Source organism: Serratia sp. BNK-10, assembly GCF_047456065.1.
Taxonomy (GTDB): Bacteria; Pseudomonadota; Gammaproteobacteria; order Enterobacterales; family Enterobacteriaceae; genus Serratia; species Serratia ureilytica.
Genome location: NZ_CP179894.1, coordinates 2775474 through 2833144 on the forward strand (window position 1 = coordinate 2775474; position 57671 = coordinate 2833144).

At 59.4% G+C, this 57671-nt stretch carries 46 protein-coding genes and 1 pseudogene (2 of these 47 cut by a window edge); 11 read left to right on the top strand and 36 right to left on the bottom strand.

What is annotated here, in order from left to right:
- From narI to ACMGG9_RS13635, 19 genes are all read right to left on the bottom strand, one after another.
- On the bottom strand, window positions 1–339 hold the 5' end (the start) of the coding sequence (gene narI, locus ACMGG9_RS13545) for a respiratory nitrate reductase subunit gamma (RefSeq protein ID WP_033643426.1). It extends 339 nt beyond the left edge of the window; 339 of the gene's 678 nt are visible here — the first part of the coding sequence; its start codon is at window positions 337–339; its stop codon lies off the left edge, out of view.
- Between the two features lie 2 nt (window positions 340–341).
- Complete coding sequence (gene narJ / locus ACMGG9_RS13550; RefSeq protein WP_033650904.1) at window positions 342–1064, bottom strand: nitrate reductase molybdenum cofactor assembly chaperone; 723 nt, start codon at window positions 1062–1064, stop codon at window positions 342–344.
- A complete protein-coding gene (gene narH, locus ACMGG9_RS13555) occupies window positions 1061–2605 on the bottom strand; it encodes a nitrate reductase subunit beta (RefSeq protein WP_414161483.1) in 1545 nt (514 codons plus the stop codon). Before narH ends, narJ begins: the two co-directional genes overlap by 4 nt.
- A complete protein-coding gene (locus ACMGG9_RS13560) occupies window positions 2602–6363 on the bottom strand; it encodes a nitrate reductase subunit alpha (protein WP_414161484.1) in 3762 nt (1253 codons plus the stop codon). Before ACMGG9_RS13560 ends, narH begins: the two co-directional genes overlap by 4 nt.
- Window positions 6364–6642: 279 nt before the next feature.
- Window positions 6643–7545: a glycosyltransferase family 2 protein gene (locus ACMGG9_RS13565; protein WP_033650901.1), complete on the bottom strand. Its 903-nt coding sequence runs from the start codon at window positions 7543–7545 to the stop codon at window positions 6643–6645.
- Between the two features lie 45 nt (window positions 7546–7590).
- Window positions 7591–7803, bottom strand: coding sequence for a hypothetical protein (locus ACMGG9_RS13570; RefSeq protein WP_228287360.1), 213 nt, complete (start codon window positions 7801–7803; stop codon window positions 7591–7593).
- Complete coding sequence (locus ACMGG9_RS13575; RefSeq protein ID WP_414161485.1) at window positions 7782–8576, bottom strand: glycosyltransferase family 2 protein; 795 nt, start codon at window positions 8574–8576, stop codon at window positions 7782–7784. The genes ACMGG9_RS13570 and ACMGG9_RS13575 overlap by 22 nt, the downstream gene beginning before the upstream one ends.
- 12 nt (window positions 8577–8588) lie before the next feature.
- The gene (locus tag ACMGG9_RS13580; RefSeq protein ID WP_060660600.1) at window positions 8589–10472 is read right to left on the bottom strand and encodes a carbohydrate-binding protein CenC; all 1884 of its coding nucleotides are present in this window, start codon (window positions 10470–10472) and stop codon (window positions 8589–8591) included.
- A complete protein-coding gene (locus ACMGG9_RS13585; RefSeq protein ID WP_033643433.1) occupies window positions 10469–11212 on the bottom strand; it encodes a glycosyltransferase family 2 protein in 744 nt (247 codons plus the stop codon). The genes ACMGG9_RS13580 and ACMGG9_RS13585 overlap by 4 nt, the downstream gene beginning before the upstream one ends.
- A gap of 10 nt (window positions 11213–11222) precedes the next feature.
- Window positions 11223–12278 carry a glycosyltransferase family 4 protein gene (locus tag ACMGG9_RS13590; protein ID WP_072627462.1) on the bottom strand — a complete coding sequence of 352 codons (1056 nt, stop codon included), beginning with the start codon at window positions 12276–12278 and terminating at the stop codon, window positions 11223–11225.
- Between the two features lies 1 nt (window position 12279).
- Entirely contained in the window at window positions 12280–13185 is a 906-nt protein-coding gene (locus ACMGG9_RS13595) for a glycosyltransferase family 2 protein (protein ID WP_033643435.1), read from the bottom strand.
- Window positions 13186–13319: 134 nt separating this feature from the next.
- The gene (locus ACMGG9_RS13600) at window positions 13320–14168 is read right to left on the bottom strand and encodes an ATP-grasp fold amidoligase family protein (protein WP_033643436.1); all 849 of its coding nucleotides are present in this window, start codon (window positions 14166–14168) and stop codon (window positions 13320–13322) included.
- Entirely contained in the window at window positions 14158–15447 is a 1290-nt protein-coding gene (locus tag ACMGG9_RS13605) for a flippase (protein ID WP_033643437.1), read from the bottom strand. Before ACMGG9_RS13605 ends, ACMGG9_RS13600 begins: the two co-directional genes overlap by 11 nt.
- Before the next feature lie 4 nt (window positions 15448–15451).
- Window positions 15452–17623 (bottom strand): polysaccharide biosynthesis tyrosine autokinase, encoded by a 2172-nt coding sequence (locus tag ACMGG9_RS13610; RefSeq protein ID WP_102948124.1) that lies wholly within the window; start codon window positions 17621–17623, stop codon window positions 15452–15454.
- A 27-nt stretch (window positions 17624–17650) separates the two neighbouring features.
- The gene (locus ACMGG9_RS13615) at window positions 17651–18784 is read right to left on the bottom strand and encodes a polysaccharide export protein (RefSeq protein WP_033650895.1); all 1134 of its coding nucleotides are present in this window, start codon (window positions 18782–18784) and stop codon (window positions 17651–17653) included.
- Window positions 18785–18829: 45 nt separating this feature from the next.
- Window positions 18830–19879 carry a UDP-N-acetylglucosamine--undecaprenyl-phosphate N-acetylglucosaminephosphotransferase gene (gene wecA, locus ACMGG9_RS13620; protein WP_033643441.1) on the bottom strand — a complete coding sequence of 350 codons (1050 nt, stop codon included), beginning with the start codon at window positions 19877–19879 and terminating at the stop codon, window positions 18830–18832.
- 173 nt (window positions 19880–20052) lie between these two features.
- A complete protein-coding gene (locus tag ACMGG9_RS13625; protein WP_033643442.1) occupies window positions 20053–21015 on the bottom strand; it encodes an NAD-dependent epimerase/dehydratase family protein in 963 nt (320 codons plus the stop codon).
- 178 nt (window positions 21016–21193) lie between these two features.
- A complete protein-coding gene (locus ACMGG9_RS13630; RefSeq protein ID WP_342192462.1) occupies window positions 21194–22093 on the bottom strand; it encodes a helix-turn-helix domain-containing protein in 900 nt (299 codons plus the stop codon).
- 771 nt (window positions 22094–22864) lie between these two features.
- On the bottom strand, window positions 22865–24259 hold the full coding sequence (locus tag ACMGG9_RS13635) for a NarK family nitrate/nitrite MFS transporter (protein WP_198793140.1): 1395 nt from the start codon (window positions 24257–24259) through the stop codon (window positions 22865–22867).
- Window positions 24260–24610: 351 nt separating this feature from the next.
- Between ACMGG9_RS13635 and narX the strand changes: the two genes are divergently transcribed.
- Together narX and narL are read left to right on the top strand one after the other, a co-directional pair.
- Complete coding sequence (gene narX / locus ACMGG9_RS13640) at window positions 24611–26395, top strand: nitrate/nitrite two-component system sensor histidine kinase NarX (protein ID WP_033643445.1); 1785 nt, start codon at window positions 24611–24613, stop codon at window positions 26393–26395.
- Window positions 26396–26405: 10 nt separating this feature from the next.
- A complete protein-coding gene (gene narL, locus ACMGG9_RS13645) occupies window positions 26406–27056 on the top strand; it encodes a two-component system response regulator NarL (RefSeq protein WP_033643446.1) in 651 nt (216 codons plus the stop codon).
- On the opposite strand, the gene ACMGG9_RS13650 is transcribed toward narL, so the two are convergent.
- Window positions 27053–28564, bottom strand: a complete 1512-nt coding sequence (locus ACMGG9_RS13650) for a YchO/YchP family invasin (protein ID WP_198793139.1) — start codon at window positions 28562–28564, stop codon at window positions 27053–27055. The two genes, narL and ACMGG9_RS13650, sit on opposite strands and share 4 nt — an antisense overlap.
- Before the next feature lie 433 nt (window positions 28565–28997).
- Between ACMGG9_RS13650 and ACMGG9_RS13655 the strand changes: the two genes are divergently transcribed.
- Together ACMGG9_RS13655 and ACMGG9_RS13660 are read left to right on the top strand one after the other, a co-directional pair.
- Complete coding sequence (locus ACMGG9_RS13655) at window positions 28998–29780, top strand: prepilin peptidase (protein ID WP_080280850.1); 783 nt, start codon at window positions 28998–29000, stop codon at window positions 29778–29780.
- A 97-nt stretch (window positions 29781–29877) separates the two neighbouring features.
- Window positions 29878–31146: an EpsG family protein gene (locus ACMGG9_RS13660; RefSeq protein ID WP_033650891.1), complete on the top strand. Its 1269-nt coding sequence runs from the start codon at window positions 29878–29880 to the stop codon at window positions 31144–31146.
- 62 nt (window positions 31147–31208) lie between these two features.
- Here ACMGG9_RS13660 and ACMGG9_RS13665 read toward each other — a convergent pair whose 3' ends face one another.
- The 6 genes from ACMGG9_RS13665 to ACMGG9_RS13690 form a co-directional block, all read right to left on the bottom strand.
- Entirely contained in the window at window positions 31209–32792 is a 1584-nt protein-coding gene (locus ACMGG9_RS13665) for an ABC transporter substrate-binding protein (protein ID WP_108680975.1), read from the bottom strand.
- 132 nt (window positions 32793–32924) lie between these two features.
- A complete protein-coding gene (locus ACMGG9_RS13670; RefSeq protein ID WP_089191925.1) occupies window positions 32925–33596 on the bottom strand; it encodes an ABC transporter ATP-binding protein in 672 nt (223 codons plus the stop codon).
- The gene (locus ACMGG9_RS13675; RefSeq protein WP_164106957.1) at window positions 33593–34435 is read right to left on the bottom strand and encodes an ABC transporter ATP-binding protein; all 843 of its coding nucleotides are present in this window, start codon (window positions 34433–34435) and stop codon (window positions 33593–33595) included. Before ACMGG9_RS13675 ends, ACMGG9_RS13670 begins: the two co-directional genes overlap by 4 nt.
- Entirely contained in the window at window positions 34425–35294 is an 870-nt protein-coding gene (locus tag ACMGG9_RS13680; protein ID WP_414161486.1) for an ABC transporter permease, read from the bottom strand. The genes ACMGG9_RS13675 and ACMGG9_RS13680 overlap by 11 nt, the downstream gene beginning before the upstream one ends.
- Window positions 35291–36346 carry an ABC transporter permease gene (locus ACMGG9_RS13685; RefSeq protein WP_149542786.1) on the bottom strand — a complete coding sequence of 352 codons (1056 nt, stop codon included), beginning with the start codon at window positions 36344–36346 and terminating at the stop codon, window positions 35291–35293. Before ACMGG9_RS13685 ends, ACMGG9_RS13680 begins: the two co-directional genes overlap by 4 nt.
- A complete protein-coding gene (locus tag ACMGG9_RS13690) occupies window positions 36346–37914 on the bottom strand; it encodes an ABC transporter substrate-binding protein (RefSeq protein WP_414161487.1) in 1569 nt (522 codons plus the stop codon). The genes ACMGG9_RS13685 and ACMGG9_RS13690 overlap by 1 nt, the downstream gene beginning before the upstream one ends.
- A 279-nt stretch (window positions 37915–38193) precedes the next feature.
- On the opposite strand from ACMGG9_RS13690, the gene ACMGG9_RS13695 reads away from it, so the two are divergent.
- The gene (locus tag ACMGG9_RS13695; protein ID WP_414161488.1) at window positions 38194–38841 is read left to right on the top strand and encodes a hypothetical protein; all 648 of its coding nucleotides are present in this window, start codon (window positions 38194–38196) and stop codon (window positions 38839–38841) included.
- Entirely contained in the window at window positions 38831–39001 is a 171-nt protein-coding gene (locus ACMGG9_RS13700; protein WP_230079594.1) for a hypothetical protein, read from the top strand. Before ACMGG9_RS13695 ends, ACMGG9_RS13700 begins: the two co-directional genes overlap by 11 nt.
- A gap of 70 nt (window positions 39002–39071) precedes the next feature.
- Here ACMGG9_RS13700 and cbl read toward each other — a convergent pair whose 3' ends face one another.
- The 3 genes from cbl to chaB form a co-directional block, all read right to left on the bottom strand.
- Entirely contained in the window at window positions 39072–40025 is a 954-nt protein-coding gene (gene cbl, locus ACMGG9_RS13705) for an HTH-type transcriptional regulator Cbl (RefSeq protein WP_033634950.1), read from the bottom strand.
- Window positions 40026–40325: 300 nt separating this feature from the next.
- Window positions 40326–41021 carry a gamma-glutamylcyclotransferase gene (locus ACMGG9_RS13710; RefSeq protein ID WP_033643457.1) on the bottom strand — a complete coding sequence of 232 codons (696 nt, stop codon included), beginning with the start codon at window positions 41019–41021 and terminating at the stop codon, window positions 40326–40328.
- 250 nt (window positions 41022–41271) lie between these two features.
- Entirely contained in the window at window positions 41272–41499 is a 228-nt protein-coding gene (chaB, locus tag ACMGG9_RS13715; RefSeq protein ID WP_033643458.1) for a putative cation transport regulator ChaB, read from the bottom strand.
- Between the two features lie 130 nt (window positions 41500–41629).
- Between chaB and ACMGG9_RS13720 the strand changes: the two genes are divergently transcribed.
- Both ACMGG9_RS13720 and chaA read left to right on the top strand, forming a co-directional pair.
- Window positions 41630–42448 (top strand): siderophore-interacting protein, encoded by an 819-nt coding sequence (locus ACMGG9_RS13720; RefSeq protein WP_414161489.1) that lies wholly within the window; start codon window positions 41630–41632, stop codon window positions 42446–42448.
- A 292-nt stretch (window positions 42449–42740) separates the two neighbouring features.
- A complete protein-coding gene (chaA, locus tag ACMGG9_RS13725; RefSeq protein ID WP_025303229.1) occupies window positions 42741–43844 on the top strand; it encodes a sodium-potassium/proton antiporter ChaA in 1104 nt (367 codons plus the stop codon).
- Between the two features lie 36 nt (window positions 43845–43880).
- Here the strand turns inward: chaA and lpxO are convergent, their stop codons facing one another.
- The 5 genes from lpxO to efeU form a co-directional block, all read right to left on the bottom strand.
- Window positions 43881–44783 carry a lipid A hydroxylase LpxO gene (lpxO, locus tag ACMGG9_RS13730; protein ID WP_025303230.1) on the bottom strand — a complete coding sequence of 301 codons (903 nt, stop codon included), beginning with the start codon at window positions 44781–44783 and terminating at the stop codon, window positions 43881–43883.
- 234 nt (window positions 44784–45017) lie between these two features.
- Entirely contained in the window at window positions 45018–45806 is a 789-nt protein-coding gene (phoH, locus tag ACMGG9_RS13735) for a phosphate starvation-inducible protein PhoH (protein WP_015378226.1), read from the bottom strand.
- Window positions 45807–46524: 718 nt separating this feature from the next.
- Window positions 46525–47823: an iron uptake transporter deferrochelatase/peroxidase subunit gene (gene efeB / locus ACMGG9_RS13740; RefSeq protein WP_042784800.1), complete on the bottom strand. Its 1299-nt coding sequence runs from the start codon at window positions 47821–47823 to the stop codon at window positions 46525–46527.
- An 11-nt stretch (window positions 47824–47834) separates the two neighbouring features.
- Window positions 47835–48971, bottom strand: coding sequence for an iron uptake system protein EfeO (gene efeO, locus ACMGG9_RS13745; protein WP_414161490.1), 1137 nt, complete (start codon window positions 48969–48971; stop codon window positions 47835–47837).
- Between the two features lie 20 nt (window positions 48972–48991).
- Window positions 48992–49837, bottom strand: a complete 846-nt coding sequence (gene efeU / locus ACMGG9_RS13750) for an iron uptake transporter permease EfeU (RefSeq protein ID WP_033643493.1) — start codon at window positions 49835–49837, stop codon at window positions 48992–48994.
- Window positions 49838–50238: 401 nt separating this feature from the next.
- Here efeU and ACMGG9_RS13755 point away from each other — a divergent pair, with 401 nt between their 5' ends.
- Window positions 50239–51201 (top strand): glycosyltransferase family 2 protein, encoded by a 963-nt coding sequence (locus ACMGG9_RS13755; RefSeq protein WP_049866685.1) that lies wholly within the window; start codon window positions 50239–50241, stop codon window positions 51199–51201.
- 59 nt (window positions 51202–51260) lie between these two features.
- On the opposite strand, the gene putP is transcribed toward ACMGG9_RS13755, so the two are convergent.
- Window positions 51261–52745, bottom strand: a complete 1485-nt coding sequence (putP, locus tag ACMGG9_RS13760; RefSeq protein WP_033643494.1) for a sodium/proline symporter PutP — start codon at window positions 52743–52745, stop codon at window positions 51261–51263.
- 571 nt (window positions 52746–53316) lie between these two features.
- Here putP and putA point away from each other — a divergent pair.
- Complete coding sequence (gene putA, locus ACMGG9_RS13765) at window positions 53317–57288, top strand: trifunctional transcriptional regulator/proline dehydrogenase/L-glutamate gamma-semialdehyde dehydrogenase (RefSeq protein ID WP_046896608.1); 3972 nt, start codon at window positions 53317–53319, stop codon at window positions 57286–57288.
- Window positions 57289–57475: 187 nt separating this feature from the next.
- Window positions 57476–57571: pseudogene (locus ACMGG9_RS13770) on the top strand (type II toxin-antitoxin system HicB family antitoxin); the annotation flags it as partial.
- 29 nt (window positions 57572–57600) lie between these two features.
- On the opposite strand, the gene tcyN reads toward ACMGG9_RS13770, so the two are convergent.
- Window positions 57601–57671 carry the 3' portion of an L-cystine ABC transporter ATP-binding protein TcyN gene (tcyN, locus tag ACMGG9_RS13775; RefSeq protein ID WP_033643496.1) on the bottom strand. 682 nt of this gene lie beyond the right edge of the window, so the window shows 71 of its 753 coding nt (coding positions 683–753); its start codon lies beyond the right edge, outside the window; the stop codon is at window positions 57601–57603.

Genomic DNA, 57671 nt, shown 5'->3' on the forward strand with positions numbered 1-57671 from the left:
CAACCGGCGCTTCAGCAGCAGCGCGCCGCCGATCAGCGTCATCAGGCCGCAGGCGCCGCCGGCGATCATCGCCAGCTTCTGCTTCACGTCGATCGGCAGGAAGGCCTCATACATCCAGTGCGGCGTCAGCATGCCGAGGAAGTGGCCCGCGAAGATGCCGATAATGCCGATGTGGAACAGGTTGGACGCCAGCCGCATGCCCTTTTTATCCAGCATCTGGCTGGAGCCGGCGCGCCAGCTGTACTGCCCGTAGTCGTAGCGCAGCCAGCTGCCGATCAGGAACACCGCGCCGGCCAGATAAGGGTAGATGTCGAAGAAGAACTGATTCAAAAATTGCATAATTAGCGTCCTTTGGTTCCGGTTAACGCATCCGTCAGGTCCAGATACTGTGGCGCCACCGCGCCGGCGAAGCGCCGCTGGTGCGCCGTCTGCTGGGCGGAGGCGCAGCCCTGCTCGCCGAGAAATTTGACCTGCTCCTCTTCCCAGACCGCATCCAGCGCCTGCGGCGTATCGTCGCGCGCCTCTTGCGCCACCTGCGTCTTCAGCGCCTGCGCCTGCGCATCGCTGCCGGACAGCGCCAACAGCAGATCGAACAGCACCGCGTACGGGCTTTCGCGCTGCTGCAAGCGCGCGCCCAGCAGCGCCAGGATCGGCGCAATGTCCTGCAGCCCTTCCCGCGCCTGTGCCGCGCTGCGGCTGGCCAAATACTCCAGGTACAGCGGCAGGAAATCAGGCAGCTCGCGGCTGTCGATCTCCAGCCCGGCGGCGCGGTACTGCGCCATCAGGTCAACCATCGCCTGGCCGCGATCGCGCGACTCACCGTGCACGTGCTCAAACAGCAGCAGCGAGGTGGCGCGGCCGCGATCGAACAGCTCGCAATAGTCGGCCTGCGCGTCCAGCAACGGGCGCGCGCACAGGCGGCGGATAAACAGAATCAGCAGCGCGCTGTGGTGCAGATCCAGCTCGCTGGCCGGTTCCAGCGCTTCAATCAGCGCCTGCTGATGGTCAAACAGCGCCTGCTCCGGGTAATCCAGCAGACGGGCGATCACTTTCAGGCTGATCATGAGGCATCCTCCGGCCGCGCGGTTTTCGCGGTCACGTCAATGGCGTCGATACGACGGCTGTTGAACAGATTGAACTTGCCGTCGCTGCCGTGGCAGCCGTCGCCGAAGCTGAAACCGCAGCCTTTGCTTTCGGGGAAGGCTTCGCGCGCCAGCTCGCGGTGGCTCGACGGCACCACGAAGCGATCTTCATAGTTGGCGATCGCCAGGTAGCGATACATCTCCTGCGCCTGCGTTTCGCTCAGACCGACCTGCTCCAGCGCGCTGATGTCCACCACGCCGTCGACGGTTTCCGCCCGTTTGTAGTGGCGCATCGCCAGCATGCGTTTCAGCGCCAGCAGCACCGGCTCGGTATCGCCGGCGGTCAGCAGGTTCGCCAGATACTGCACCGGAATGCGCAGGCTCTCGACGTCCGGCAATACGCCGCTGTGCGCCAGCTCGCCGGCGTCGGCGGCCGACTGAATCGGCGACAACGGCGGCACGTACCACACCATCGGCAGCGTGCGGTATTCCGGGTGCAGCGGCAGCGCCAGTTTCCAGTCCATCGCCATTTTGTACACCGGCGACTGCTGAGCGGCTTCAATGACGCCCTGCGGCACGCCGTCCGCCAGCGCCTGAGCAATCACCTTCGGGTCATGCGGATCGAGGAAGATATCGAGCTGGCTCTGGTACAGATCCTTGTCGTTTTCCACCGCCGCCGCCTGTTCGATGCGATCGGCGTCGTACAGCAGCACGCCGAGGTAGCGGATGCGGCCGACGCAGGTTTCCGAACAGACCGTCGGCTGCCCGGCTTCGATGCGCGGGTAGCAGAAGATGCACTTCTCGGACTTGCCGCTCTTCCAGTTGAAGTAGATTTTCTTGTACGGGCAGCCGGTCAGACACATGCGCCAACCGCGACACTTGTCCTGATCGATCAGCACGATGCCGTCTTCGCCGCGCTTGTAGATCGCCCCGCTCGGGCAGGTGGCGACGCAAGCCGGGTTGAGGCAGTGCTCGCACAGGCGCGGCAAATACATCATGAAGGTGTTTTCGAACTGGCCGTACATCGCCTTCTGCAGGTTGTCGAAGTTCTTGTCCTGCGAACGTTTTTCGAACTCTCCGCCGAGGATCTCTTCCCAGTTCGGGCCGTTTTCGATCTTGTTCATGCGCCGGCCGGTGATCAGCGAGCGCGGGCGAGCCACCGGCTGGTGCTTGCCCTGTTTGGCGGTATGCAGGTGCTGGTAGTCGTAATCGAACGGCTCGTAGTAGTCGTCCAGCGCCGGCACGTCCGGGTTGGCGAAGATTTTCGCCAGCACGCCGACGCGGTTGCCCATGCGCGGTTCCAGCTTGCCGTTGATTTTACGTATCCAGCCGCCCTTCCATTTTTCCTGATCTTCCCAGGCGTGCGGATACCCGACGCCGGGCTTGCTTTCCACGTTATTGAACCAGGCGTATTCCATACCTTCACGGCTGGTCCAGACGTTTTTGCAGGTGACCGAACAGGTGTGGCAACCGATGCACTTGTCCAGATTCAGCACCATGCCGACTTGCGAACGAATTTTCATTTGCTGTTCTCCTGCTGACTGCCCTGCGCGTAGTCGTTGCCTTCGTCGTCCAACCAATCAATGCGGTTCATCTTGCGCACCACCACGAATTCGTCGCGGTTGGAGCCGACGGTGCCGTAGTAGTTGAAGCCGTAGGCCAGCTGCGCATAGCCGCCGATCATGTGGGTCGGCTTCGGACAGGCGCGGGTCACCGAGTTGTGGATGCCGCCGCGTTGGCTGGTGATCTCCGAGCCCGGCAGGTTCACGATGCGCTCCTGCGCGTGGTACATCATGGTCATGCCGGCCGGGATACGCTGGCTGACCACCGCGCGCGCCGTCAGCGCGCCGTTGGCGTTGAAGGCCTCGATCCAGTCGTTGTCCGCGATGCCCAGATCTTTGGCATCGTCTTCGCTCAGCCAAACGATCGGGCCGCCGCGCGACAGCGTCAGCATCAGCAGGTTGTCGCTGTAGGTGGAGTGAATGCCCCACTTCTGGTGCGGCGTCAGGAAGTTCAGCGCCTTCTCCTTGTTGCCGTTCGGCTTGCTGTTGAGCAGCGGCTGGGCGGCACGGGTGTCGATCGGCGGCCGGTATACCAGCAGGCTTTCACCGAAGGCGCGCATCCACTCGTGGTCCTGATACAGCTGTTGACGGCCGCTGATAGTGCGCCACGGGATCAGCTCATGCACGTTGGTGTAACAGGCGTTGTAGGAAACGTGTTCGTCTTCCAGACCGGACCAGGTCGGGCTGGAGATGATTTTGCGCGGCTGCGCCTGAATGTCGCGGAAGCGAATTTTCTCGTCTTCCTTGTTCAGCGCCAGATGCCGGTGATCGCGTCCGGTGACGTTGCTCAGCGCTTCCCAGGCTTTCACCGCCACCTGGCCGTTGGTTTCCGGCGCCAGCGACAGGATCACTTCCGCCGCGTCTATCGCGCTCTCGATCTTCGGCCGCCCCGCCGCCGGGCCGTCGGCCTTGACGTAGTTAAGCTGCTTGAGGAAATCGACCTCGGTCTGGGTGTTCCAGCTGATGCCCTTGCCGCCGTTGCCCAGTTTGTCCATCAACGGCCCCAAGGAGGTAAAGCGCTCGTAGGTGGCCGGATAATCGCGCTCCACCGCAATGATGTGCGGCGCGGTTTTGCCGGGGATCAGTTCGCACTCGCCTTTCTTCCAGTCCTGCACGCCGTAAGGCTGCGCCAGCTCGGCGGCGGAGTCGTGCTGAATAGGCAAGGTCACCACGTCGGTTTCCTGGCCCAGATGGCCGACGCACACCTCGGAGAAGGCTTTGGCGATGCCCTTGTAGATTTCCCAGTCGCTCTTCGAATCCCAGGCCGGATCGACCGCCGCCGACAGCGGATGAATGAACGGATGCATGTCGGAGGTGTTCATGTCGTCTTTTTCGTACCAGGTGGCGGTCGGCAGCACCACGTCGGAATACAGGCAGGTGCTCGACATGCGGAAATCGAGCGTCACCACCAGATCCAGTTTGCCTTCGCCGCCCTGCTCGCGCCATTCCACTTCCTGCGGCTTCACGCCGCCCTGCTGGCCGAGATCTTTCCCCTGGATGCCGTTCTCGGTGCCCAACAGGTATTTGAGCATGTATTCATGGCCCTTGCCGGAAGAGCCCAGCAGGTTGGAGCGCCAGACGAACAGGTTGCGCGGGAAGTTCTGCGGATTGTCCGGCTGCTCGGCGGCAAAGCCCAGCGCGCCGCTCTTCAGGCTGTCGACGGTGAACTCAACCGGCGACTGGCCGGCGGCACGGGCCTGCTCCGCCAGGCGCAGCGGGTTAGCGCCCAGCTGCGGCGCCGACGGCAGCCAGCCCATGCGCTCCGCGCGCACGTTGAAGTCGATCAGGCTGCCGCCGAAGCGCGATTTGTCCGCCAGCGGCGACAGCAGCTCATCGGCGCCGACGGTTTCATAGCGCCATTGGCTGGAATGGTTGTAGAAGAACGAGGTGCTGTTCATATGGCGCGGCGGGCGCTGCCAGTCAAGGCCGAACGCCAGCGGCAGCCAGCCGGTTTGCGGCCGCAGTTTTTCCTGGCCGACGTAGTGCGCCCAGCCGCCGCCGCTCTGGCCGACGCAACCGCAGAAGATCAGCATATTGATCAGGCCGCGGTAGGTCATGTCCATGTGATACCAGTGGTTGACGCCGGCGCCGACGATGATCATCGAACGGCCGTGGGTCTTCTCGGCGTTTTCCGCGAACTCGCGGGCAATGCGGATGATGTTGTGACGCGACACGCCGGTGATCTGCTCGGCCCAGGCCGGGCTGTAAGCCTTGACCTCGTCATAGTCGGCGGCACAGTTGGCGTCGCCCAACCCACGCTCCAGGCCATAGTTGGCCAGCGTCAGGTCATACACACTGGTCACCAGCGCTTCGCTGCCGTCCGCCAGCCGCAGGCGTTTCACCGGCAGCTTGTGCAGCAGGATTTCGTCCAGCGCCACGCTGTTGAAATGCTCGCTGTCGGCACCGCCGAAGTACGGGAAGCCCACCTCGGCAACGTCGTCATGCATGCCCAGCAGACTGAGCTGCAGCTCAACTTCCTGTTGCGACTTGCCTTCGCGCTGCTCCAGGTTCCACTTGCCCTTCTCGCCCCAGCGGAAACCGATGGAGCCCTGCGGCGCCACCAGCTCGCCGCTGCGGCTGTCGATAGCGACGGTTTTCCACTCGGGATTGTTTTCCTGGCCCAGTCCGTCCACCAGATCGGCGGCGCGCAGCAGGCGGCCGGCGGCGTAGTGGCCGCCTTCACGCGGCTCCAGCAGCACCAACATCGGCATGTCGGTATAGCGGCGCACGTAGTCGCGGAAGTAGCCGACTTCGCGATCGAGATGGAACTCTTTCAGCATCACATGGCCCATCGCCAGCGCCATCGCGCTGTCGGTGCCCTGCTTCGGATTCAGCCAGTGGTCGCACAGCTTGGCGACTTCGGCGTAGTCCGGCGTCACCGCCACGGTTTTGGTGCCCTTGTAGCGCACTTCGGTAAAAAAGTGGGCGTCCGGGGTGCGCGTCTGCGGCACGTTGGAGCCCCAGGCGATGATGTAGGAGGAGTTGTACCAGTCGGCGGACTCCGGCACGTCGGTCTGCTCGCCCCAGGTCATCGGCGAAGCCGGCGGCAAATCGCAATACCAGTCGTAGAAGCTCAGGCAGGCGCCGCCGATCAGCGACAGGTAACGGGCGCCGGCGGCGTAGGACACCATCGACATCGCCGGGATCGGCGAGAAGCCGATAATGCGGTCAGGGCCGAAGGTTTTGGCGGTATAGACGTTGGCGGCGGCGATCAGTTCATTGACCTCTTGCCAGCTGGAGCGGACGAAACCGCCGCGGCCGCGCGCCACCTTGTAGCTTTTGGCTTTTTCCGCATCGCCGACGATCGATCCCCAGGCCTCGACCGGATCGCTGTGCTGCGCTTTCGCCTCGCGCCACAGTTTGAGCAGCCGCTTGCGCATCAGCGGGTATTTCAGCCGGTTGGCGCTGTACAGGTACCAGGAGTAGCTGGCGCCGCGCGGGCAGCCGCGCGGTTCATGGTTGGGCAGATCGGGGCGGGTGCGCGGATAGTCGGTTTGCTGGGTTTCCCAGGTCACCAGACCATTCTTCACGTAGATCTTCCAACTGCAGGAACCGGTGCAGTTCACGCCGTGGGTGGAACGCACCACTTTGTCATGCTGCCAACGGCTGCGGTAGCCGTCTTCCCAGTCGCGGTTGGTGTTCAAGGTCTGGCCGTGATCGCCAGAAAAAGGCTCCGCCAACTGCTTGAAATAGCGGAAACGGTCTAAAAATTTGCTCATCCGGAATGCTCCTGAAGGCTCTTGTCGTTATAAGAAGACATGCTCAATCTGCCGCCAGCCTACTGACGGCCAACCGACGGCAAATTGATTGCGATCAAGAGAAAGCGGCGGGCGACGCGTGCGTCGGGCGGGAAATACCACCAAAGTATAGGGGTGAGAAATAGAATTAATTGTTTGAATTAAAACGAATAAATCAGAATATCAAGATGAAGGCGAACGGGTGGGAGGCAAGACGGGGTATTTGGGGGTAGGACGCGGGGGAAAACCCCGCGTCGGGTTTCAGAAAGGAACGCCGCGGAAGAAGACGTTGCGCAGAATGTTCTTCATGTAAACGCCGGCCATCACCCCGCTGTTGACATAGATGATGCCCTTCATGCCGTGCAGCACGCCGCCGAGACGGCTTCGGCTGTCGGTGATGATGCGCGACGTGATGCAGGTGTGGCGCAGCCGCATCACCTTGCGCGCCCGCGGCGAAATCTGCGGCATCAACCGGCGCTCGAACTGCATTTTGTTGTGATAGCCGATGATGCCTTTCGGGCTGGAGGTAATACGCTCACCGTCGTGATCGTTATGCACCGCCAGGCGCTCGTGCAACGTGCCGATGCGCATGCCCGCCGCCAGCAGGCGATAAATGAAGATATGATCCTGATAACGCGGGGTATTGAAGAACCCGCGCACCGCGATCGCTGCCTCGCGGCGCAGCATGATCATCGGCGTGTAAGCGACGCCGGCCAGCATGAAGTCCTCCAGGCCGTCGCAGCGGGCGCGGTAATAGCGCTCGGCGCTGATTTGGCCGTCCTGCAGAATATCCATATCGCACAGGCTGACGGGGTAATCGCCGCGCTGCATAAAGGCCAGCTGACGGGCGATCTTCTCCGGATGGTAATAATCGTCGTCGTCCAGAAAAGTGAGGTATTCCCCGGTGGCGCGCAGGATGCCGCTGTTGCGCGCGCGCGCCCCGCCGCCGTTGCGCGCGCGCGGGCAATAGACGATCTGCCCGGCGGCAATATAGCCGGCCAGCCGTTCGCGGGTGGCCTGGCGCTGCGGATGGTTCGGCGGATTATCGTCCACCACCACGATCTCCACCGGCTGATGGGTTTGCGCCAGGACGCTGTCGATGGCGCGCGCCAGCAGTTCGCTGCGGCCATAGGTCGGAATAATGACGCTGACTTTGATACTCATAATGGGCTTCCACGCGGGTTTATCGTCGTTCGGGCACGGTCAGATTCACCCGAAACGGTTGTAGAGACTGGCCATCAGGTAGTAGACCAGCGGACTGCGGTAGAACAGGCGGTTCTTGCGGCTCAGCATTTGCCGCTCCTCCGCCCGCAGCCGGGCATAGCGCCGTTTCAGCTCGGCGGTTTCCCGCAGCGCGTCGCGCAGGCCGAAGAAGTCCAGCCCGACCAGCAGACGCGCCTTCAGCGTGGTGACGAACAGCACCGAGTGGAATCCCTTCCCCCCTCGCGGCGACGCCCGCTGTCAGCGCGCTCGATGGCGTAATCGAGATCGTCCAAATCCCGCCGCTTCGGCGCGCGCGTGATGCCGTTGGGGTTAGCGCGGTATCCTACCAACGGCGTGTCGCACACCACGATGCGGTTCGCTTTCAGATACAGCTGCGGGATCAGCTGGATATCCTCGAAGTTGCGCCCCGCCGGAAACGCGGCGTCGTTGAACAGCGAACGGTGATAAATCCGCGCCCAGGCGTACCACAGACTGCGGTTAAAACTGTCAGCCAGCAGCGCCATATGCGGCTCGCGCTCCTGTGGCGCGGCGTTGCCGGGCACGATCGCCATCAGGCCATCCGGTTCTATCTTGCCGTTTTTGAGCCGCGAGAAGCGCTGGGCGTTGAACGCCACGATCTCCACCTGCGGGTTATCCGCCAGCAGGCGCCCCAAAATGCTGAAATAGCCCGGCAGCAGCACGTCGTCGGAGTCCAGAAAACCGAGATATTCGCCTTCGGCATGGGCGATCCCGGCGTTGCGCGCGGCGCTCAACCCCTGGTTATCCTGGCGCAGGATGCTGACCTGCGTTTTCAACGCCGGATAACGGCACAGCACCTCTTGCGCGACGGCGATGGAGCCGTCCGGGCTGCCGTCATCGACGAGGATCACTTCCGCCCAGTCGGGCAATTGACTCAGCACCGAGTCCAGGCACGCTTCGATGTAGGCTTCCACCTTATACACCGGGACGATCAGGCTTAGCGTGATAGTCATGAACGGGTATCCTTATTGATTGCTAGTGTCTCGTTGCACCCACAGCGCGCTGCTGCCCACCGCGGGCAATTTGGCGTCGATCTGCGGCTGCCCCTGCCAGCGCCAGCCGGGCGGCAGGTCAAAACGGGCGGCCATCGGCCGATAGTACGGGTTGGCGATCAGCACCAGGCCGCGCTCGCCGTCGATAAACAGCCGCGCCGGTACGGCGGTGTTGTTGCCGGACAGCGTCGCACTTTCGCCCGAGAGCAGGTACGGCGTGAAGCTGTCGATCTGTTGCGCCACGCGGGCAACCCCTTGCCAGATACCGTCGAATTCCTGTTGGTTGAAATCACCGCTGCGGCGCTTGTAGAACAGGTCGGTATAGGAGTAGAACAGCAGCCCTTTGACGCCGCCGATCAGCCCCAGCCAGGCCTGGTTGCGGATCTCCGCTTCGCTCGGCTGGCGCGGCTTGCGGTGCGGCTCATAGGCGGCGTGATCCATGATCTGCATCACCAGCCAGGCGCCCTTCGCCTGACGCGCCACCTGCACCGTCAGGCGCGAGTATTCCAGCGTGCGCGTCATGTCGGCATCGCGTCCGACCGGATAAGGATCGCTGGCCAACACATCGGAACTGTTGAAATAGGCGTTGAGCGCGCCGGTCTGATTCAGCGCCTGAAAGGTCAGATGGTCAGGGTCTTGTTGCTTCACCTGCAGATGCATCTGCTCTATCTGCGGCGCGTACTTCGGCGCCAGCTCATCGTTGATGTACCAGGCGAGCAGGTTCGGCTGAGTTTTAAACTTCTCCACATAAGACGCCGTCAACTGCGGGTAGCTCAGGCGCGTTTTCGGCGCAGAGTCGAGGCCGGGGTAGAAATCCTTCAGCGAGAAAATCACCTGCAGCCCGTACTGCTGCGTTTTGCGGAAATAGGCGTACGGGTCGCGCCCTGCGCCGTAGTTGTAATTCAGCACGGTGTTGAAACCGGCGTCGCGGATGCGCGCCAGATGCTCATCGGTCGCCATGTTGCCGTACATGTAGATGCCCAGCGGAAAGAAGCGCTTGCCCTGCCGCAGCGTATAGCCCTGCTCGTCCAGCGCCACTTTCGGCGGCGCCTCGCCGATGCTGACCGGCATTTCGCTGCTCCGGCTGTGCTTCGACGCCACGTCCGTCACCTGCTGCTGCAGACGGTACTCGCCGGCGGCCAGGTTGGCCGGCAACGAGAACTCTACGCGCTGACGCTCGGCGACATGGTAGCGGCGGCTCTCCTGCCGCACGGCGGTGCGTTGGCTATCGAGCAGCGTACTTTCCACCTGCACTTCCTGAGGCTGCTGCACTTCGATCAGGCTGGAGGCCGATTGCCCGCCGGCGCGCATCTGATACAACGCCGGCGCCGTCGGCTGGCTGCAAACGTAGGCATCGTCGAACCAGGCGTTGCCGGTCGTGCCCTTGCGCATATACAGCCCCAGTACGGTGGTGGTGGCCTCTGCCGGCACGGTGAAGCTGCCCTCCACCGGCTGCCAACCGCTGCTGCCCAGCAGGCCTTGCGGGTAGCTGCCGGCCAGGTGGCGCCCCTTGGCGTCATAGCTTTCGACGTACACCCCGGCGCCCGGCTGATCGCCTTTGCCGCGCAGGTTATCGCCGCGCACCCACACGCCGAACGCGATCGTCTGGCCCGCTTTCACCTGCAGCGTTTGCAGCATCTGGTGATACTCCGCCGGGTCAGGATTGCTGTAGTACAGGCTGGCGCGGCCGCTGCGGCCGCCGGAGATCACCTTGGCCGGCGGCAGCGACCAGCCCGTCTGTCCCTGCTCAAAGCCGGGGTTGGTCAGCAGATTGGTCTCGCAGCCCGCCGCCCCGGCCTGAGCCGCCAGCCCGCATCCGATCAGCACGCAGGCTGCGTTCAAGATTTTGCTGGTCATTGTCTTTTCATCACCGCGCTGTACAGGTAGGAGAAGAACAGGTAGCAGGATTTTTGATAAGAGAGCCCCAGATGACGACGGTAGATCTGCCACTGCCAGTCCGCCGCGCGGATCTTGTTGCCGGACAGCGAATTGGCGGACAGCCGGTAAAACGCCAGCGGCTCCGGAATGCAGTACGCCAGGCGATTGCGCGCGCGCTCCAGAATAGACAGCCACATCACGTAGTCTTCGTGCCCGACCTTGCGCTGGTAGACCTTGCCGACCCGGCGCTGGTTGTACATGCCGGTCAGGTTGCCGATCCAGTTGCTTTTCAACATGTCGCGGTAGGCGATGATCTCCCCGGCGCCGCGGTAATTCTTCACCTGCGCCAGGTCATTCTCGAAGGTGTAATAGTGTGAGCAGACCACGTCGTAACGCTGGGTTTTAAGGATGCCGACCTGGCGGGCCAGCTTATTCGGGTGCCAAACATCGTCGCTGTCGCAAAACGCGATGTAGTCGCCGCGCGCCGCCTCGATGGCGATGTTGCGCGTTTCGGCCACCCCCTGATTGGCGTTGTTGCGGATGTAGGTCAGCCGATCGTGAATGAACGGCTTGACCACCTCAGCGGTGTTGTCGGTGGAGGCGTCGTCAATCACATACAGGTGATAGTCCTGATAAGTTTGATTCAATACGCCAAGGATCGACTCGCGGATAAAACCGGCGGCGTTATAAGCCGGCATAATGACGGACACTTTTTCCATGATGATTACCTCAGACGATAAGCTCTTGCCACTGGGGGTAAATACGTTCAGGCACAAACCGCTGCGCCTTTTCCAACGCACGGTGGGAGAAGCGGCGACGCAGTTCGCCGTCGCCGATCAGCGCCAGGACGCGCTGACTGAAGGTGTCGACGTCGCCGTCCGCCACCAGATAACCGTTCTCGCGATCGTCGATCAGCTCCGCCGGGCCGGTCAGACAGTCGAAAGCCACCAGCGGCAGGCCAAAGCTCATGGCTTCGATCAGCACCATCGGCAGGCCTTCGTAGCGAGAGGTCATCAGCAACAGGCTCGCCTGCCGGTAATGCCCGGCGATATCGGCGGTGGCCGGCAGCAGCTGCACCCGATCGTCGAGCCCGTAATCGGCGATCTGCCGTTGCAACGCCGCCCGATCCGGGCCATCGCCGACGATGTGCAGCCGCCACTCCGGCGCCTGCTGCGCCACCTGCCGCCAGGCGGCGATCAGCCGGTCGAAGCCTTTCTGGTGGCACAGTCGGCCGACCGCCAGCGCCACCGGCTGTTGCTGTTCCGGGTGCGGCGCCCGCAGCGGAAACGGCGACACGTTCTCAATCACCCGACATTTGCGGGCGGGCACCCAGCGGCCGATATTCGCCAGATCTTTTTGCGTCAGCAGCACGGTGCGATCGCCCAGCCGGTAGATCAGCACCTTCAGCCACTTCATCGGCCACGGATACTGGTGGAAACTGACATGTTCACTCAGCACCAACCGGCTGCCGGGACACAACAGCCGCAGGTAAGGCACCATGATCACCGAGAGTTTCCCCATCGAGACGGTGATGATGGCGTCATAGCGGCCGCGGCGTAAGAACAGCGCCAGGCGCCACGGCCAGAGCAGCGTCTTGCCGCGCATGAAGCGCAGCGTCACCGCCGGCTCCAGCGGATAGAACGCCCGATCCCCGCAGATGGATATCAGTTCGACCTGGTGGCCGAAGCGGGTGGTCAGCGCATTGGCCAGGCTGCTGGCCACCCGTTCGGTGCCGCCTTTGCCGCCGATGTCTTCGATTACAATTGCGATTTTCCGCGGTTGCATGTCACCTCCGTAATCCCTCGCGGGCCGTGCGCAGCAGCCTCCCCCCCAATGGAAACAGTCCCAGCCTGGCCAGACAGTCGCCATACAGCTTGATCGCCTTGAATTTGCCGCTCAGGGTGTGGCGCTCCATGCGCGATGAGTAGTAGTTGAAAGCCTGCAGATCTTCGCTGTACAGCGAAGCCAGCAGGTGTTTACAGGCAAAGCCGCTGATATAACGGCCGCTGGCCTGCAGATAGGTATCGATAAAGCGTTCGCTGGCGTCGATGTTCAATCGGCAGCGGTTCAGATCCTCGTCGCCGCAGCGGATGAACACCCCACCGCCCTGATCGTGAACCACCCGGGCGCCCAGGTTGGTGGCGTTGACCAAAAACCCCCAGTCCTGGTAACGGGCCAAAAACTCCGGAAATAAAAACCGCCGGTCTTGTTTCTTGCGCACGCTGATGGTCGAGGTGCGAATATCCCCCATCTCGATAAATAAGAAATCTTCCCCGGCCACGCCCTCTTGATAATTAAACACGTAGCTGCGCACATTCTTGTCGTTGACCGTGGTGTAATTGCCGAACACGATATCGATCCGCGTGTCCTCATGCCGTCTCAAGCGCCGGATGATATAATTGGTGCCAAACATATCTTCCGGTTCCAGAAAAAAAACCACCTCAGAACGCGCCAGGCGAAAACCGATATTGCAGGCGACGGCGATATTGCCGCGCACCCGGCTTTCATGCAGTCTGGCGCGATGATTCGCCGCCAACAGTCCGTGTATCTTTTCCGACTCACCGGCTTCCGATGAATAATCGACCACGATAATTTCATAATCAAAACCGGCGCAATAATGGGTCATGCGCGCCAGCGTGGCGGCGAGATGGTTTGAATTATTAAAAGCGGGAATAACAATTGATAAGTCCATTTAATACCTCAAAAGCTATTATCAACTGGCGAGTGCAGCCTGATGCCAGAGAAAAAGTTTGTTATCGCAGCATATCCCTGCCCGGTTATCCCCCCGCCTCGGGTCGAGTACGCGCAGCCAACGGCCTGTTTCAGCTACGTATGAAAATACCCTCCCCATTCTTGTTCAATCGTTTCTGGCATCAGCCGTTGTAATCCGGCCCCCGGGGTGAAAGTCAGCTCGCCAAAATAAATGCGATCCTGCACCTGATAAAAATCGACGCGTACGTACGAGAATTGTTCCGCCACTTGGCGCGCCAGCCGCAGCATCTCCTTTAGCCCGCTGGGGCGCGACATCGGCACGTCGCTGTTCGGCACGCCCATGCGGATCTCGGTGCGGTTCCAGTCCGCATCAAAGAAATCGCGGCGATGATCGATAAAGCGCTGATAATCGATCTGAATAAAGAAGCGCACCTCACCGTCAAGATTAAAACAGTGGATCTTGATGTCGTTCGGTATTTGCCCTTCGTCGATCAGCATTCTTTCCACCATGATGCAAGGTGGAATATCTTTATAATGCCGCTCGCGATAAACCTGATAAAAACTTTGCCGCAGCCAACTGTTGGTCAACACCCGCAGTTCGTTATAACCGGTTTGGCTTTTATCAAATACCAGCTTGTTATATCCGCTGCCATGGTTGGCTTTAATCACAAACGACTCGGGCAGCTGCTGATACATCTCTTCCGTAAATTCGTTGCCGTGCGCGTAAAGATCGATCAAATACTCTTTACCCCATAGCTGTTCGATATACTCTCTCACCCGATATTTATCGGATAGCTGCGTATATATCGCCAGTGGATAAACTTTCCTACGCATCAGTTTTTCGCTGTACCCCACCGGATGGGCCAGATGCGGCACCTTGCGGAAAAACATTGCGTATTTTAACTGATGATATATTGCATCGGGCATACGTCGGTATAACCCTTTCACCAGATTATTTAACATATATTTCTCGTACCTTCCCTATTAATTGCGGAAAACACCGATAGCAAGTCACCTGCAAACGCGTAATTTTTCCTCCTCTGAAAAAGCTGTTGAGCACAAAGAATGAAATAAACTCCGTGATCAACGTCGATATCGCCGCGCCCATGATCCCGTAGCGCGGGATCAGGATGAAATTCATCACCACGTTGGCCAACGCCGCCAGCGGCATTTTGATGGCGATGAATCGATAGCCGCTGAACAGCACGATGGCGCGGTAAGACACCGTTCCCATCACCGAGAACAGCGACGTCACCGAGCACAGCGCCAAAATGGTCGCCGTTTGCCGGTAACTTTCGCCGAACATCAGCGCGACTATCTGCTGCGGAAACAGCGACAGCACCGCTATCACTGGCATCGAAAGCACCAGCACCATCAGATACAGCTGGCGAATGCGCGCCTCTTGTTCCTGCTCCGAACCGGCGTTCGCCACGCCTGGCATCATCGACATGATCAGCGCGATGGGCACGAATACCCACCCCTGGCTCAGCGTGATGGCGGCGCTGTAAAGCCCGACGCTGTGTTCTCCCAAATAGTTGCCCAGCATGATCTGATCGATGCGCGTATAAATGACGATCGACAGGCTGGAGATCGCCAGCGGCAAGCCGACGCTGAACAGGTAGCGGCCGTAGCGCCGTTTGTGTCTGCCGCTGATCGCCGGCATCTGCGCCTGCTCGCGACGGAACAGCACCCAGCGCACCGCATAAGGCAGCAGGCTGCTCAGCACATAGGGCAGCGCAAACCACACCAGCGGCAATTGCGCGTACACCAGGCCGAGCCGCATCACGATCGACAGCAACAGCGCAACGTTGTTGATCAACGTGTTCAACTTCGACTTCAGCAGCGCGTCGTAATAGATTTTGTAGACGTCCTGCACGGAGAAATACGCGCTGATCAACATCAGCAGCATCATGATTTGGTTGGTGCGATCCTGCGTCAACAGCGTCCAGGCCATCAGCGGCAGCGCGATCAGCGCAAACAGCTGGCGGCGGATGCGCATCGAAGCCAGCATCAGCCGCATGCCGCTCCGGCGCCGTTTGGCGACGCGGTTGAACAGCACCGCGTCCGCCCCCAGCTGCACCAGCGGCACGGCGATGGCGATCACCGACAGCAAGTAGTTAATCAAACCGTATTGCGCCGGCCCGAGATAGCGCGCGACGTACACCGAAACGAAAATCCCCGACAGACTCAGCGATACCCGCTCCAGCATTAACCACAAAGAGTTCATCAGCATCGCTTTCATGCGCTTACGGCACCTTTTCTTCCTGATGGCTCGGATAGGCAAAGGCGTAGTAACCCGCATCGGCGGCGGATTTTTTCACCATGCCGTTGAGGATCACGCCTTTGATCGCCACGCCATTCTGTTCGAAACGGCGCATGCTGGTTTCGATCTGCTTGACGGTGTTCACTTCAAAACGCACCACCAGCAGCGAGGTGCCGGCGTGATGACCGACGATCGCCGCATCCGTCACCGCCAAAATCGGCGGCGTATCGATCAGCACCAGATCGTAGTGTTGCCCGGCCCAGCGCAGGAAGTCGGCGAAGCGGCGATGCATCAGCAGTTCGGATGGATTCGGCGGCACCTGGCCGCGCGGCACGAAGTCCAGGTTGGCGATGGCGGTTTTCCGCACCGCCTGTTCCGCCATCACGTCGCCCACCAGCATGTCGGACAAACCGCGATGTCCATCCTCGGCCAGCCAGCGATGCAGGAAGCCTTTGCGCATATCCGCGTCGATCAGCAACACCCGCTGCCCGGCCTGCGCCACTACCACCGCCAGGTTGGTGCTGGTGAAGCTCTTACCGCTTTCCGGGCTGGCGCCGGAGACCATCAGAATATTGTTTTTGGCTTCCAGCATGGCGAAATGCAGGCTGGTACGCAGGCTGCGGATTGCCTCCACCGACAGATCCGTCGGCTCGGCCACCGCCAGGATCGGCAGGCGCCGGCCGCCGGATTTGGGCAACAGATGACGCTGCTCGCGGTTGCGCTTCACCTGCCACGGCGACAGCGGCACGGTGGCGTAGACGTTGATGCCCCGCTTCTCCAGCGTATCGATATCATTGATGCCGCGGTGGAAGGCCGCGCGCAACAGCACCACCGCGGCGGCGCCCCCGGCGCCCAGCAGCAGCGCCAACAACACGATCAGCATCTTTTGCGGCTGGATCGGCCGAATGGCAGTTTCCGCTTCATCGATGATGCGCACGTTGCCTACCGTGCCGGCCTTGCTGATGCTCAGCTCCTGCTGCTTGTTCATCAGCTGCATGTAAACCTGCTGATCCACCTGCACGTCTCGGGTGAGACGCAGGATCTCCTGCTGCATTTTCGGCAGCGTCTGCACCTGTTTGCCCAGCCGCGCCTTTTCCGCTTCCAGCGTGGCGCGCTTTTCCAGCAGCGCCCGGTAAGCCGGGTGCGCGCGGGTATAGAGCTTGGAGATCTCCGCTTCCTTGAAGGTCAGTTCATTGAGCTGCGCTTCGAGCTGCACCTGCGTGTCCAACACCGATTTGGCTTCCAGCGACAGATCCACCGAGTCGTTTTGCTGACGGAACTGATTGAGCTGGGTTTCGGCGTTGTTGAGCGAGGTTTGCGTTTGCGGCAGTTGCTCTTGCAGGAACGCCAGCATTCGCTGCGCCTCTTCCGTTTTGCGATCCACGTTCTGCTGCAGGTAGTTGTCGGTGATGTTCTTCAGCACCGCCTCGGCGCGCTGCGGATCTTCGCTCGGCAGCGTAAAGGTCATGATGCCGCTGTCTTTACCGCCCGGCACTACGTCAAGATTTTTGCGCAGATCGTCCACCGCTTTCTGGCGCGCGACTTTGACCACCGTGAAGCTGGCGCCCGGCGCCGCGTCCAGCGCCGAGACGGCCATGTTCCATCCGCCCTGCGCCACCGGCTGCCCGACCGCGCCGCTGAATAGTTTGGCGCCGTCATGACTCAGCTCGTAATGCTGCCCATCGCGCACCGTCAGCGTCAGTGCTTCGCCCTCCATTTCCGGCGGCGTCGTCAACGTGGCGATGTCCAGCACCGGCGCCTTTTCGCCGCTCAGTCGAGCAAAACCTTTACCGAATACCGGTAAATAGTCCGGCTCGACGCGCACCGTCAGGCCAAGGGCATCCACCGTTTTGCCGAGCACGTAGCGCGACTTGGCCAGCGTCACTTCATCCTGCGTCGCCGAATTCTGCCCCATCGAGCTGTCCAGCGTTTCGCGCAGCAGCGAGTCGCCGGACAGCTGTTTCTCCACCTGCACCACCGCCGTGGCCTGATACACCGGGGTCGCCAACAGGGCATAGGCGACGCCCAGCGCGCCGGCCACGCCGGTTACGACGGCGATCCGCCAGCGGTTATCCCAAAGCGGCCCTACCAGACGCTCCCACTCCAGCTTTTCATCTTGTTCGGCCACCATCACGGACAGCGCATTGTTCTTCATCTTCTGTTCCTTATTCATCCTGCGGATTTACCAGTTGCGCACGCGCAAGGTAGCCTCGCTGAGATCGTTAAAGCTGCTGATGGTCGGCACCAGCTGGCTGATCAAACGGTTCCAGCGCGCGACCGGCGCCGCAGTGACGTACACGACGTCGTAAGGTTGCAGCTGAAATTCAGCGCCCATCGCCAGCGCGCTGGCGTCGGAAAGATCGAACTGATACAGCGTCGCCAGCCGCTGCGGCGTTTTGCCGCCGCTCGGCCGGATCACGAATACCCCGGTCGCATCCGCGACCGTCTGGCTGATCCCTTCGGAAGAGCCGAGGGCCTCGGTCAACGTCATGCCGCTGCGATCCATCTTCAGCGTCGCTTGCTTGCCCACTTCGCCCATCACGAACACTTTCAGTTCGTCATTGCGCGGGACGTAAAGGATGTCACCCGGCTGCAGCAACGCGTTCTGACTGATGTCGCCGCGCTGCATCAGCGCCTGCAGCGAGATGGCCCGATCCTTGCCCTGATGGGTCAGCACCACGTTGCGCCAGTCGGCGTTCTCCGTCAGGCCGCCGGCGGCGTTGATCGCATCCAGGATGGTCAGCGGCACGTTGGTGATCGCCTGCTGGCCGGAGGTTTTCACCTCACCGGTCACATAAGCCTTCTGCGAACGGAAAGCGGCGATGCTGACATCCACCTGCGGGCTTTCCACATACTGCGCCAGACGGCCGGCGATCAGGCTGCGCACTTCGGTGACGGTTTTGCCCACCACCGCCACTCGCCCGATATAGGGATAAAAAATCGTGCCATCGGCATGTACCCAGTTACCGGTGTCGCTGGCGCTGCGGTACTGCCCGGCCGGCGTAGTCAGCTCAGGGTGATCCCAGACGGTGACGTTCAACACGTCGCCGACGCCGATACGGTATTGATAGTTCTGCAGCCGCTGATCCAGCGCCGGGTTCGGCCGGGCGACCGGTTCTACGCGCCGCATTTTCTGCAGCAACATCGGCGACATGCGGTAGACCTGCACCTGGTTATTCAAATCAAAACCGTCGTCTTGCTGCACGACGACGGCTTTTCCGCTGGTAGGTAAATGTGAGCCGGGAATCACCGTACACCCGCTCAACAGCGCGGAGGTAAAGGCCAACGGCATCAAAAGAGGCAAATGAAAATTCATGGAAGTACCGTGATAAACGGGCTGCCGCCGCAGCCCGTGAGGGGATTAACGGCCGACGGTCGGATTATCGCTGAACACCGTCGCCTGACGCGGCTCGCGCAACAGGGCGAAATAGCCGCAAAAACAGAGCAGAAACGCCACCAGCATCAAACTCTCTTGCAGTTTCAGCACTTCGCTGCAGATGCCGATGCAGGCCAGCGTCACCGCCAGCATGGTGCTCATCGCCAGCGCCTGGCGCGCATTCAGTCCGCGACGCATCAGAATATGGTGCAAATGATCGCGCCCCGCTTTGAATGGGCTTTGGCGGCGCAGCAGGCGGCGCACCATCACCGTCACCATGTCCATCAGAGGAATGGCGATCAGCCACAGCGCGGTCACCGGGCGCATCACCGCCTGCGGTCCCTGGGTCGCCAGCAACACCAGCCACAGCACGCTGAAGCCGATCACCATGCTGCCGGCGTCCCCCATAAAGATCTTGCTGCGCGCACCGAACAGACTCAGGTTGAACAGCAGATAAGCCGCCAGAGCGGCGATCAGGCCCAGACACCACAGCGCCAGGTCTTCCCGGCCGCCCAGCCCGAACACGATGGCCAGCGCGACGAAGGTGACGCAGGACAAAGCGCCCAACTGCCCATCGATGCCATCCACCATGTTGTAGGCATTGATCGCTCCCCATACCGCCAGCGGCGTGAGCAGCAACGCGCCATAGCCGAGCATCACTTCCTGATGCCCCCAGACATAACCCAGCGAGGAGAGTTGCATCCCTGCCGCCAGCATCATCGCCAGCGCGATCCCTCCCTGCACCATGACGCGCGGCGCCACGGGCAGATCAAAGCGGTCATCCAGCACGCCCAACACCACCAGCGCCGTTATGCACAGCAGGTAGATCGTGCTTTCGGGCAGCCAGGCGGGTTGCCACAGCGTCATCAGCATCAGCGTCAGGTACACGGCGATGCCGCCGACCAGCGGAATGTGCCCCAGATGTTGCTTGCGCGCATTGGGCTTATCCACTAACCCCACCACCAAGGCGGCGCGGCGGGCAATAAGCACCCACGCCACCGCCAGCACAAATATCACGCTCAGTTGATATAACATCGTTCCTCCAGCGAATAAGCACGCTACCGCCCTTGAGTTACAGCTCCCAATGCGCTATTAACAAAAACAAAATTGATCCGGCCAGGATATAAGTCAGCATGCGCTAATCCTGAAAATGCAGATTTATCCGCTTGTCAGCGAAAATATCGAAATAACGTCAGCGTGCGATTAAGTTATCTATCAGAAAACTCATGTTTAATGGTTCTTTCGATTGCCGAATCAAGTTCGACCGGCGCCACGAAATTATTCTGCACATTGCTTTTAAATTGCGTTCTGGCGCAGAATTTCTGCACTCTGACGCGACTAATTGGAAATTTCTTGCGACTTATTTTACTCACGACATCCAATGCGGTTGCGCCGCATATTCCCAAGGCGTAAGGAATGCGAATCGTCTTATTTTCTCTGCCCAATGAAGAGGAAATAACGTCGACCAGCTGATTCATCGTAAAGTCCGGTTTATCGACATAGTTGCTGACCTGATAACTGGACTGCTGATCCAACGCATGCTCCAGCCGTGCAGCAATATTCTCGACGTAAGCCATCGACTTCATATTATTGCCGCTGCCAATCATCACGAAACGGCCGCTGGCGATCTGGCGGAACAGGTTATACACGTTGCCGCGGTTGCCTTCGCCGAACACCACCGTCGGACGGATGATGGTCAATTTATTTGCGGCGTCTGCCTTGCGCCAGGCCTCATAAACATATTCCGCCTCGAGCTTGGACTTGCCGTAATGGTTGAAAGGTTCGAAACGCCCTTCTTCGCCGGTTTCCTGCTTGACGAACCCGTAAACGGCGACCGAGGAGGTGAAAATGATTTGGCGGATATTCAATGCAGAGGCGGTCATGCAGACATGACGTGCGCCTTCGACATTGACCTGATAATAGAGCGAAATGGGATCGACATTGTCCTGATGCTCCGCCGCCAGATTAATGATGGCGTCACAGCCCGCCAGCGGTTCTTGCAAAGTCTGAGGTTGAGTCACATCGCCATACTGATAAAGGGATGGAAAATGTGCACTGGGTTGCTTATCGACGATGACCAATGTCAGATCATCGCGCTTACTGAGACGTTTCGCCAGGCGTGTTCCGATAAAACCGGAACCCCCGATAATAGCTACTTTACGCTTATCCATAATTTGTCACTCAGCAGGTTCTCATTATTCCCGTCACCCGATTGGGACAGGCGCTAATACGCGTTAGGTAATGAGTTCCAGACTGGACAAATCGAACCTGGCTTTCAAATAACAAATAATGAAATAAAAGATTTCATCAAATGTAAAATTATCGCTATAGATAAAACCTCATTCAGCGCTAATTTTTAACATCGTAAGCAACTTGATATTGCAAGGTTTTATTCGGCAATATGAGATTAATCCGACCTTTACCGGTGGAGGAAGAGGTCTCATATTTTACCGGCAATTTCAGCTGGCCTTGTTTAGGATCGACACATTCGATGGTGGCCTGATCCATGTTCTCTCCCTGGTACAGACAGAACAGCGTTTGCGGGCTGTTGGTATGGGGATTATTCAGCGTCAGCGTCAACACCACGCGCGTGTTGTTCTGAATATCATTGATCACCGGCGGACGGGTTTGGTTGCCCAGGACATATGAAAAATGTGAAATAACCAGTAACGAGGCGAACACCGTCAGGTATTTCACCACGCGACTGGCAGGCACGCTGAAAAAGCGGCGCACGGATAGCGACTTCTTTTCATGCGCCGGATCTTGAGAGGAATCCATCGCCGCAACAGGCGCAGAAACGAGGGTCGATTTACGCGGCTTAACTATTTTCTCGTCGTTGGCTATAGGCGATTCATTTTCACTTTCAGAAAGTTCCGCTTGAATATCAACGTCAATATCATCGTTACCGTTTAATATATCATCATCGGCGTAGTCTTCATCTTCAGATATAAAGTGAAAAGCCGCTTGATTTTCCACCTTGTAACCCAAGCGTGGAATGGTTCTGATAAGCGTGTGTTCCGAATCGCTAATTTTCTGACGAATGGATTTAATTGTTTGATTTATCGTTGAATCTGAACAATAGGTTCCTTTCCAGATATTTTCTATAATTTCCGTTCGGGTAACCAGCTCGGGGGATCTGGCGACAAGCAGCGAAAGAATTTGATACTCCTTCCAACGCAGACGGAATTTCTCCCCGGCAGGAGTCAGAACATCGAGATTCCTAATCTTTATTCTTTTATCAAGATTCACTTTTAATTTCCTTAGCGTGCCTGTCCTGCACACTTTGTATAGAAATATCAAAAAATGTTCAAGAAATTAAATGTAAACTCAACAGGTTGCATTCATCGGATATTGGCTTTTATAAAAATTTTCTGATTTCATTTTTTACATTAAGCCTGATTCAGGATGTTCCGTTTATCCAAACGACTCTATTTCCCTGTTGGTAACATGGATTTCTTTCCTGGCTACCGTAAAATTCAAACTAGCACCTCTTTGATTTAGAAAGAAAAAACTAACGGCGTTGCTTGATTGTTAATCGAATGAAATTGTGAAATTTCATTCTGCGCCCTGAATTCATTCTGTTTTTCCACCTAATCTGAACGTCAGATAGACTACAAAAAGACGGAAAAAACAGAATGAGAGTTATCTGATTTAACTCCGGCGTTCATTCCATCCAACGGGCGCAGCATCTAAGACAAAACCCTATTGCTGATTTTATAATACGCACATCAATTAGGTATTCTCCTAAGCAATTTCATTTAAACGCAGGAAAAAGCATTAATTGTTTAATAGTAAGAACACGCTCAACAAAACGAAAAAACCGCGTGAATAATATAAACCTTTTGTGAGAAAGGATTCATACATTGAGAGATATAACTATAAAAAAAGAAAAAAACGGCAAGCGGGGGTGAGAATTTTACCTAAAGACAGAAAATTTCACTGAGGAGGAGAAGAGAGAAGTTTCGGTATGAACGAAATATCCCTCCCCTGTCGGGAGGGATAGAGAAAGTCGTTTGACACTCAGGCTTTTTTCTTGCGGCCATACACCGCCCAGGTGATCACGACGCACAAAATGTAAAACACCAGGAACACTTTCATCGCGCCCGCGGGTGAACCGGTCAGCGACAGTGAGGTGCCAAAGGCCTGCGGAATGAAGAAGCCGCCGGCGGCGCCAATCGCCGAGATAAAGCCCAATGCGGCGGCGGAATCGGTTACCGCCTCACGCTGCGCGCTTTCATCGCTGCCGCCGGCCGCTTTAACGCGATCGACGGTGATTTTGCGGAAAATAACGGCGATCATTTGGAAAGTCGATCCGCTGCCCAGCCCCGCAGTGAGGAACAGCACCATAAAGATGCCGTAGAAGGCGATGAACGACCCGCCCTCGCCCGCACTCGGCAAGGTCAGGAACAACAGCGCGGCAAAAACGGCCATGACCACAAAGTTGATCAACGTCACCCGCACACCGCCGAAACGGTCAGACAACGCGCCGCCGACCGGCCGCGCCAGCGCCCCCAGGAACGGCCCGAAAAACGCGTAATGCAAGATCACTACGTCGGGGAACTGCGTCTTCGACAGCATGGCGAAGCCGGCGGAGAAACCGATGAAAGAGCCAAAGGTCGCGAGATACAGCAGGCTCAGCATCCACAGATGCCCGCGCTTGAGCACCGGCAGTTGCTGACGCAGCGATGCCTTGGCCGCCGCCAGATCGTTCATGCCGAACCAGGCCGCCAACGTGCCGACCAGCAGGAACGGCACCCAGATCCAGGCGGCGTTTTCCAGCCACAGCTGGCCCCCCTCCACCTGGTTTTGCGCCGTGCCGCCAAATAGGCCGAACAGGCTGAAGGAAATCGCCAGCGGCGCGACCAGCTGCATGACGCTGACGCCCAGATTGCCCAACCCGCCGTTGAGCCCCAACGCCCCGCCCTGACGCGCTTTCGGGAAGAAGAAGCTGATGTTGGCCATGCTGGAAGCAAAGTTGGCGCCGGCGAAACCGCACAGCAGGGAAATAATGACGAACACGCTGTACGGCGTACTGCTGTCCTGCACCGCAAACCCGAGCCACAGGCAGGGCACCAGCAGGAAGCAGGTGCTGATGGCGGTCCAGCGACGGCCGCCAAACAGCGGGATCACGAAGGAATACGGTACGCGCAAAATGGCGCCCGAGACCGACGGCAGCGCCGTCAGGAGAAACAGCTGGTCGGTGGTAAAATTGAAGCCGACCTTGTTCAGGTTGACCGCGACGGCGCTGAACAGCATCCAGACGCAGAAGGCCAGCAGCAGACAGGGAATGGAAATCCACAGGTTGCGGGTGGCGATGCGCTGGCCACGCTGCTGCCAAAAAGCGCTGTCTTCAGGGCGCCAGTCCTGAATCAGCGCACCGGTTTTCTTTGATGAAGGCGTTGCAAGTTGCGACATAAAAACCTCAGACACGGGGGATCATTCCGCACACCCTAGGGGGCGGCCCCGGCGGCAAAGTTGATGTATATCAACCCGCATGCAAGTAGTTGGCGGCGGAAATGGCGCCTTCATCCCCTTAGGGGTACGCCCTAACCAAAAATTAAATTCATTTAAATCAATAAACTAATCACTATCACTTTCGTTTTCTTGCCGTCTCGACGCGCCCCTGGAAACTAATGGGTACTTCATTCGAGGTATGGGGTTATGCGCAGGGATAATCAAAAATACGGCTGAATCGTGACTTGTTTAGCCCCATCGCCGCCTTCGCCCCTGAGCTTCAGCGGCGCCAAACGCCAGGAATCCGCACTTATGAAACGCCTGTTGGCCCCGCTTTCGATCGTGAATCAGGTCGCCCTGCTGATGTTGCTGTCGGGCATGCTGGGCGTGGCCGGCATGGGGATTTCCGCCTGGATGTCGCAAAGCATTCAGGGCAACGCGCACGCCATCAACAAGGCCGGCTCGCTGCGCATGCAAAGCTACCGGCTGCTGGCGCAGGTGCCGCTGGATGAACGGCACGAAGCGCTGATCCGGGAACTGGAGCGCGACGAAAACAGCCCCGACCTGCAGCGTTCGGTGGAGCAGGAAGGGTTGACGCAGCCTTTCAACGCCCTGCGCGACTATTGGCAACAGACGCTGCAACCTCGCCTGCGCAGCGCGCAGCAGCCGGCCGACGCCGCGCCCCAGGTCGCGCACTTCGTGCGGTTGTTGGACAAGCTGGTGTCGGATATCGACAGGCAAACCGAACGCCGCCTGCTGATGGTGACGCTGGTGCAGGCCGGCTTTATTGCGCTGACGCTGCTGCTGTTGATCGGCACCACCTGCTACCTGCGGCGCCGGTTGCTGCATCCCTGGCGGCAACTGGTGGAGATGGCCCTGGCGGTAGGCCGCGGTGATTTTAGCCGCCGCTTTGCGCAGCGCGGCCATCAGGATGAAATGGCGTCGCTCGGCGGCGCGTTGAACACCATGTCCGACGAGCTGTCGGCCACCTACAGCGGGCTGGAGCAGCGCGTGGCCGAGAAGACCGCCGACCTGCAGCAGAAAAATCAGGTGCTGAGCTTCCTCTATCGCGCCAGCCGCCAGCTGCACGCCAGCGAGCCGCTGTGCAGTCGCCTGACGCCGCTGCTCAACCAATTGCAAACCCTGACGCCGCTGCGCGCCATTCAGGTGCGGCTGTATGAAAACGACAGCCGGGAACCGCTGCTGCAGCTGAGCGGCAACCAACCGCTAAGGCCGGAGCATTGCCATAACCCGGTGTGCAGCGCCTGCCTGAACGACAGCGACCGCCAGTATCCCAACAATCCGTCGCTGAGCTGGAGCCTGAGCGACAAGCTGGGCGATTACGGCGTGATCGTGGCGCAACATGCGCCGCAGCAACCGCTGAACGATGAACATCGCCAACTGATCAATACCCTGGTGGAACAGCTGACCAGCGTGCTGGCCATCGAACGTCAGGTCGACCACCAGCAGCAGTTGATGCTGATGGAGGAGCGGGCGGCGATCGCCCGCGAGCTGCACGACTCCATCGCCCAATCGCTCTCCTGCCTGAAAATGCAGATCGCCTGTCTGCAGATGCAGGGGGAAACGCTCTCTGCCGCCAGCCAGGCGCTGGTGCAACAGATGCGTGAAGAGCTGAACGGCGCCTATCGCCAACTGCGCGAACTGCTGACCACCTTCCGTCTGCAGTTGACCGAACCGGGTCTGCTGGCGGCGCTGCAATCGACGGTCGCGGAGTTCAACCCCAAACTGGGCCTGACCATCAGCCTCGATTATCAGCTGGGGCCGCGCACGGTGCCGGCCTATCAGGCCATACACCTGCTGCAGATCGCCCGCGAGGCGCTCAGCAACATCCTTAAGCATGCCGCCGCCAGCGAGGTAAGCATTCAGGTCATCAATAAACGCGGCGAAGTGACCCTGAGCGTATGCGACAACGGACGCGGCCTGCCGGCCGAGACCTCTCGCCCCGACCATTACGGCTTGATCATCATGCGCGATCGCGCCAAGAGCCTGCACGGCCGCTGCGACATTTTACCGCGCAGCGGCGGCGGCACCGAGGTGCGGGTCAGCTTCACGCCGGATAACCACGCCATCGACTAACGGAGACACCATGACGACAGAAACCGCCGCCACCATCTTACTGATCGACGACCACCCCATGCTGCGCAACGGCGTAAAACAGCTGATCGGCATGGACGCTCGCCTGCAGGTCATCGCCGAGGCCAGCAACGGTGAACAAGGGGTCGCGCTGGCGGAGCAGCACGATCCGGATCTGATCCTGCTCGACCTGAACATGCCCGGCATCAACGGGCTGGAAACGCTGGATCGCCTGCGCCAGACCGACCTGTCGGGGCGCATCGTGGTATTCAGCGTATCCAACCATGAAGACGACGTCGTCAGCGCGCTCAAGCGGGGCGCCGATGGCTATCTGCTGAAAGACATGGAGCCGGAGGATCTGCTTAAGGCGCTGCATCAGGCGGCGGCCGGGCAGATGGTGCTCAGCGAAACGCTGACGCCGATCCTCGCCGCCAGCCTGCGGGAAAACCGCCCAAGCGCCGAGCGCGATATTCAGCAACTGACGCCGCGCGAACGGGATATCCTGAAGCTGATCGCCCAGGGGCTGCCGAACAAGCTGATCGCCCGCCGCCTCACCATCACGGAAAGCACCGTCAAGGTACACGTCAAACACCTGCTGAAAAAGATGAAGCTGAAATCCCGCGTCGAGGCCGCCGTGTGGGTGTTGCAGGGTAAAAACGGTTAATCGTCGCCGTACAGCGGCCCGGTTTGCGCCGGGATCGGCGGCGGCGTCAGGGTTTGGATCGGCGGCTGATCCGCTTCATCACCGGCGGTCGCCGTCAGCGGCGGCGCCACTTTCAGTTCTATCCAGTTAGACGTCACGCGCTGCTGTTTGTCGTCCTCCAGCGTGACCGACAGCCGATAGCTGTTGGCGGCGCCCGGGGCGTCATCCCACGGCGGCACGATCGCCGTCCAGCCCTGCGGGTCGTTGGCATTGTGCGGCGGCGTCAGGCTCAGCGCCTGCGTATCCCCCTGCCAGCTGACGTGAGAAATCCCGTGCAACGCCTTGATTTCCAGCACCAGCGGAACCGTTTCCCCCGCCTGCAGGCTCCACGGCGGCGTGGCCAGGAACACCTGCAGCGTCTTGCGCTGGCGGAACGCCAGCACCGGCACGTTTTTACGTTCGACAGGATCGTAGCGGCTGCCGCGTAGCGACTTGGCCTGCGCCACATACTCCGGCGAAATCTGCTTGACCAGCGGCACCCCGAGCCGGTAGCTCAGCGCCAATTCCACCTGATCCTGGCTCTGCCCGCCCGCACCAATCTTATGCAACGCCTTCATCGTCACCAGCGGCACCGGGGTATAGTTGAGCCCCAGCTGCATCGCGCGCGGATCGTTCTGTTTCTTGCCGCTGCCGAACAGATCGACATTCTCGCCCAGGTACTGTTCATAGCTGAGCGAACCGCCGATTTGGCGATAGAACGGCAAATAGCCCTGCGTCGTGATGTCGTAACCGCGCGCCGGACGGCTGAAAAATACCCCATCGCCGGGCTGTTGCGACAGCGCCGACAGCGGATAGTAATAGTTGGTGGAGAAACGCAGGTAGTCCCCCCAGGCTTCCGCCCCCACGCTGCCGCGATTGCGCTGCCGGGCGAAATCGCTGTCGAGCGCCGTGTTGTAACCCAGCAGCCAGTCACCGGCGATCCAGCGTTGCCCCAGCGCGACATTGCCGAGCGCCCCGGTGCTTTGCTGCAGCCAGCCGATTTGGCTGTAGGTCAACAACCCGTCGACGTCGTACAACGGGCTGAAGAGCTGGCCGTTGCTGCCGGTAAAATCGCCCTCGCCATTCATCTTCAGCGACAACCGGGCGGTTCCCAACGGAGACAGCAATTCTTGCGCCTGTTGCTGCAGCGCGCCGGTCGCCTGGCCCAGCAAATAGTCTTCAGCGCGGCTGCGCATCTGCTGACGTGAAACGTTGTTCAGATCTTTTTCGCCGAGCTGTTTGGCCATCTCGGCCCACTGCTTCTCGCGCGCGGCGTCGTCGGGCGCACCGCCCAGTTCGGGCAAGTTCGCCGCCGGATCTGCGCCGGCCAGTTCGGAAGAGATAACGCTGTCCGGCGCCGGTGGGGATTCGGCGCACGCGGGCGCCGCGCCGGCCAGCCACACCAGCGGCCCGGCCAGCCACGCCGTCTGGCGTCGACGCCAGAATCGTTTTTTAGTCTTGATGAGTACTGCCTGAATAACGTCTTTCATGACACCGTTGGCTTCCCTCCTTCCTGGAGCACGCCAACCCACTGCTTTGCCGCCGCCATTCCCGCGACAGCGCTGAAAAACCTCACGCCCCCCAGCCCGGCGGGGGCGCCTATGTCCTCATAGCCTAACGGCTTGACGAGCAGAAACAATAGGATAAACCCCAATCGCTCCCCAGTGACGTCGTCACTTGTACCCTTTACCGATCCATTTCGGCCGCCAGGTGAATTCACCGCATTTTAGCGCCGATTTTGCCGATAAAAAGCACAGTACCCCGCGGCTGCGCGCCACCGCGCAGGGCATTGTACACCCCTGCAATACGCAGCGTGGCGATGCGAACGCCTGCGCATTCCTCACAACCGACCGCGTTTTCCCCTGATGAAATAAGCATTTTGCCGTTATTTTAGCCGTCTGTTCTACGACTGGCGGAGTCCGGATGTTGCTTTCTTTACTGTGGCACACGCTGTTTTTCACCGCGCTGCTGTCGGCGGGCCTGATCGCCTTCGCGCTCATCACGTGGCTGGAACGCGTGGAGGGCGTCAACGGTCGCCCACAGAGGTTGCGCCTTCAGGGGCCGCTGCTGACGGCACTGGGGCTGGCGTTGGCGACGCTGCCCCTGAGCCTGGCTGCAGCGCCTCGATGGGGGTTGGTGCCGGCCGCGGCGCTCCTGATCGCCCTGGCCTGGCTGGACTGGCGCCATCGGTGGCTGCCGGATCGACTGACTCAGCCGCTGCTGTGGGGCGGGCTGCTGTGCAACCTTGACGCTCGCTGGGCGCCGCTGGAAGACGCCGTGCTGGGTGCCGTCGCCGGTTACGGCGCGTTATGGCTGCTCAATGCGCTCTACCGGCTGACGCAGCGGCGTGACGGCATCGGCCAAGGCGATTTCAAACTGCTGGCGGCGCTGGGTGCCTGGCTTGGCTGGACGATGTTGCCGCTGCTGGTCTTTCTGGCGGCGGCGTTCGGATTGGGCGTCGCGTTGGCGCGTGGCCTGCACAACCGCCGAGCCTGGCGAACGCCGCAACCTTTCGGTATCGGGTTAGCGGCGGCCGGCTGGCTATGCCTGCTGACCGGTCCCGGCTCACCTGGCCCGCAGTGGAATTTCATTTATTTCACAGCATCAGCCCCACATGAAATCGAGGCAGAACGCGGTTCTGCGCATTTCGCACCGTTTTTACCCAGCCTCGCCGACGGCCATTTTTCCGCTGCCGGCAAGGGATGATAACCCGGTGAAATTTTGCCTATTTCACCAAAACTCACTGTGTCCCTTTAGGCCCCGGTGTTATGTTCCCCAGCTGGATCACGCCATGGAGCATCCCATGCAAAACCCGGTCAGGCCACTCGCCGCCCTTCCCGACAGCGAACAGGCGCATTCTTCCGTGCAATGGCTGCTGCTGGGCGCCGTCGCCATCACAGGCGTTTGGTTCGCCCCCTATTTATCGTTGGTGATTTGCAGCGGCTTGATCGCCGCCTTTATGCTGCTGCGCCAGCAACCCGATCGCGTGCTGAATCTCACCGCTTTCCTGCTGCTGACCGTGATATCCGCGGTGCCGCTGGCGACGAAGAACCTCGAGCCGGTGATGAACGACAAGGTGAACTACTACCTTGAGATGCAGCAGTACAGCGGCTACGGCCTGATGGACTGGTTGGCGCAGTTTTCCGGCACCGACTTTGTCTCGCACCTGTTGTTTAAACTGACTGCCACCTGGTTTGGCGTCGGTAATGGCGCATTCGCCGCCTTCTTCCTTATCAGCTTTTCGCTGCTGGCGCTGGGCGTTTACCGCCTGTCGCGCACTTACTTTGCCGTGATCCTGTTTTTGTTCTGCTGCCAGTACAATTTCCAGGGGCTGTACGGCAACCTGTTGCGGCAGGGGCTGGCGCTCTCTTTCCTGGTGCTGGCCGTGTCGGAACAGCACCGCGGCCGCATGCTGCTCTGGATCGTGATGGCGTCCTTCAGCCATTTTTCCGCTTTCCTGTTTCTGCCCTATCTGCTGCTGCCCGCGCGCTGGCGCACCGTGGGCACCCTGCCGGTACTGGCGCTGTTCGCCGCCTGTTACCTCGGCGGCGCGGTGCTGATGCCTAAACTGATCGCTGTCGTCGGCAACGACTTTCTGGCCTCGCGCGCCGAAGCCTACGTCAGCGGCGACTTCGGTAATAACCCGGTGCGCAAAATCCAAATCACGCTGCTGTACGTCGGCGTGGTGGAGGCGCTGTATCAATTCGCCCGCTACAAGTTCCGCACGCCATCGCCTCAGTTTGTACAAGCCGCCTATGCCGTGCGCCTGATGTTCCTTTATAACTGCGCGGTGTTCTTCGCCACCATCAGCTTTGAAGAGGTGGCTAACCGCTATTCATTCAACATGATGATCTTCGTGCTGATCTTTATGGTGATGGTATGCGGCAATCTGAAAGACGCGGTAAGCCGGGTGCTGCTAACGTTGCTGTGCTTCTCGCTGGGCATCGCGTCCTATCTGTATATCAACCAGGTCGGCGTGCAGCAGTTTTGGTACGGCGATCTGCAGGCGCTGGTGACCGACAGCCTGCCAACAATCCTCAATAAGCTGAATCTCGCCGGCACGCCGTGGTGAGCTCGCCGCGTTAACACCGGCCAGGCCCCCTCTCCTCTCGGCGGCGAGGGGGCATTTTTCGTTCACGGCTGCGTCTTATTCACCCGATCCAGATACAGCATGCTGTTGGCGATATCCACCCGGGCATCTTCAACATTGTCCCGTAATGCCACCAGCGTTTGCCCCTGCAGCGCCAGCACATAAGGCGAACTGGCCTGCAGTTCCCGTTGCAGCGCGGCGTAACGTGCGCTGCGCGCTGCGCTGTCGCCTTCCGCAGCCGCCGCACGCGTTTCCGCGCTGATGGCGGGAATGCTCCACTGGGTGCGCCAGGCCAGGGTCTTCGGCCCGCCCGGCACATTGTAGGCAAAGGCGCTGGCGTTGGTGTTCGGATCCAGATAGTCGGCGCCCCAATAGGTGAAGATCGCCTGGAAATCGCGGCCGCGCATCTTGCCCCACAGATCGCTCTCCACCACCGGATGAATGTCCAGCCGCAGCCCAGCCTGCGCAAAGCTGGCCTGCAGCGCCTGCGCGATGTCGGTATACGGCGGCTGGTTGATAACGATCAGGCTGATGCTTGTGCCCTCGGCGATGCCGGCATCGCGCAGGATCCGTTTGGCCTTGTCCACATCGAGCTTAAACGGCCGCTCGTCGAGCGCACCGTCCAAGCCCTGCGGCAAGAAGGCCTGATGCACGCGATATTGCCCTTTCAGCAACCGTTCGGCGATGCTCTGATAATCCACCAGCCAGCGCGCCGCCTGCCACAGCGCCGGATTACCCAGCGCCGGGTTGTCTTTGCTGCCGGTATTGAAACCGAGGTAATACACCTTGGGCGCATCGGCCTGCTCAATACGCACGCCCGGCGCTTTGCGCAGCGAGTCGAACTGGTCGGCGCCCAGATCGTAGGCCACGTCGGCATCCCCCTTCAGCAACAGTAAACGGCGGGTGCCGGCATCGCTGACGTTCTTGAATAACACCGTTTTCAACCGGGCCGGCGACGGCGCGTAATCGTTGCGGCCAAACAGCAGCGCCTCATGCGGCACATAGTTATTCACCCGATACGGGCCGCCGCCGGCCGAATGGTTGCGCAGCCAGGCGTTCCCGAAGTCCCCCTGCTGCGCGTGTTCGCTCAACAGCTTCTCATCCACGATCGAAGCCACGTTCGCCGTCAGCAGCCGCAGCGCCAGCTCGCTGCCGATGTTGGCCGACCAACTGAGCTGCACCTGGTTATCCCCGATCTTCTTCAGCTGCTGCTCGACGTTATCCGGCGTCCAGCCAAACTCAGCGAGAATAAAGGACGGCGCCTTGTTCAGCTTCACCGCACGCACCAGTGAGTAAATCACGTCCTCGGGACGCAGCGGATTGCCGGAAGCGAAACGTTGCTGCGGCTTCAGGGTAAAGATCAGGCTGCGCCCATCGGCGCCCGCTTGCCAACGGGCGGCGGCGTCCGGCGCCAACTTTTGCGGCGCACCGCGATCCGGCGCCACCAGGCGCTGATAGAGATTGACCAGATTGGCCGAGCTGACGGTTTCAAAGCTCTCCGCCGGATCGAGGCTGATGATGCCCTCCAGCGAACTGACCACCACCAAGGTATCCGGCGGGGTGGCAGCCTGCGCGCCGAAAGCGGTCGCCAGCGCGCCATACAATAAGGTTGGGATTAACCGTTTCATCGATACACTCTCCACAATCACGCGGTTGCGTTGTTTTTCGAGTGTAGGGGGTAAGAATTAACAGAAGAACGACGATAAATTGCTTTATTTATTACCAAGATGGATATGCCCGCCGCATTGACGGGCATTGGCTCAGGCAAGGAGACGGCCGTGCGCCATCGCCACCGCGCGATCGCACATATGGTCGATTACATCCGCATCGTGACTGACCAGCACCAGGGTCAGATCGCCCGCCTGTTTCAGCTCGTTGAGCAGGTTGAGGATCTCCGCCTGCACCGACATGTCCAATGCCGAGGTCGGCTCATCCAGCAGCAGCAGCTTCGGCCGCAACAGCAAGGCGCGCACGATCGCCACGCGCTGCCGTTGGCCGCCCGACAGCTGATGCGGATAGCGATCCAGCAGGCGCGGATCCAATCCTACCTGGCGAAAGCCCGCGCAGATTTTGCGTTCGATGTCGCTTTCTTGCAGCAGGTTGAGCGGTTCCGACAACGTGCGCAACAGCCGGTGCTTGGGGTGAAGCGAAGCATAAGGATCCTGAAACACCATCTGCACTTCACGCCGCAGTTCGCCGGTGAACGCCTGCCCCGGCTGCAGCCGCCGCCCGAGCAGTTCAAAACCGCCGCGCCAGCTGTCGTTCAGCCCGGCCAACACCCACAGCAGCGAGGACTTGCCGCAGCCGGAAGGCCCCACCAGGCCGAAGCACTCGCCCGGTTCGATACGCAGGTTAACGTCGTGTACCACGGTGCGCTGTTCATAGCCCTGACGATGGCTGACGCTGAGGTTCTCCAGTGCAATCACGCTCATTTCAATGCCTCCAGCAGCGCACGATCCAGCACCGGCAGCGGCTTGCCGCGCGTCTCGCGGCTCGGCCGACACGCCCACAGCGTGCGAGTATAAGGGTGCGTGGCCTGCGCCAGCTCTGCTGCCGGCAGCTGATCCAACAGCTCGCCTTTGTACATCACCAGTACCCGCTCGCAGTGGTGTGCCACCTGCTGCAGATCGTGGCTGATCAGGATCAGCCCCATATTGCGTTGCGCCACCAGATTTTCTATCAGCTGCAGCACCTGATCGCGCATCTGGTGATCCAGCGCCGAGGTGGGTTCGTCGGCAATCAGCAGCTGCGGATCGTTGATCAGGGAGATGGCCAGCATCACCCGCTGCCCCATCCCGCCTGAGAGCTGATGCGGATAGCGGCGACACAGCGCCGCCGGATCGGGCAAGCCCACCGCCGCCAGCATCTCCAGCACTTTTTCACGCCGCTCGGCGCGGCTCAGCTTGGCATGCAACACCAGCGGCTCCTCCACCTGACGGCCGATCGGCTGATTGGGATTCAACGCATGCTTGGGATCTTGCATCACCATCGCCACCCGGTCGCCGCGCAGTCGGCTCCACTGGCGCTCGCTCAGGCGCGTCAAGTCTTCGTCGCCCAGCGTCAGGCGCTGCGCCCGCAGCTGCAACGGCGGCGGCAATAGCCCCATCAGCGCACGCGCGGTCAACGATTTGCCGGAGCCGGACTCACCGACCAGCGCCAGCCGCTCCCGCCCCATGCTGAACGAAATATTCTTCACCAGCGCCGCCGGCTGCGGCCCCGGCACGCCGATCGCCAAACGTTCAACGGTCAATAAGGTGTTATCAGTGCCCATGACGAGGATCCATTTTATCGCGCAGGCCATCGCCCAGCAGGTTAAAGGCCAGGCTGGCGAACAGGATCACCCCGCCCGGTGCGGCGGCGACCCACCATTGATCGAAAATCACTTTACTGCCTTCGGCCACCATCGAGCCCCATTCGGCGGTCGGCGGCGCGACGCCCATGCCGAGGAACCCCAGACCGGCGGCGGACAGGATGATGCCGCCCAGGCTCAGCGCCGCGCGCACCACCGCGCTGGGCAGGCATAAAGGTAAAATGTGGCCGACCATCAGCCGCAGCCCGTTGATGCCCTGCATGCGCGCCGCCGCCAGATAATCGCTGCGGCGCAGCGCCAGCGTTTCGGCCCGCGCCTGACGGGCAAAGGCCGGCCAGCTGGTCAGTGCCAGCGCCAGCGCGCCGTTCATCAGCCCCGGCCCCATCACCGCCACGAACGCCAGCGCGATCACCAGGCTCGGCAACGACAGGAAAATATCGGTCAGACGCATCAAGATGCGTTCTGCCCAGCCGCCGAGATAACCGGCGCAGATGCCCACCAGCAGACCGATAGGAATGGTCAGCACCAGAATCAGCGACACCAGAATCAGCGTCGGCCGCGCGCCGTAAATCACGCGGGAGAGCAAGTCGCGGCCGAAACCGTCGGTGCCCAACCAATGCGTGGCGGAAGGCGGCAGCAGCCGCAGCTCGATATGCTGCAAATTGGGATCGAAAGGCGCCAACCACGGGGCCAGCAGTGCGGTGACGATCAGGATCGCCACCAGCGCTGCGCCGAGCGTCAGCGTGGTCAGCCGCTGACCGGTGCGATAGCCGACGGCCGGCTCGCTTTGAGGTTCGTGTTCAGAGAGATATTGGCTCATCGGGTTCGCGGATCCACTAGATAGGTCAAGGCATCGGCCAGGGTATTCAACAGCACGAAACAGGTGCCGATCAGCAGCGTGGCGCCGAGGATCGCCGGGGTGTCGGCGGCAAACAGCGCCGAGGTCAGATAGCGCCCGACGCCGGGCCAGGCGAACACCGTTTCGGTCAATACCGCGCCCTCCAACAGGCTGGCATAGGAGAGAGACAGTACGGTGATCAACGTCCCCAGCACGTTGGGAAACACGTGGCGCAGCAGAATCCGCAGGCGGCCGGCGCCTTTGGAACGCGCCAGCGTCACGTATTCCTTGTTGCACTCTTCCAGCATCGCCGCGCGCAGCAGCCGGGTGATGCCCGCCATCGACAGCAGCGCCAGCGCCACGACCGGCAGCCACAGGTGGCTGATGGCGTTGTAGAACATCTCGCGATCGCCGGACAGCCAGCTGTCAATCAACACGAAACCCGTACGCGGCTCCATGCTGTACAAGTAAATGTCATCCAGGCGCCCCGGCCCCGCCGACCAGTGCAGCGTGGCGTAGAACAGCAGCAGCCCCAGCAGGCTCAACCAGAAAATCGGCACCGAATAACCCACCAGCGACAGCAACCGCGCCGCATTATCCAGCCAGCTTCCCGGTTTGAGCACCGCCAGAAACGCCAGCGTAATGCCGCCTAACGCGCCGAGAATAATGGCGCAGGTGGCCAGTTCCACCGTTGCCGGGAAGGTACGCAACAGATCGGTCAGCACCGGCTGGGCGGTAATGCGCGAAATGCCCAGATCGCCGTGCGCCAGGTGCACCAGATAGCGCCAAAATTGCACCGGCAGCGGCTGATCCAGCCCCAGGTCATGACGCACCTGCGCATAGGTGGCTTCGCTGGCGTGATCGCCCGCCACCTGCAGCGCCGGATCGATCGGCGCCAGGTGCGACAGCATAAAGGTGAACAGCAGCAGGCCGAGCAGCGTTAACGCCAGCGACAGCGCGCCGCCGAGCAGCCGCCCGCCCCAGCGCCAATACCGCCGGGCTAGCCCGGCGGAGGCGGAGAGTTCAGCGGCCATTACTTGCTGACCTTGCTGTAGAACACCATGTCAGGGTTGATGCCCTGCACATAGCCCTTGAGGTTGTCACGCACCGCGATCAGGCTGCGCGCCTGCAGGCCGATGACAAACGGCGAACTTTGCTGCACCTGTTTTTGCAGTTGCTGATAGTCGGCCACCCGTTTGGCGGTGTCGTTTTCCGCGGTGGCGGCCAGCGTCAACTTGCTCAGCGCCGGGATCTGCCAGTTGGCTCGCCAGGCCAGCGTCTTGCTGCCGTCCTCCGGGTTGTAGGCAAAGGCGGCCGCGTTGGTGTTGGGGTCGAAGTAATCCGGCCCCCAGGAGGTCAGCGTCGCATCGTAGTTAAGCGCTTTCACCTTGGTGGAGACCTGCGAACTGATGCCCGGCACCAGTTCGACCTTTAAGCCGCCCTGAGCAAAACTGGCCTGCAGCGCCTGAGCGATATCCAGGTACGGCGGCTGGTTGTTGACGTCCAGACGGAAACTGACGTTGCTCAGCCCCGCTTTGGCCAGTATTTCTTTGGCTTTCTGCGGATTGAAGCTGTATGGCTGCTCCTTGAGCGCGCCCAGATAACCGTCCGGCAGGAATGCCTGATGGCTCTGGAACTGCCCTTTCAGCAGATCGTCGGCGATACCTTGGTAATCGAACAGCCAGCGCGCCGCCTCCCAAAACGCCGGGTTTCCGAGCGCCGGCGACGCCTTGGCGTTGAACTGCAGGAAATAAAGCGAGGCGTAAGGAATGGCCAACGGTTTGACGCCCGGCTTGCCCTTCAGGGCCGCCATCTGGTCCGCCCCCAGGTTGCGCGCGATGTCGGCATCGCCCTGCTCAATCAGCAAACGGCGCGCGGCCGGATCGGGCACGTTTTTGATCAGGATGGTTTTCAACGTCGGCGCCCCTTCCGGCGAGCCGGGGTTCGCGTCCAACACCACCACTTCGTGCGGCACATAGGTGCGGATTTTGTAAGGGCCGCTGCCGGCGGAGTGGCTGTTCAACCATTGGTGCCCCAGATCGTCGCCCTGCTGGTGCGCCAGCGCCTCTTTGGCGTCGACGATCGAGGATACCGGCGCCGACAGCAGGCTGAGCACGAAGGCCGGGCTGACGTTTTCATCCCAGCTGATTTTTACCGTATGGTCATCCACCTTGGTCAGGTGTTGATCCACGTTCTTCGCGTTCCAGCCCAGCTGCGTCAGGATAAACGACGGTTCGAGATTGAGTTTCACCACCCGTGAAAGCGAAAAGATCACGTCCTCCGGCCGCAGCGGGTTGCCGCTGGCGAATTTGGCGTCCGGGCGCAGGCTGAAGGTCAGGCTGCTGTTATCGGCGCCGGCCTGCCAACGGCTGGCCAGGGTCGGTTTGAGATCGACGGGATTGTGCGGATCGGACTGGATCAGACGTTGATACAGGCTGTTGAACGACTGCACCGTGGTTAACTCAAATCCCTGAGCCGGGTCAAAGCTGACCACGTCATCGATAGACTGTGCGATCACCAACGTGTTGGCCGGCGTCGCCGCCTGTACGTCAACGCTGGCCGCCACGGCCAAAAACAGCAAAGAAGGAACGAGCGCTTTCATCTGAAACTCTCCAAGCGGATGGTATTTATAATAATTTCGCGAGTGTATGCGAGCGCGATCGGCAGCTGAAGGTACTTAAATCACTATAGATATTCTTTTTATGTATATAGATGGGGTTTTGATTATTAGAGCGAGGATTGCGCGGCCGATCGCACTCTCGCGGCACCTCGCAGCAATTGCCCATTATCTTTGCGGCGCGATTCGCAGCGATGAAAGTCGAGGTTTGAGTCTGTTTCATCGGGTGATTAACGTGAGCTCGGTCACCCAAAGGACGGGCAAATGGAAAACCATCCATCAGAAAATGGCTTCTCACTCCGGCATGAGAGAGCGATAGAGCAAACATCGGCAGATATGAACAGCGTGCTGCTTGAGTCGGATCTCTTTATGACTCGTCTGACGGTACAAGACCGGCGCTGGCAAAAAGGCAGAAAAAACGGCCATACGTTAAATTGGCGCTCTCTCTTTAAATATCATGCCCAAATGCCCATAAGTTTCGCTTTTGTCTACCGGCGAATAACCAGCCCGCTGAGCCGTGCAGGCTTTTGTCTGTGCCGTTATCTCCAGGCCGAGAACGTTATCGAACTTGTCGCGCTAGAGAATTTCTCCTTGCGCGAAACGCAACAACCACTGAAAGGCAATATGCTGCGCAACTGCTTGCAGGCTCTGTATCTGTATGGCCTGAATCTGCAAGAGCAGGGGCTGACGCCGGCGTCTCCGCCGGACATGCTGATCAGCCACGCCATTAATCACCGCGTGTTGGCGCTGTATACCCGTCAGGCCGCCTTTGAAGTGATACCCGGTACCATGACATGTAAAACCAGCTTCAACGCACTGAAAAAGTACATACAATCGCTGGAAAAATACGGTGCCGAATGTGATAAGGTGCGTACAAATAACGCGCAAAAAGGAAGCAAAAATGAAAAATAAGGATCTGACCGACCCGACGCTCTCCATTCAAGAGCAAAAACGCATCGCCATAGAGATTCTACGTCAGTACCATCGCTGGGAGATGGCCAACCCTCGCCCCCCGAAGAACTCCCGGAATGGGAAGCCATCGGCCCGTTCAGAAAAAGTAAACGTCATCTGATCGAACGTACCGACGACTGATCCCGCATTAGCCCGCAAGCAATCCGGTCCGGCAGGGCAATGACGCGTTGTTAAATCTGGTAATCAATCACCGCGTCCAGCTGCGACGAGAAGACCTTGTCTTTTATTTCGGTCAGCGACAGTGTCGGGTTGCACAGTTGGATAAAGCGCCAGGCATAGTTGCGCTGCAGCTGGCTGCGTTTCAGGCCCAGCCATACCGTATTAGGCTCAAACAAATGCTCGGCGTTGAGACTGACCAACCCGCGATCGCGCTCTTTTTCATACGACATGTCCGCCAGCACGCCCACGCCTAACCCCAGCTCGACGTAGGTTTTAATCACGTCGGAGTCCTGCGCGCTGAGCGCGATGTCCGGGGTCAGGCCCGCCGCTTTGAACGCCGCATCCAGCTTCGCGCGCCCGGTAATGCCCTGGCGGTAAGTGATCAGCGGCAAGGTGCTGAGCATCTCCAGCGTCACCTGCGGCTGACGCGTCAACTCATGCCCTTCCGGCACCAGGATGGTGTGATGCCAGCGGTAGTAAGGGAACGCCGCCAGCGATTCGTCACTCATCAGCCGTTCGCTGGCGATGCCGATATCGGCTTCTCCGGCGGCCAACATCGAGACGATCTCCTCAGGGCTGCCCTGATTGAGCACCACCCGCACCCGCGGATAAAGCGCGCGAAACTCTTTGATCACCCCCGGCAGACTGTAACGCGCCTGAGTGTGCGTCGTTGCGATATGCAGCTGCCCCGAGTCGTTGCTGCTGAAAACGTCCGCCAGGCGACGGATGTTGTTGGCGTCGTTGAGAATGCGCTCCGCCACCACCAACAGCTCTTTGCCGGGTTCGGTCATGCCCAGCAGCCGTTTGCCGCGGCGAATGAATATTTCAATGCCCAGCTCTTCTTCCAGCTCGCGAATATGCCGACTGACGCCGGACTGCGAGGTAAATAACGTATTGGCGACCTCAGTCAGGTTGTAGTTGCAGCGCGCCGATTCACGAATAATTTTTAATTGTTGAAAGTTCATCCCCGTCTCCCTGTTTCTTCCAGTAGCGTTAGCCATATTGATACGGAGTCCGACGAGTCTGAACAAATAAGAAATAACCTTTACTTATGCAATTTAATACTAAGTCGGTCATTCTGCTTCGCAGGTGGGGTGGGAAACTGACAAAAAACAGCTAATGACTTTAAAAATAACGGGATAGATAACCACAATAAAAACATGCCTTCAATCGCTGTGCAAATTAAAGTTATTAAATATAGGCATTAGATATAAAAAAGGGCTCAGCATGCTGAGCCCCTCACCGTTCGCATTCCCGCAGCAGCCTCAGGCGGTGGCCTCGCTGCCGATGCCGCCGGTGCGGTTCTGCTGCAGCCACTGCTGTACACAGCGCACCAGATCGCCGATGCAATCATCCTGCATGCCGTGGTGCTTCAACTCGTTATCCAGCGCAAACAGATATTGCGCGTTGGTGCCCAGCGGGCCGCTGGCGCTGGCGATCAATGGCGCGATCACCTGGTAGCTGGTGTCTTCTTCAAACAGCGGATGCTGCGGGTTCATCACGAACACCAACGCAGTAACCTTCTCGCCGCCATCCAACTGCAGCTCGCACCAGGTGGGCACGTAACAATCGGTCACCATTTCGCGTTTCCAAAGCAGCTCCAACTCTTCACGCAGCTTGCTTTCCGGCAAACGAAACGCCAGCCCCGTGGTGTGGCCGCCGGCTTTTAACGCCAGCATGCGCCCCGGCTGATGCAGCGTGCCGCGCCCGGCGGTCAAGCGCATGCAGAACGCCCGGTGCCAGCCCTGCAGCGTGGCCGGCCGCACTTCTTCCGATTCGAAAACCGGGTTCCACATCAGCGAACCGTAACCGAATATCCATACAGGGCTGTGATCCGGCCGGCGCGATAAGGTGCAATCCAACGAGGCTGCACGCTGTTCAGGCGTCAGCAACAACGACTCCTCAATAGCGCCGAATGCAGTTTTGCAATCCGCTTTTTGCAGAAAATCTCGCGTTAACACTGATATTACCTCCCGGGAATACGATTTCTCGCCTTCCCTCGCCACTGCTGAACCTTTGATGTTTTATTTTCGGCTGCGGATTTTTATTAATTCAATCACCGCGCCTTATAAGAATGACCTTATTCTTTTCCTGACGTGCAATCAAGTTACAAAGCGGCGTTAAAGTGAAAAAGTATTTGTACTGAGCAGCAATAATATTAATTGCCGGGCTCCACATAATGTCTGCGCGATTTTACTGCGTGATAATTCGTTACTTTTTATGCCAGCGTTCGTCGTCGCCCTTGCGATAGCTTTGCTTGACCGCCGCCCAGGCCACCTTATGCGCCGTCTCTTCCCGGCTGTCGTCACCGCGCCGCTCATCGGGATCCCGGTATTGTTGCCAGGCGCTGTTGAACGCTTCTTTATAGATCGCCTGCGCATGTTCCGGCAGCACATGCTTAACGTTGTCCGGCAAGTCGTTCGTGCTGTGGTAGGGCATATGGCCTCCCCTTTCAGGATGAGTGAACCTTAAGCCTAGCCCACATGCGGTTTCGTCTCAATTAGCAAACAATTCTCATTATCAAACGACATGTTATACTCACCGCCAAACGAACTATAAGGAGAATCCCGTGACTACCGAAGCCCCTCGCTCACGCGCCCCCTACCTGATCGCCGTCAGCCGCGTACAGGACATTACGCCGCACCTGCGCCGCATTACCTTTACCGCTCCCGATCTGCGTTACTACCCGGCCAATGCCGCCGCTGCACACATCAAAGTCTTTTTGCCGCTCGCCGGCCAGACGCAGCCGGACCTGCCGACGCTGACCGAAAACGGCCCGCGTTGGGCTGCGGACGCCGTGCGCCCGATCGTGCGCACCTATTCCATCCGCGCCGTGCGCCCGGAACTGGCGGAAGTGGACATCGAGTTCGCCATTCATGACCATCAGGGCCCGGCGGTGGACTTTGCACGCCAGGCGAAAGCCGGTGATAAAATCGGCATCAGCAACCCGGGCGGCCCCAAGCCGATGCTGCCGGCCGCCGACTTCTACTGCCTGGCGGGCGATCCTTCCTCACTGCCTGCGCTGGCCGCACTGCTGGAAAACCTGCCGCCACACAGTGCCGGACGCGCTTTCGTCCGCGTCGACACCAACGCTGACGTCATTGACCTGAAGAAACCCGCCGACGTTGAGGTCAATTGGGTCGTCGGCGGCACGGAGAAGACCGACGAGTTGGTCGCTCGGTTCCGCGCGCACTCCCTGCCGCAGGGCGAAACCCACTTCTGGCTCGCCGGTGAAGATCGCCTGGTGGTTGAGCTGCGCCGCTACCTGCGTCGCGAACGTCAATGCGATCGTAATCGTCTTTATGCCGTGCCTTACTGGCGTGAGGGGCTAAATGAAGAGGGTTACCACAATAAACGGCATGAAATCATGGATAATATTGACGACTGACGGTCTCATTTTCCTTGATTAACCACGAGCTAAACAAGTAAACACGACTTTTCTCAAATCTAACGCTAAAAATTGGCGTTATTGCGTAAAAGTAAGTAAATAAAACCGCACCCCGTGCGGTTTTTTTGCTACCCTGATCACATAAGCAAGCAATTGCTTTCTCAGATAAAACAACATCACACCGGCGCCGCGGGTGTATCCTAATATAAAATACCTACTGGAAACGCAACGTTGCCGTATCACGGCGACCGGCGCTGACGGGCTACGCTGTTTGAGAAGGAGTGCCACCCTCATGAAGTCGCAACACGATCCTGGCCGATCCACCAAATCTCGCCACACCGAATACTCGCTGATCTTCCCTATCGCCGCGCTGGTGGTGTTAAATCTATGGGGCAGCACCGATAACTTTCCGCTGATCGTCGGCATCAATATTCTCGCGCTGGTGGGGATCCTCAGCAGCGCCTTCAGCGTGGTGCGCCACGCCGACGTGCTGGCTCACCGATTGGGCGAACCCTACGGCTCGCTGATCCTCAGTTTGTCCGTCGTGATCCTCGAAGTCAGCCTGATTTCCGCGCTGATGGCCACCGGCGACGCCGCGCCGGCGCTGATGCGCGACACGCTGTACTCCATCATCATGATCGTTTCCGCCGGCCTGGTCGGCTTTGCGCTGCTGCTCGGCGGGCGCAAGTTCGCCACCCAGTACGTCAACCTGGGCGGCATCAAACAGTATCTGATGGCGATTTTCCCGCTGGCGGTGATCGTGCTGGTGTTCCCGAGCGCGCTGCCAGGCGGCAACTTCAGCACCGGGCAAGCGCTGCTGGTGGCGTTGATCTCCGCCGCCATGTATGGCGTGTTCCTGGTGATCCAGACCAAAACCCACCAGAGCCTGTTCGTGTACGAGCATGAAGACGACGATGGTGACCCGCACCACGGCAAGCCCTCTTCGCACAGCAGCGCCTGGCACGCCGCCTGGCTCATCGTGCACCTGATCGCGGTTATCGCCGTCACCAAGTTCAACGCCAACCCGCTGGAAGGCCTGCTGACCAAGATGAATGCACCGGCGCAGTTCACCGGTTTCCTGGTGGCGCTGTTGATCCTGTCGCCGGAAGGCCTGGGCGCGCTGCGCGCCGTGTTGAACAATCAGGTGCAACGCGCCATGAACCTGTTCTTCGGTTCGGTGCTGGCGACCATCTCCCTGACGGTGCCGGCGGTGACCATCATCGCTACTCTGACCGGGCAGACGCTGATCTTCGGCCTGCAAACGCCGCATATCGTGGTGATGTTGACGGTGTTGCTGCTGTGCCAGCTGTCGTTCTCGACCGGCCGCACCAACGTGCTGAACGGCACCGCCCACCTGGCGCTGTTCGCCGCCTACATGATGACTATCTTCGCCTGATCAAAAAGGGGCGCACTCTGTGCGCCCCTGCCTTCGTTATACCGAGAAGAATATCGCCGCGGCGATCCCCCCGAACAAAATCCACTTGATGATGTAATAACCGGTGCGGTTCCAGGCCTTCAGGCGTTTCCCCACCCGGCGTATCGCATAGATATATTTGAACATCTTGTTGACGCCGCCGGTGCGATCGCCCTCTTCATTCGGCGCCGTGGCGGCGCTCATCAGGTTGCGCCCCAGCCAGTGATTTACCGCCTGCGCCCAGCGGTAGCGCATCGGCCGTTCGATGTCGCAGAACAGGATCAGACGATTCTGCCCGCTCTGGTTTTCCGCGTAGTGCAGATAGGTTTCATCGAACATCACCCCTTCACCGTCGCGCCAGCTGTAGCGCTCACCGTCCACCTCAATGAAGCAGCGGTCATCGTTGGGGGTAATCAACCCCAGGTGATAACGCAGCGAACCGGCGTAAGGATCGCGGTGGCGCGGCAAACGGCTGCCGTCCGGCAGTTCGGCGAACATCGCCGCTTTGACCGAAGGCAGGCTGCGCAGCAGTTCCGTGGTCTGCGGGCACAGGGTCATGGCGGAAGGATGGCTGTCTTCATACCATTTCAGATAAAAGCGTTTCCAACCGGTCTTGAAGAACGAGTTGAAACCGGCATCGTTGAATTGATCGGACGCTTTGATCTGCTGGATCTCCATCAGCTTCTGTCCTTCGTCGCGGATGGTTTCCCAGTTCTCCCGCAGTACTGCCAGCTCAGGGAACTGCTCCGGCTTCAGGTACGGCGTAGTCGGCACACGAGAAAACAGATACATGAAGACGTTCAGCGGTGCGGTAAAGGTGGAATGGTCAGACAGCTGCCGCCAAACGTTGTAGCGCACCCGTCCGCGGTAATGCACATAGACGACGCATAAAATAAGCAAAATCAGAATGATATATTTCATGTTTGAATCGCAGCAAGGAACCCACACTCAATGCGCCGCGCGGCGCACACCCCAGAAAATGTCCTTTTGGCGGCGCAGGCAAACTGCGCGCCAATCTGGAACCCATTAATCATTAACGCTAACTCAACGAAAATCTATACAGAAAACCACAATAATTTACACAAAGGTTAAACGAGAGGGGAAATGGGGGAGATAAAAAAGGCCGCCGAAGCGGCCTTTCCATTAGCGGATAGGTTAACTGTAAGCGTTGAGCGTGCGCTGGCACAAAGCGGAGCGCACGCAGTCCTGTTTTTCAAAGCGGATAACGCCGATCATCTCGTCCTCTTCGAAGCGCTCCAGGGCATCGCTGAGACCGGATTTCACGCCGCGCGGCAGGTCGCACTGGGTCACGTCGCCGTTAACGATAACCGTCACGTTTTCCCCCAGGCGGGTCAGGAACATTTTCATCTGGCTGGCGGTCACGTTCTGGGCTTCATCCAGGATAACGACCGCATTTTCGAAGGTGCGTCCGCGCATATAAGCGAACGGCGCAATCTCTACCTTACCGATTTCCGGGCGCAGGCAATACTGCATAAAGGAAGATCCTAAACGACGTACCAGAATGTCATACACCGGGCGGAAATAAGGGGCGAACTTCTCGGAGATATCCCCCGGCAAGAAACCGAGGTCCTCATCCGCCTGCAAAACAGGACGGGTAACGATAATCCGATCCACCTCTTTATGGATCAGCGCCTCCGCCGCCTTGGCGGCGCTGATAAATGTTTTGCCACAGCCGGCTTCGCCGGTGGCGAAGATCAGCTGCTTATTCTCTATGGCTGATAAGTAATGACCCTGAGCTTCGGTTCTAGCCTCGATGGGTGAGCTATCGCGCTTGTCTCGCGCCATGCCGATAGACTCGACTCCCCCCATTTGCACCAGCGAGGTCACAGACTCTTCTTCCAGCTGGCGATGACTACGAGCGTCACGACGAATAACGCGTTTCGCTTCACGACGTGCTTTGATCACTGCTTTCTGTCTACCCATAGTGGCACCTTACAGTTTGTTTCACCTACCGCAACGGCCAGGCCGTGCGATTATGTTTCACACACGTATTAGGTTTTGGCCTCCTCCGAGCCAATAAGAGCCAAGGGACAATGTGAATTGACGGCAACGCTTAAGCGCCGTTGCTTCACGGGACAACGCGGACTGCATCAATAAACGTGGAGTAAAAAGTGGTGAGATTCGGTAGCGATAAGAGTGCGGAGTTGCCGGTAAAAGAGAGTCGGAGAGAGAACCCTCGTTACAACGAGAAATCAGGGGAGATGTGTTATTTTTTCTTTCCAGCCCAACCAAGGACTTTACCATTAGCGATCCCCGCAGTGATATTTACAGCTTCAAGCTGTGCACCGTGTGAAAACTACCGCCAGATGATTACAGTATAATGACATTCAATCCTGTCGCGTTACTAAAATGTAAAAAAATTTTATATGTTTGGTTTTTAGTTATTGCTAAAACACTATATCACGCGCGACACGTCATTCCATAAAAATTTTTAACATATAAATTTCAACGAATTACAATTAAAAACCGCGAATGACACTTTGGTTTCCTGATTAAATTTTGCACAACCAAAAGTCGGCGTGCCCTTCAGATTTTTTAATCCGCAGGCGACGGATTGAATTGAACTCCGTCGCTTAATGTCCCGCACAATAGGCAAGTCAACGTAAAACGAGGCAGGCGAGCCCGCCTCGTCATCGCGGGTTCAGGCCTTGAGCAAGCCGCTGGCCAAATAATCGCCGCGTTCTTTCACGCCCGGCAGCACGAAGAAATACCCGCCGCCAATCGGCTTGATGTATTCCTCCAGCGCTTCGCCGTTCAGCCTTTTTTGCACCGTCAGGAAACCTTTCTCCAGATCGGCCTGATAGCAGACGAACAGCAGCCCCATTTCCAGCTGGCCGGCATTGGATACCCCCAGTGAATAGCTGTAGCCGCGTCGCAGCATCAGATTGCTTTGGCTTTCCGGCGTGCGTGGGTTAGCCAAGCGAATGTGCGCGTCCATCGGGATCACCTTGCCGTCGGGATCGTTCGCGTAATTCGGCTCGTCATGTTCATGCTTCATGCCCAGCGGCGCGCCGCTGTGCTTCTCGCGGCCGAAAATGGTTTCCTGCTCCTGCAGCGGCGTGCGATCCCAAAACTCGACGCGGAAACGAATAATACGCGCCGCCTGATAGCTGCCGCCCGCCGTCCACGCCGGTTCACCGACGCTGTCGCCGACCCACACCACTTTATCCATCAGCGGCTTGTCGTCGGTTTTCGGGTTAGCGGTGCCGTCTTTGAACCCCAACAGGTTGATCGGCGTCTCTTTGCCTTTGCTGCGCGCCGCGTGCGCGGAGATGAACCCTTCCCGCTTCCAGCGCACGCTGAGCAGATCCGGCGAATGCTTAATGATGTCGCGCAGCGCGTGGAGAGCGGTTTCGTTGGTGTTGGCGCAGATCTGCAGCAGCAGGTCGCCGTGGCAAAGCGCGGCGTCCAGTGCATCGTTGGGGAAGCGCGTCATCTTCTGCAACCGCAGCGGTTTGTGCGCCTGTAGACCAAAACGTTCATCGAACAGCGATGCGCCGACCGAGACGGTGATGGTCAGGTTGTCCGGGTAAATCTCCGGGCCCATGATGCCGGAATCGAGCGGCGGCAGCTTGGCGTCCACCTCCGGCGCCTTGCCGCCGTGGGTCAGGAAGGCGATGCGATCGGTCAGCAGCCGGAACAGACGCTCCAGATCCGCTTTGCTGGTCGCCAGCACATCGAACGCCACCAACATCATGGCCGCCTGTTGCGGCGTCAGCACGCCGGCCTGATGGCGGCCATAAAACGGCTGTTTCTGCCAGCGCTCATCCTGCGGCGTCGCCAACGGCTCCGCCGCGTTACCCGCCGCCTGCGCCAGGCGGCTGCCGCCCAACGCCAGCGCGCCCAGCCCCAACCCTTGCAGCAAACGGCGCCGCGAAGGCGACGCCGCTCCCTGAGAGTGCGGATGCGGCCCGTTATTCGGGCCTGCCTTGTTGCTCATAGCCGTATGCCTCAGTCCAGACCCAATACGCCGCGCAGTTGGGAAAGATCTTCCGCCAACGTGGTGATCGGCCCTTTCAACGCATTGCGATCGGCATCGGTCAGCTTCTCATAGGACTCATAGCCGTCTTTGGTTTGGTACTTCGCCAAGATGGTGTCCACGGTTTTGAAGTTGGCGTCGATCTTGTCCAGCAGCGGCTTATTGGCCTTGACCAGCAAAGGACGCAGCAGGTTGACTATCTTCTGCGCGCCGTCGACGTTGGCCTGGAAATCCCACAAATCGGTGCGGCTGTAGCGGTCTTCTTCACCGCTGATCTTGCTGGCCGCCACCTCTTCGATCAGCCCGGCTGCGCCGCCCACCACTTTGCTCGGCGGGAAGGTCAGTTCACTCACGCGCTTTTGCAGCTCTACGGTATCGTGGTACAGGCGATCGGCGTAGGCGCCCATGTCTTTGGTGGAGTTGTCGGCAAACAGCGCCTTCTCGAGGCGGTGGAAACCGGTGAAGTTCGGATCCGCCGATTTCTTCTCGTAGTCGTCCTCACGGGCGTCGATGCTGCCATCCAGATCGGAGAACAGCTCGGCGATCGGCTCGATGCGCTCATAGTGCTGGCGGGTCGGCGCGTACAGCTTGCGCGCTTGTTCCACGTTACCGGCCTTCACCGCGTCGGTGAACAGCTTGGTCTGTTTCACCAACCCATCAACTTCTTTGGTGACGTAAACCTTGTATTCGGCAATCGGGCCGACCAGGTCCAGCGCGTTCGGCTTGCCGTCGGTGGTGCCGTTGGCCGCTGCGGTGACAGTCAGTTTGCCTTTCGGGTTGCTGAGCAGCCCGCAGGTCATGTCATATTCGCCCGCTTCCAGCGTGGCGGTCATTTTCTGGGTAAAGCCCGGCGCGATGTTCTCACGCTCTTCCACCACCATCACCCCTTTCAGGATTTCCCATTCGACGTTTTTCTGGCTGGTGTTGTGCACCACAAACTGCGTTTTGCCGGCCGGCACCGTCAGCTGCATCGGTTCGCACTGCTTGTCGTTGACCGTGACCTTGACCTGCGGCACCTCCGCCGCCAAGGCGTCGATGCTCAGCGCAAACGCCGGGATAGCCAGTAATGCTGCGTGCAACGCCTTGCGGCGAAATAACGGAGTAGACATACGAGATTCCCTATTAAACATTAATGATTGATTTTACGTTGCGCCGGGGCCGCTGCCGGCTCCGCGCGCTGCGGCAGAAAGAAGAAAATCAGCGCCGGGATCAAATACAGGAAGTAGACCGCCACTTCGCTGACCGTCGGCGCTTCCTGATAACCGAGGATACCTTCCAGCAGGGTGCCGAACAGCGAATGGGTCGACAGGGTGCTGCTGAAATCGAAGGCGATGTCCTGAAAGTGGTTCCACAGACCGGCTTCGTGGAAGGCGCGGATCGCCCCGGCGGCCAGCCCGGCGGCGACGAACAGAATGAACAGGCTGGTCCATTTGAAGAATTTGGCCAGATGCAGCTTCACCCCGCCCCAGTAAATCATCATGCCCAGCACAATGGCGGCGACCAGGCCGAGCACCGCACCGATCGGCGCTGCGGCGCCCACGTCTTGCTGAAACGCCGCCAGCAGGAAGAATACCGACTCCAACCCTTCGCGCGCCACGGCGAAGAACACCATCGCCACCAGCGCCCACCCCTGCCCTTTACCGGCGCTGAGCGCCTGATCGATCGCCCCTTCCAGATGTACCTTGACCGACCTGGAGACTTTGCGCATCCAGAACACCATATAGGTGAGGATCAGCACCGCCACCACCGCCACGATGCCTTCGAACAGCTCCTGCTGTTTCTGCGGGAACTCGCCGGTGGTCTCATTGATGAAGATGCCGAGCGCCAGACACAGCGCCGCCGCGACAATCACGCCGATCCACACCGCGCCCAGCCATTGGCTGCGCTGCGTGCGCTTCAGGTAGCTGGCGATCAGGCTGACGATCAGCGCGGCCTCCAGCCCCTCACGGAACATGATAAGAAAGGGAACGAACATAGATAATCACCCCTGAAAAGACCGCGGCGGCAGAGAAAACCGGCTCGCAATGAGCCGCGGCGAGTATGTAAAGAAACGTAAAATACAACGAGAGTGATTATCATTCTGCCAAAAAGAAATACAAGAGGCGCAAGCGTGATTTTTTCTAATCAAATGTCGCCAGGTGTTACAAGGCGGAGAGCGCAGAACGTTCATGAAGAGCCATGATATACTGCAGTGAGTGAAATACCCCGCCCTGACACGGTAAACCTGAGGGATATGCCGGCTCTGTTCCTTATGAGCAACACAGAAACGGTGTGGCAGCAAACTTATCATGATCGACATGGAAACGATTTAATCCTGCCGTCAGAACCTGGTTAACCGGCATGAGGCGAGCCTGCAGCGAGTAAAATGGAGTGAAAATGAAGATATCCGCCATCGTTCCGGCATTTAACACGGAAAAATACATTGGTGAATGCGTTAGATCATTACTGCAAAACGATCATGAGAAAATTGAAATCATCTTGATCAACGATGGTTCAACCGACAAAACCGGCACGATACTGGATAGCTTCGATGTACCATGCATTAAAGTGATCCATACCGAAAACCAAGGCCAATCGGCGGCCCGAAACACGGGGCTTGCCGCTGCATCAGGCGATTATGTGATCTTTGTGGATAGCGATGACAAGCTCGCCGACAATGCCTTGGATCGTTTGACTGACATATTAAAGGATACCCAAAGTGACGTCGTCTTCTTTGAGTCTTCCGTCTTCTTCGACGATGAAAAACTGGCTGAGAGATTCAACCCAAAGTATGAAAGAAACGGTTTATTGAGTAATTTCACCTGCTCCGGTACGCATTTTTTTCAGCAAGCTGTTAATCTCGGCAATTACATCGTCAGTCCTTGCCTTTACATATCCAGCAGAAAAGCTTTAAAAAACATCCAGTTCAAAAATGGCATCGTACATGAAGACAACATATTCACTACGCGCCTTCTGCTTGAAAATGATATTACCGTTCATTGTGTCAATGAAAAATTCTATTTACGCCGCGTGCGGCATGGCTCAGTAATGACGCAAAAGAAAGGCGATGAACATATCAACGGCTACTATAACTGTATCATCGAACTGATTAATCATCCTCCAGCCAATGCCAATCAGGTGCAGGACGAATACAATAAGTTCATTTGTCATATGGTCGATTGTTTCAAGTACACCAATAGCGACATTATCGCCGACCTGAAGGGTGAACTCATCAAACACAATGACATTGTGTCTGGTGAGGTAGCGGGATTGAAACGAGAAATCGATGAGCTGCGCAACTCGACATCCTGGAAGATGACCTCACCATTAAGACGCATGGTGACTTTCTTTAAAGGGTAATGCCTGCGGCTTGGTCAAAAAAAGGGGCGCCGTGGGCGCCCCTCGTTATTTATCGTCAGTTATACCGTTTTGTACTCGGCTTCCGCCTGATCGAAACGTTCGGTCATGGTGGAAGACGGCTGGCGGCCCATCAGGCTCACCACCACAATGGCCAGACAGCCCAGGATGAAGCCCGGGATGATTTCGTACAGGCCCAGCCATTCGTACTGTTTCCAGACGATCACCGTCACCGCGCCGACCAACATGCCGGCCAGCGCGCCGTTGCGGGTCATGCGCGACCACATCACCGAGATCAGCACTACCGGGCCGAAGGCGGCGCCGAAACCGGCCCAGGCGTAGCTCACCAGGCCCAGCACGCGGTTCTCCGGGTTGGCCGCCAGCGCGATGGCGACCAACGCCACCACCAGCACCATGACGCGGCCGACCCACACCAGTTCACGCTGGCTGGCGCCTTTGCGCAGGAACGCTTTGTACAGGTCTTCGGTGATTGCGCTGGAACAGACCAGCAGTTGGCAGCTCAGGGTGCTCATGACCGCCGCCAAAATCGCCGACAGCAGCACGCCCGCCACCCATGGGTTGAACAGCAGCATCGCCAGTTCGATGAACACGCGCTCGCCGTTTTGCGACACGTTGCCGGCCTGATCCGGGTTATTGGCGAAGTAAGCGATGCCGAAGAAACCGACGGCGATGGTGCCGGCCAGGCACAGGATCATCCAGGTCATGCTGATGCGGCGCGCGCTGCGGATGGTGCGGTGAGAATCCGCCGCCATGAAACGCGCCAGGATGTGCGGCTGGCCGAAGTAGCCCAGGCCCCAACCCAGCAGCGACAGGATGGCGACGAAGTTCAGCCCCTTCAGCATGTCGAGGTTGGCCGGGTTCTGCGCCTGGATCACCAGCATCGAGGTATCGATGCCGCCGACGGCGAAGATCACGATCACCGGGGTCAGGATCAGCGCGAAAATCATCAGGCTGGCCTGCACGGTGTCGGTCCAGCTGACCGCCAGGAAACCGCCGATGAAGGTATACAGGATGGTCGCCGCGGCGCCGGCCCACAGGGCGGTTTCGTAGCTCATGCCGAAGGTGCTTTCGAACAGACGCGCGCCGGCCACGATGCCGGAGGCGCAGTAAATGGTGAAGAACACCAGGATGACGATGGCCGAGATCACCCGCAGCAGCTTGCTGTTGTCTTCAAAACGGCTGGTGAAATAATCCGGCAGCGTCAGGGCATTGTTGTTGGCTTCGGTATGCACGCGCAGCCTTCCTGCCACCAGCTTCCAGTTCAGGTAAGCGCCGATGGTCAGGCCGATGGCGATCCAGCTTTCGGAGATGCCGGAGAGGAAGATGGCGCCCGGCAGGCCCATCAGCAGCCAGCCGCTCATGTCGGAAGCGCCGGCGGACAGCGCGGTCACCACGCTGCCCAGACTACGGCCGCCGAGAATATAGTCATCAAAGTTATTGGTTGCCCGGTAGGCAAGCAGGCCGATCAGCACCATCCCGAAAATGTATACCAGGAAGGTCACCAGCATAGGTGTGCTCATTGTCATTTAATTCTCCACTTTCATTATTATTCGCGTTTCGCTCCGGCCAAGCCGGCGCCGGTAAACCCACGCGCTATGCATTTCACTGGCCGCCGCGCCGGAACGTGGCGCAGCCTGCGAGCAAGTGCAGGTAAAATAGTTTCTGCCCGTAATTGTTGACCGTCGGTTATCCTAGATGAGCCTTTCATCAACCAACAAGATATTTAACAACAAAGTTACACAAAGTTTACCCTGCGTCACATTTACCGGGCTCAAAGGTTGCACTCACGACAAGCAAAATGAGTTGCACCCTGCTATTACCCTTATATACCGCAAGGTAAAGCGCCTGCGGCATCATTAACCCCGCCGCGTTCGCTCAATAACGCAACATTCGTGCCAACTGCCCGTGTTAAAAAATCGATGAAACTCACACTTCGCTCATCCGCCTGATTTAACAAGGTTGCACAAAGTTGCAACATGCAGGATATTGTCTGCATTCTTGACACCACACATCTCACGAACCTATCCCAACAGGCTTTCCGGCCTGCTGTTTGTCTAGCCTGATGGGATAGGTTCTAAACACAGGAGTTGGACAGGCATGGGCACTACCACAATGGGCGTGAAACTCGACGAGGCAACACGCGACCGGATCAAGAGCGCCGCGCAGCGCATCGATCGCACGCCGCACTGGCTCATCAAGCAGGCCATCTTTAATTACCTCGAGCGTCTCGAGAGCGGTACCGATATTCCTGAAATTCCAGCGCTGGCCGCAGCGGGCCAGCCTGAAGCGGACGACATTATGCCGCAAGCGCAGGAAGAGTCACACCAGCCATTCCTCGATTTCGCCGAACAAATTCTGCCGCAGTCGGTGACCCGCGCCGCCATCACCGCCGCGTATCGCCGCCCGGAGACCGAAGCGGTGCCGATGTTGCTCGAACAGGCGCGATTACCCGCCGATCTTGCACAGGCCACTCACAAAATGGCCTACGGCATCGCCGAGAAGTTGCGTAACCAAAAAAGTGCAAACGGCCGCGCCGGCATGGTGCAAGGCCTGCTGCAAGAGTTCTCCCTCTCCTCGCAGGAAGGCGTGGCGCTGATGTGCCTGGCGGAAGCGCTGCTGCGCATTCCGGACAAACCGACCCGCGATGCCCTGATCCGCGACAAGATCAGCAACGGCAACTGGCACTCGCACCTGGGGCGCAGCCCGTCGCTGTTCGTCAACGCCGCCACCTGGGGCCTGCTGTTCACCGGCAAGCTGGTGTCGACCCATAACGAAGCCAATCTGTCCCGCTCGCTGAACCGCATTATCAGCAAGAGTGGCGAGCCGCTGATCCGCAAAGGCGTGGACATGGCGATGCGCCTGATGGGCGAACAGTTCGTGACCGGCGAAACCATCGCCGAAGCGCTGGCCAACGCGCGCAAGCTGGAAGAAAAAGGCTTCCGCTACTCCTACGACATGCTGGGGGAAGCCGCCCTGACCGAAGCCGACGCCCAGGCCTACCTGGTTTCCTATCAGCAGGCTATCCACGCCATCGGCAAAGCCTCCAACGGCCGCGGCATCTATGAAGGCCCCGGCATCTCCATCAAGCTGTCCGCCCTGCACCCGCGCTACAGCCGCGCGCAGTACGAACGCGTGATGGAAGAGCTTTACCCGCGCCTGCTGTCGCTGACCCTGCAGGCACGCCAGTACGATATCGGCATCAATATCGACGCCGAAGAGGCCGACCGTCTGGAGATCTCGCTCGATCTGCTCGAGAAGCTGTGCTTCGAACCGCAGTTGGCCGGCTGGAACGGCATCGGCTTCGTGATTCAGGCCTACCAGAAACGCTGTCCGTTCGCCATCGACGCAGTGATCGACATGGCGCAACGCAGCCGCCGTCGCCTGATGATCCGTCTGGTGAAAGGCGCCTACTGGGACAGCGAAATCAAACGCGCCCAGATGGACGGCCTGGAAGGCTACCCGGTATACACCCGCAAGGTGTACACCGACGTTTCCTATCTGGCCTGCGCCCGCAAGCTGCTGTCGGTGCCGAACCTGATCTATCCGCAGTTCGCGACCCACAACGCCCATACGCTGAGCGCCATTTATCACCTGGCCGGCAACAATTACTACCCTGGCCAGTATGAGTTCCAGTGCCTGCACGGCATGGGTGAACCGCTCTACGAACAGGTGGTGGGCAAAGTGGCCGACGGCAAACTGAACCGCCCTTGCCGCATCTACGCGCCGGTCGGCACCCATGAAACGCTGCTGGCTTACCTGGTGCGCCGCCTGCTGGAAAACGGCGCCAATACCTCGTTCGTCAACCGCATCGCCGACGCCACCCTGCCACTCGACGAGCTGGTGGCCGATCCGGTCAGCGCCGTGGAAGCGCTGGCGGCCAGCGAAGGTCAAATTGGCCTGCCGCATCCGCGCATCCCGCTGCCGCGCGAGCTGTACGGCGAGAAGCGCACCAACTCCAGCGGTCTGGATCTGTCCAACGAACAGCGTCTGGCTTCGCTGTCCAGCGCCCTGCTCACCAGCGCCAGCCATCCATGGCGCGCGGAACCGATCATCGACGCCGAGTTGGATCAGGGCGTCGAACAGCCGGTGATTAACCCGGCCGAGCCGGGCGATGTGGTCGGCTACGTGCGTGAAGCCACCGAAGGCGAAGTCAGCCGCGCGCTCGACGCCGCCGCGGCCGCCGGCCCAATCTGGTTCGCGACACCGCCGACGGAGCGCGCCGCGATCCTCGAACGCGCCGCCGAGCTGATGGAAAGCCAGCTACAAAGCCTGCTGGGCATTCTGGTGCGCGAAGCGGGTAAAACCTTCAACAACGCCATCGCCGAAGTGCGTGAAGCGGTCGATTTCCTGCACTACTACGCCGGCCAGGTGCGCGACGATTTCGCCAACGACAGCCACCGCCCACTGGGCCCGGTGGTCTGCATCAGCCCGTGGAACTTCCCGCTGGCGATCTTCACCGGCCAAATCGCCGCCGCGCTGGCGGCGGGCAACAGCGTGCTGGCCAAACCGGCTGAGCAAACGCCGCTGGTGGCCGCGCAGGCGGTGCGTATCCTGCTGGAAGCCGGCATTCCGCAAGGCGTGCTGCAGCTGCTGCCGGGCCAGGGTGAAACCGTCGGCTCAACGCTGGTTAACGACGCCCGCGTCCGCGGCGTGATGTTTACCGGCTCCACCGACGTCGCCGGCATTCTGCAGCGCAGCATCGCCGGCCGTCTGGATCCGCAAGGCCGTCCGACGCCGCTGATCGCCGAAACCGGCGGCCTGAACGCCATGATCGTCGACTCCTCCGCCCTGACCGAACAGGTGGTGACCGATGTGGTGGCTTCCGCCTTCGACAGCGCCGGGCAGCGTTGCTCCGCGCTGCGTATCCTGTGCATTCAGGAAGACGTGGCCGAGCACACGCTGCAAATGCTGCGCGGCGCGATGGCCGAATGCCGCATGGGCAACCCGGAACGCCTGTCTACCGACGTGGGCCCGGTGATCGACGCCGAAGCCAAAACCGGCATCGAACGCCACATCCAGGCGATGCGCGCCAAAGGCCGCAAGGTATACCAGGCCGCCAAAGGCAGCGCGCAGGATGAGAAAGAGTGGGCGCGCGGCACCTTCATCAAGCCGACGCTGATCGAGCTCGACAGCTTCGACGAGCTGCAGAAAGAGATCTTCGGCCCGGTGCTGCACGTGGTGCGCTTCCAGCGCAACAATCTGGACGCGCTGGTCGATCAGATCAACGCCGCCGGTTATGGCCTGACGCTGGGCATTCACACCCGTATCGATGAAACCATCGCCCGGGTGACCGAACGCGCCAAGGTCGGCAACCTGTACGTCAACCGCAACATGGTCGGCGCAGTGGTCGGCGTGCAGCCGTTCGGCGGCGAAGGCCTGTCGGGCACCGGCCCGAAAGCCGGCGGCCCGCTGTACCTGTACCGTCTGCTGGCCAACCGTCCGGACGACGCGCTGCAACGTACGCTGCACCGCCAGGACGAAGAGCGCCCGATGGAAGCCACCGCGCGGCCGCAGCTGCTGGGCGCGCTGCAATCGCTGGAGAAGTGGGCGGTCACCAGCCAACAAGGCGAACTGGCGGCATTGGCGCAACGTTATGCGGAACTGGGCCAAGGCGGCACCGTACGTCCGCTGCCGGGCCCGACCGGCGAGCGCAACACCTATGCCCTGCTGCCGCGTGAACGCGTGCTGTGCCTGGCGGATAACGAAACCGACGCGCTGATCCAGCTGGCCGCCGTGCTGGCGGTTGGCAGCTGCGCGCTGTGGCCGGAAGCGGAACTGCAACGCAATCTGTTCCGCCGCTTGCCGAACGATGTGCAGGCGCGCATCGCCTTCAGCAAAGACTGGCAGCAGGACAAGGTTGAGTTCGACGCCGCCATCTACCACGGCGATGCCGACCAGCTGCGCACCCTGTGCGAGCAGATCGCCCAGCGCGGCGGCGCCATCGTCTCGGTGCAGGGCTTCGCCCACGGTGAAACCAACATCCTGTTGGAACGCCTGCTGATCGAACGTTCCCTGAGCGTCAACACCGCCGCCGCCGGCGGTAACGCCAGCCTGATGACCATCGGTTAACGCATCCTCAAGGCTGCACGCGTTGCAGCCTGATGGGCTTACCGCTAGGCAAACCCTGCACTCATGCAGGGTTTTTTATTGTCCGCAGGCCGATCGGCCGTTAGCGTCTTGTTATCCTTACAGGGTGGGGCGTCGCTCATGGACGATGGATTACTCTGCTTGAAAGCCGCGTCAGAGCGCTACGAAACGCATTGGCTTTCGGGTTCGGCAATATCCGGGATACGGCAGCCGCAGCGGATTTCTCGCCGCCGCCGCGCGAAACGAATGGTTGAAAGCGGAGTGAATGCGGTCGGGGGAAACGCCCCCGACGCCTTATTGATTCCGGAACTTGTCGAGGAATTGCTGGGTGCGCTGATGCTGCGGATTGGCGAACAGCGCTTTCG

Excerpts from the sequence above, each read along its gene's own strand:
- narJ (WP_033650904.1), bottom strand. The coding sequence starts at position 1,064 with ATGATCAGCCTGAAAGTGATCGCCCGTCTGCTGGATTACCCGGAGCAG.
- narH (WP_414161483.1), bottom strand. The coding sequence starts at position 2,605 with ATGAAAATTCGTTCGCAAGTCGGCATGGTGCTGAATCTGGACAAGTGC.
- ACMGG9_RS13560 (WP_414161484.1), bottom strand. The coding sequence starts at position 6,363 with ATGAGCAAATTTTTAGACCGTTTCCGCTATTTCAAGCAGTTGGCGGAG.
- ACMGG9_RS13565 (WP_033650901.1), bottom strand. The coding sequence starts at position 7,545 with ATGAGTATCAAAGTCAGCGTCATTATTCCGACCTATGGCCGCAGCGAA.
- ACMGG9_RS13575 (WP_414161485.1), bottom strand. The coding sequence starts at position 8,576 with ATGACTATCACGCTAAGCCTGATCGTCCCGGTGTATAAGGTGGAAGCC.
- ACMGG9_RS13580 (WP_060660600.1), bottom strand. The coding sequence starts at position 10,472 with ATGACCAGCAAAATCTTGAACGCAGCCTGCGTGCTGATCGGATGCGGG.
- ACMGG9_RS13585 (WP_033643433.1), bottom strand. The coding sequence starts at position 11,212 with ATGGAAAAAGTGTCCGTCATTATGCCGGCTTATAACGCCGCCGGTTTT.
- ACMGG9_RS13590 (WP_072627462.1), bottom strand. The coding sequence starts at position 12,278 with ATGCAACCGCGGAAAATCGCAATTGTAATCGAAGACATCGGCGGCAAA.
- ACMGG9_RS13595 (WP_033643435.1), bottom strand. The coding sequence starts at position 13,185 with ATGGACTTATCAATTGTTATTCCCGCTTTTAATAATTCAAACCATCTC.
- ACMGG9_RS13600 (WP_033643436.1), bottom strand. The coding sequence starts at position 14,168 with ATGTTAAATAATCTGGTGAAAGGGTTATACCGACGTATGCCCGATGCA.
- ACMGG9_RS13605 (WP_033643437.1), bottom strand. The coding sequence starts at position 15,447 with ATGAAAGCGATGCTGATGAACTCTTTGTGGTTAATGCTGGAGCGGGTA.
- ACMGG9_RS13610 (WP_102948124.1), bottom strand. The coding sequence starts at position 17,623 with ATGAAGAACAATGCGCTGTCCGTGATGGTGGCCGAACAAGATGAAAAG.
- ACMGG9_RS13615 (WP_033650895.1), bottom strand. The coding sequence starts at position 18,784 with ATGAATTTTCATTTGCCTCTTTTGATGCCGTTGGCCTTTACCTCCGCG.
- wecA (WP_033643441.1), bottom strand. The coding sequence starts at position 19,879 with ATGTTATATCAACTGAGCGTGATATTTGTGCTGGCGGTGGCGTGGGTG.
- ACMGG9_RS13625 (WP_033643442.1), bottom strand. The coding sequence starts at position 21,015 with ATGGATAAGCGTAAAGTAGCTATTATCGGGGGTTCCGGTTTTATCGGA.
- ACMGG9_RS13635 (WP_198793140.1), bottom strand. The coding sequence starts at position 24,259 with ATGTCGCAACTTGCAACGCCTTCATCAAAGAAAACCGGTGCGCTGATT.
- narX (WP_033643445.1), top strand. The coding sequence starts at position 24,611 with ATGAAACGCCTGTTGGCCCCGCTTTCGATCGTGAATCAGGTCGCCCTG.
- narL (WP_033643446.1), top strand. The coding sequence starts at position 26,406 with ATGACGACAGAAACCGCCGCCACCATCTTACTGATCGACGACCACCCC.
- ACMGG9_RS13650 (WP_198793139.1), bottom strand. The coding sequence starts at position 28,564 with ATGAAAGACGTTATTCAGGCAGTACTCATCAAGACTAAAAAACGATTC.
- ACMGG9_RS13655 (WP_080280850.1), top strand. The coding sequence starts at position 28,998 with ATGTTGCTTTCTTTACTGTGGCACACGCTGTTTTTCACCGCGCTGCTG.
- ACMGG9_RS13660 (WP_033650891.1), top strand. The coding sequence starts at position 29,878 with ATGCAAAACCCGGTCAGGCCACTCGCCGCCCTTCCCGACAGCGAACAG.
- ACMGG9_RS13665 (WP_108680975.1), bottom strand. The coding sequence starts at position 32,792 with ATGAAACGGTTAATCCCAACCTTATTGTATGGCGCGCTGGCGACCGCT.
- ACMGG9_RS13670 (WP_089191925.1), bottom strand. The coding sequence starts at position 33,596 with ATGAGCGTGATTGCACTGGAGAACCTCAGCGTCAGCCATCGTCAGGGC.
- ACMGG9_RS13675 (WP_164106957.1), bottom strand. The coding sequence starts at position 34,435 with ATGGGCACTGATAACACCTTATTGACCGTTGAACGTTTGGCGATCGGC.
- ACMGG9_RS13680 (WP_414161486.1), bottom strand. The coding sequence starts at position 35,294 with ATGAGCCAATATCTCTCTGAACACGAACCTCAAAGCGAGCCGGCCGTC.
- ACMGG9_RS13685 (WP_149542786.1), bottom strand. The coding sequence starts at position 36,346 with ATGGCCGCTGAACTCTCCGCCTCCGCCGGGCTAGCCCGGCGGTATTGG.
- ACMGG9_RS13690 (WP_414161487.1), bottom strand. The coding sequence starts at position 37,914 with ATGAAAGCGCTCGTTCCTTCTTTGCTGTTTTTGGCCGTGGCGGCCAGC.
- ACMGG9_RS13695 (WP_414161488.1), top strand. The coding sequence starts at position 38,194 with ATGGAAAACCATCCATCAGAAAATGGCTTCTCACTCCGGCATGAGAGA.
- ACMGG9_RS13700 (WP_230079594.1), top strand. The coding sequence starts at position 38,831 with ATGAAAAATAAGGATCTGACCGACCCGACGCTCTCCATTCAAGAGCAA.
- cbl (WP_033634950.1), bottom strand. The coding sequence starts at position 40,025 with ATGAACTTTCAACAATTAAAAATTATTCGTGAATCGGCGCGCTGCAAC.
- chaB (WP_033643458.1), bottom strand. The coding sequence starts at position 41,499 with ATGCCCTACCACAGCACGAACGACTTGCCGGACAACGTTAAGCATGTG.
- chaA (WP_025303229.1), top strand. The coding sequence starts at position 42,741 with ATGAAGTCGCAACACGATCCTGGCCGATCCACCAAATCTCGCCACACC.
- lpxO (WP_025303230.1), bottom strand. The coding sequence starts at position 44,783 with ATGAAATATATCATTCTGATTTTGCTTATTTTATGCGTCGTCTATGTG.
- phoH (WP_015378226.1), bottom strand. The coding sequence starts at position 45,806 with ATGGGTAGACAGAAAGCAGTGATCAAAGCACGTCGTGAAGCGAAACGC.
- efeB (WP_042784800.1), bottom strand. The coding sequence starts at position 47,823 with ATGAGCAACAAGGCAGGCCCGAATAACGGGCCGCATCCGCACTCTCAG.
- efeO (WP_414161490.1), bottom strand. The coding sequence starts at position 48,971 with ATGTCTACTCCGTTATTTCGCCGCAAGGCGTTGCACGCAGCATTACTG.
- efeU (WP_033643493.1), bottom strand. The coding sequence starts at position 49,837 with ATGTTCGTTCCCTTTCTTATCATGTTCCGTGAGGGGCTGGAGGCCGCG.
- ACMGG9_RS13755 (WP_049866685.1), top strand. The coding sequence starts at position 50,239 with ATGAAGATATCCGCCATCGTTCCGGCATTTAACACGGAAAAATACATT.
- putP (WP_033643494.1), bottom strand. The coding sequence starts at position 52,745 with ATGACAATGAGCACACCTATGCTGGTGACCTTCCTGGTATACATTTTC.
- putA (WP_046896608.1), top strand. The coding sequence starts at position 53,317 with ATGGGCACTACCACAATGGGCGTGAAACTCGACGAGGCAACACGCGAC.